Here is a 43085-nt window from a genome sequence, read left to right as displayed (position 1 = left end):
AGGTTGACGCCAACAGGGTGATGACAAAACCAATAAACATTTTCATTCTTCTTCTATTATATATAGTACATCATGAAGAGTTGAATTTATTTAATTATCAAATCCCCATATTCACAGTATAAAGTATATCATATCATTTGATGTATCTTGTATTACCTTTGTGTATTCTATTGCAAATAAAACAAAATGTAATGTCTTCTGTTTGCATTAAGTGTATTTAATTTATTTTAAGTGTGTGGTCATTTTTGTGGTCGGTGGTCAAAAGAGCTGAGTTTATTTTCAACTCTTTTTTTATTGAAACTCTTGGACAACGTACACTTTTATATAAAATCAAACTTTTAAAATATTGTATTAATTGGTATGATTTACTTAATTTAAGGGGACGTTTTTATGAGGTTTCATAAAACAGCTGATTAAGAAACCTTTGTTATCGAATTAGAGGAGGAATAAAAATGTATAAAAAGTTAATAAGTCTTTGCATAGGTGGATTTCTAATTATAGGACTAACAGCATGTAGTTCAACTGACGAAAATAAAACAAGTGAAAAAGTCAATACTAAACCTCCTACTGAAAACAAAAAAGATTTAACATCTCAAGATGAGCTAAATAAAAAAATTAAACAAGAGGCAACGGAAGTAAGTTTCGTTAAGGCTAATGGTGATCAATACGAGCAAGGAACACGTCTAAAAGCTACTGGAACTGTAGATTTATTGTTAAAATCTGCGACGCTACCTTCCTTTATCATAAGCACAAATGAAAATGACGGAAAAGGCATGTACACTATTCAAATTGCTCAAAGTGGAGTGCAATCGAACGAAAGTGAAATAACACTAAAAAATGGAGTGAAAATAACTAAAGGTACAACTGTAACTATTTATGGTGCCTATGATGGAAAAGACAAAACAGGCACACCTAAAATTAGTGCAACAGTTATTGAACAATAAAAAAAGCCGTCATAATGACGGCTCTTATTTTTGTTAATCAAACTATTCTTTTGTAAAATATCATTATAATATAAATTATCAACATCAATTTATTACTTTCCTATTAGTGTTTTACCTCTACGTTATACTAAATTACCTATTGAAAACTATAACAACCATATAGGTTATAAAATATATTTTCCCAAAGAAAATTTATCCATTTATTGTTATAATTATATCCGTGATATTTTTCTAGAGGGGGTTCCTTTAAAGAACAATAGAATAACGGAAATCCATACTAGGCACTCCCCTTCTTTAATACGTTCATAGAAATATAGAAAGGGTTTATACGATGGGACAATTTCAAAGTAATTTTCAATCAGTACAACAAATCGCTACGCAAATGAGATCAGCTTCTGGTACCATCCAAAGTGCAACAAAGCGCTCTATAAAAAAAGCGACGCGTACTACACTTTCTGTTAATTCAAAAGCACAAGAAGCGAACCAACAAGTTTTAGATTTGACGAAACAATTTTCCGCAGCCTTCCAACAAGCGGTCGATAATATTCATTTGGTAGCCAAAGAGTTTGAGAGAATGGATCACGAGCTTCACAACAATTTCCGCTAATATGACCACCTTCGTAAAGATCAAGCGGTAGGAGGAATAAAGATGGACCAAAATATCGAAAACCAAATTAAACAGTTAAGTCAAAAATTACGAAGTGTATTTGAAAAACAGGACCGAAATCAATTCGCGCTTCGAACTCAGGAACAAGCGGAAGCTGATTTTCACGAATTGAAAAATCGAAGCAACCGCTTATTTAACCGTATTTTAGAAACTTGGCACAACGATAGAGAGTTATCTCATTTCTTTATAAATATCCGTCAAGAAGCACAACACATTGAGCGAAAACTTACATTTGAATTAGAAAACCAAAAAGAAACATTACTTAAAGAAAGACGCAACCTTAGTGATTCAGAAAACGACCTATCCTACCAGCAACAACAATTAGCAAGGGAGGTCAATGCATGAGTTTAAATATGTATTTGGGAGAAGTACAAAGCCAAACTCAAAGCATGAATGCTGTATGTACAGCTACCATTCAAGGTATGGAACAAGCCATTCAATCGATTGATGCTTTTACAAGTGATACCGTTCTACAAGGGCAAACTTACGATAGTGCAAAAGCATTTTTCACAGAAACCTTTCGCCCTTTAGCACAAGGAATCATATACTTATGTGAAGAATTAATCCGTCAGAACGATGCCTTTCCAAGTCAATTTCAATCACAAGTAGCTCAGGCAGATGTAATTGAACAAGAAATATTAGAACAAATTCGAGAGATTGACCGAATGAAAGCAAGTATGGAAGCCATCACTCAAACTATGCCAATACCAGGTATAGACGCTATGGCAAATCTTTTTACTGTCATGAGGAAAAAACTGCAAGAAAAGTTAGATCATCTACATGAATTTAATCAAACGTCTAGCAATAACTATGCTACAGCAATTCAATTAGCTACTAGTATTGCTACAGGTCTTGCAGAAGTACAAAGTGGAAAAGGTTTTAGTCCTGCAAGTGGTACATTTAGTACACAAGGATTGAATATGGAGTGGACGACTTCTATCCAGGCAATTACAGAAGATAGGAATCGTCAGGCTGATAATTCAATTGAAGAAGGTGCAATGTGCGGTAAAATTCCGCCTAAATCTGACTTCGAGAAGGCTTGGGAAAGAGAGAAAAAAGATCTAAGTGATGCATGGACTGGTATTTCTACAGGTTTTGTAGATGGTGCTGTAGATGCATGGGAAGGATTCGTAGCTTTAGGCGATAAAGAAACGTGGTTAAACATGCGAGATGCAATTATTAATTATAAAGAAACACTTCCTGCTGCATGGAATACTTTATCAGATTCATTCATTAATGATTTCTGGAACGGAGATATGGAAAGTAGAGAGCACTATGCTGCCTATGGTGTAGCATCATTATTAACAGGTTTTATTGGTGATAAAGGTCTTAGTAAAGCAGGACAAGCAGGGAAGGTAGCAATCGCTGCCAACCTAGCAAAAGGAAAGTCGTTTATGACTAATTCTGCTGCATATAGAAATACATTAAATGATTTTAAGTTGAACACTGGAAACCGTTTTGCTTATGCTGATGTTGGAGGAAGTTCTATAAAATATGAACTTGGTGGGGCATACCAAGAAGCGAAAGACTTATTAAATCAATTTGCGGTTTCAAAAGAGGAATATAAAGATTTAAGGAAGAGAACACCCAATGATAGGATAAGAAAAAACGTAAATACAGATGTACCCAAAGTTGACCCTGTATATGGTTATGAAGTTGAAAAACTTGAAGCTGACCATATTGTTTCGATGAAAGAAATAACGGACATGGAAGGTTTTGACCTATTACCGAGAGAACAACAAATAGAAGTGCTTAATATGGATGTAAACTTTGTTGGACTTGGAAAACCAACAAATGCTTCTAAGAATGCAAAAGATTGGAGTACATGGCCGGGGCATCCTAAATACGGTAAGGTTCCCGAAATTATAAGACTAGAAATGTTAGAACGTGAAGCAGCGTCTAGAGAAGCTTTGAAAAAATCAATAAAAGAGAGGTTACAATCCATTGAAAACAATAGTTAAAAATATAGGTGGTAAAAAGATAATAGCTACAGCAGAAGAACATTTAAGCCCCCAGATAGAAAAGTTATTGTATTTGCTAACTAAAGTAGAAGATAACAAATTAGTTGATGGATTTTCTATACAAGTTGGTTGGTCTATTTTTGTTCTATCCAAACGTGAAGATGGGTATCACATTATTGCCTCAGATTATACAAAAAATCCTTTTAAGGATACTACAGATGATTTAACAATTGCTTTATGGGTGCAATTAGAACAAGTACACTGTTTACGTCAGTTGAATATTGATGGTGAAATGATAAAGTTTAGCGATAAAATAGTGACTGCAAAAAATGTGTTACAACTAGATGAGGTTTATTTACAAAGAGCTAGGGATTGTGAAAAAGGTGATTCTGGTTGGTATATCGGTCCTGTCGATGAAACAGAAGAAACTGAAGGTGAATTAGAAGCATTTTACGCATATCAGCTACTAAAAATTAGACCTTCAATTATTCAAGTTTTAGCCTTACCTTATGAATATCTGGTAGTTTTTGAGAAAGATAAAATCAAAGCCATTTTAGATGATAACGATGTCGATGTTTGGAATGGAGTTGCAAACTGAGATTAGTTAAGTTTTAAAATAATTGATAGGAGTTAACCACATGGACTCCAAAGCTTCGAAAATTCTAGGAATATTAGACGATTATGAGGAAAGAGAAATTTTGGTAATGCTAGAAGCTGAAGCAATGGTTTACATTAAACTAGACACTTACAGGATGGAAAATAATCAATTATGAATAATAAAAGAGCATCCCTCCATTAAAACAGGAATGCTCTTTTTTAAATTTTTCTACTATTTCACATACACATAGGCTTCATTTGTAGTTATATAGTATGTTTTACCTTTGCTATTGTATACTTTATATTGTGGTGATCCATTTACACTTAACTTCGCATCGATTGTAAACCCTAATCCTGCATCTACAGAACCAGCCACGTCTTTATCCTGCCAAGATGGAGCATCATAGAAACGTAGATTGTTAACTTTTGAAACAACACGCTTTCCAACAATAGAAGAATCTACTGTGCTTTTCTTGTTAAACTTCACATAAGATGGATCGTTCTTAATCCACTGATCTCCACCGAGATTTAACCAACCATCCTTTTCCGCCCACACAATATAAGATTCTGGTTTGTTTAGTTGACGAATCTTAGAATAGCTCGTACCTGGTCCTTTACGTAAGTTGACGTTGTAACCTTCAATATAGGCGATACCGTCTGTTACTGCTGTCGGTACTTCTGCTGGTTTAGAAGGTTTTTCCGGAACAGAAACTTCTACACTAGAATTATTATATGCACGTTGTACATCAGCACGGAATTGAGCTTCAGAAACACCATGACTACGTAAATAATCAAGTGGATCTTCATGATCTGTACCCCCAAGGTATTTTGTCACATCATAATGAGTCCATAATCCTTTTTCTACAGATAATCCTCGATTTCGCAAGATTTTAGCTAGTAATTTTACATATTTATCATAGCTGCGTTTAAACTTCTCATAATCTCTTGTTTCACAAAGCTCTATGTGTACAAAACGTTTATTCGCACCTGGCCCTGCACCATAAGCAATGTATTTTGCATCAGCAATCTGAATTGTTTCGTTCCAATCAACTGCATAATGAACAAAAGCTGAACGCCATGTACGAGACTCATATTTTTGAATGTTAATAGCTGGCGCTTCTGGAGTTGCTGTAGAATGCGCTACAACGCCTTCATAAGCGCCAACACCATTACGATATGGTTGTTTAGGTAAATCAGGAATAATAAGCGTTCTATCAGCAAAAGCACTTGTAGCAAAAGAACCAGCAAGTACTAGAATCATAAGAAACGAGGTAATATGTTTCATTGTCTTTTTCATTTAGCATCAACATCCTTTTTCATAATTTTTGTGTGGTCAAATAATCCACTTGCTGATAGTCCAATGATGATTCCTTGAAATACACTTGCTTTGATATCTCCGTCCAAAAATAAAACGCCTAGCACAATGCCAAGCGTTAAATTCAATAACGGAACATATTTTGTTTGTAATCCAATTGTTTTTGCAATCTGTGAAAGACCAACTGCAATTCCAATCATTACAGTAATCTCAATCATTACATACCACCTCCCTTCAACAATAAACCGATAAGTGCTGTTACGATTGCACCAATAATGATACGGAGAATCCAAGTAGTATTGGCGCTAATCTTCTCAAGCTGTTTGTTTATATTCACAATGTCCTTTTCATTGACAGTGGTACGTGTTTCTATGTTTCGGATGTCTCGTTGCATATCTTTTTGATCTAACTTTATCTGTTGGATCTCTTGCTTTAATTCTTGAATTTCTTGCATTGGTTCAGCTCCTTTCAAAATAAAAAGAGAGACGATTGCTCGTCCCTCTTTGGAATAAATGCCGTATTTTGTTCAAAATAAAAAACTGCTTATGGCTGCTATAGTTTCTCGTTAATTAATTTTTGAACTAACTCTTCTAATGTTGCTATTTTTCTGTTCATTAATGTAATTTCTTCATTATGCTTCCTCTCGTTTTCTTGTATTTTCTCATTTTGAACTTCTTCAAGTTCTTGTAAAGCTTTTATAGTAAGTGATGCGTATGAATACAAGTGAATCCCTTTCCCGCTTTCATCCACAAATGCTTCATCAGATTCATCTACAATTGCTCCATAATACTTTTTTATATCTTGCGTTGTTACTGGTGGGTCATCGGGATCCTTTTCTTCTCTCATTTTGTAAAGCTCATTTACTGCGTTCTTATAGTTAAATTCTCTTACTCTAACATTTCTAATCTTTTCTAAAGCAGAAAAAGACACATCACGAATATTAGATTTATATTCACGTAGCGAAGGGCTCATAAAGTTACCTTGAACAGCGCCCCATCCGTTTTGAGTAACAGATGACTTAACTTGGAGAACTCCGGTATATCCTGCTACACGGCTATTACGTAATGTGATATTAGGTAATCTTAAATCTGCATCTGAGCTATTATCTTCGATTGCTAATGTAGATTGATATAGACCACTTTTTCCTCGTCTGAAATGCCAGTTTCCATTTCCGGCATAAAGAGCATGATAGTCGTTTGCGTGTAGAACACTAATTCCGTTTCTGTTAAGCTCCCAAAACACAGATTTTCTTATCTCACTATCAACTATGTCATCAGTAATACCAATGTTCGCACTAGCTTGAGGCCATCCGGTCCCCATTTGAGATATAAATAAAGTACCTTCAGGAGCGCTAGTTTTTTCATCTGATCCTAAGATGAAAGTTGGTTGTACTGCACCGTCTCGTCTTCGATAATATCCAAGAAACGCTCTAGGGACACCACTTTCATATAGACGTAAAAACTGGTCATCTAAGCTTACATAGTTATTGGTATTTGATGTTCTAATTTGGCAACCACTTAACAAACCTGCCATTAACCACTCTGCTTTCACTTTTCCGACTAAATCTATTCTTGCCGCATTTAGCTTAATATTTTCTTTGCTCATATTGAATGCTGCGATAACATCGTTTTCTTTTACAGAGATACTAACGCCTTTTTCAGTTAGCTGAAGGCGACTTTCCATATCTCTTACATATCCTGAGGTAGCAAATTGCCCATTCGCTTGTTCTTTTGTATATACTTCTGTTGTTTTAGCTGATGCATTTATACCTTTTTCATTAATAGTAAAGCGGTTATCAATTTGAGTCACTTTCTGATTGAACTGCTCCGTTGCAAGCTTGTTCGCTAGTTCTGCAAGTAGATCTTCTTTATTTTTATTAACCGTATTCTTTAAATCAGGAATCTTAAATCCAGCAACATAATCTTCGACTTGCTTGATTTCAACTTTTGCCCCGATTGCTGCTGCCTGTTGTTCAATTTTAGAATTGGCACCAGTAAGCTTCTTTCCTTGGTCGGATACTACATTGTTTAAAGTAGTAACTGTGGAAGATAATCCGCTTGCTGTTTGCTCAACAGTAGTCATCCGCTTTTCAAATCCAGTTTGGCTGTTTTGTACATTTGTTACAGTGGTTTTTACGCCATCCACACTTTTTTCAATATCTGTTGTTTTCTTATTGAATTCATCCGTTGATACTTGGTCTTCTGAAGGAGTACGATAACTTGTTGGTATATTTCCTTCTTCTAATTGCATGTTTCTAATCTTGATGTTTGTAATTTTTGTAGGAGTCCATCCACCACCTACACCAAGAACTGAATTGTCATAGAAATCTTGTGTGATATTGTCAGGTATTATAAACGTAGCGGACACTTTAACCCATTGACCCGCTATTGTTTTAGGCGTACGCATGATTCGTTTTGCAACAACGTCATTGTCGTTTGTTCCCGTAACGGTAGTAACACCAAAGTTGTTAATATCCATCGCGGTTGGGATAACTTCGTCAGCGTAAATTTCATAGCTGATTGTGTATGTTCTACCCACAAGTAACGTGGCATTTTTAGTATTGTATAAAATACCTTTCCAACTACCACTAGACCCAGCAGGAATTGTTATGTTCCACCATTTATTACTATCGTCATACGTTATGCTTGTTCCCCCAGCTGCACCAAAGGATTTTTGTTTATAAAAGTTCTGACCGCCAATTTTAATATCATCAAACTTCTTTTCTACGCTCTCCAACTTCTCACTAATCTTCCCAGCTTTTTCTGTAATTTCAGTTGTTGTTTTCTTAAGGTCATTTGTTGTTTGCTGCACATCAGAAATAGTCTTTTTTGTACCTTCTACAGTGGATTCAACCGTATTTAATTTATTACTAATATCACTATCTTTTTTAGTTAACGACTCAATAGAATTTTTAAATCCATCTGCGGTTTGTTCTGATTTAGTAACACGTTCTGTAAGCTTACCTTGTTCGTTTTGCACATTAGAAACAGTAGTATTAATACCTTTAATAGTCGTCTCAATCTCTACTGTTTTTTTATTGAAATCCGTTGTTGTTACTTGGTCTTCTGGTGCTGGTGAATACTCTGTAGCAACGGTCCCCACTTCCACTTTCCATTCTTTAAGTTCAACAGTACCTTTAAGATCATGAATTAAAGAATTTGCTGTGATAGATTCGATTTCTTTATCTTTCATTTGATGTGTGAAGTTATATGACTTCCAATCAGAATCCGCGGGTAACGTAGTTTCGGCACGAATACCTAACCAAGAGGTTTCGCCGTCTTTATATTTAACAGTAAGTTCTAATCCCGCGTATGGTTTTTCCACGCCTTTAGAAACCCCTTTTGATTTAGCTTTTAAACTGATAGTAAATGATTTACCTCGTAATAGAAGGGGAGCGTCAACCGTAAGCTTGAATGATTTACTTACAGAAACCGTCGGTGTAGTGTTCACGCCAGTTAGCACATTATCAGTATTTAATAAGATATTACGTACACTAATTACCGTATTATCAACTTTCGTTTTAAGTTCGGTAAGAGTCCGCTTCGTACCATCAGCGGTTGTCTTAATCTCATTCGTTTTCTTTTCAAGTTGAGACAAACCGTCATTCGTTTTCGTTAGCTCTGAATTCTCTGCTTTCTGTGTAAGAGCTTCGTTTGTTTGACCAATAGAGGTGTTAACGTCCTTAAATTTTTGTACGTTTCCTTGCTTGTCAGTTTCATAAATTTGTTTACCTATAAATCCATTATTAATCTCATCTTTTGTGAAAACACCGGATTTATCAGCTTTATCTTTAATTTGTTCCTTAACAAAATTTGAGTCTACTTTTCCCTGAACCTCTTTTTTTACATCAGAAATTTGCCCAGCTATTGCTTGAGCTTCTTTCTGAACATCAGCTACTTTGGTATTCAACTCTTGTTTTGTGGATTCAATTTGTGTATTTACTTGCTCTAATGTTTCCTTCTTCACTTTCTCCACATCAGGAACAACCGACTCCCAAGCTGTACCTGTCCATATTTTCAATATACCAGGCTTACCATTGCTAATATCACGCCAAAGTGTTTTATAAGGCTTTAGTCCTGTTGTTGGTGGATTCTTTGCTTCAATGATTTCCACAGTGTTATTTTTGATGTTTTCTTGAACCTTTTCAGCAAGTGTCTTTGCTGCTTCCGATTCCTTCTTAGCATTACTAGCTGTTTCATTAGCTTCTTTCACTAATTTATCTAGCTGATCTAACATTTCTTGTTTATTCCCTAACGAACTAAGAATACGGTTATAAATCTTTCTTAACTCATCATTTGGATCAACAATTTCACGGTAATCTCCGAAGACATATTTATCTTGTGTAGGATCTTTAAAGGATTCATCACCAACAATTGCCCTTGCTTCTAAATACAATTTTGGTGTAAAATCTGTATCTTTTATTCGGATTGTATCGCCCTCATTAATTAACTCATGAGCTAGTCTGAACACACGACCAATTGATTGTGCTTCAACTTCATAAAAAACAGAAGAATTCACACGCTTTTTTAACTCAGTATTCATAAGGGTCATTAAGCGTTTAGGATTCATATCTTGGTCTTCTGTCTCTGGACTATAGAAGCCAAACTTATGCTGCCCCTTCTCACTCCATCTTTGAAAAGCATCGCTGTCCACAAGATAAGGGACACCGTTATTTATTTCGGTAATAGTAACAAACTCTCCGCCTTCTTTTTTCACGAAACCCAATAAGGCTGTACAAATGTTTTGAGAGTTTTCGATCCGTTTAATTCCCATCAAATCTTTGCCGAGAGTTACTTCTTTTCCTGTTTCTCGACCACGCTTCTTAATCATATCAACATAACGACCAACGACTTGAGAGCCTATGACCTCTGCGCGATAGTGGATTTCTAATTCAAACAATGAAGCTATCTTTTTAAGGAGAGTCAACGGATCAATAAATTCATCAATCGTCATAGAGCGGAAACTAGCATATTCTAAATTTCCTTTTTTCCACTTCGTACCTGCAAGAGCGATATCCACCATTTCAATTACTGTCTTACCTTCTAGTTTTTGTGGAGGGATAATGCCAGCTTTAGCAAGTTGAACCCATTCACCAGATGCATAAGCGATTACTGATCTATCATCAGAATCCTTTTCAATTTCAGTAATTACATAAGGGACGATACGACCATCACGCACTTCTTTTAACACTAAATTCTGCTGCATAAGTGTGGCTGAATGCTTTGTATTATCAAATACTCGAAACTCTAATGTATCAATGTTATTTTTGATTTCCCAATGCCTTTTATCATCCCAATAATCTTTAGGCTGAATAGATGCTACAATTTGTTCTGTTTTAAAATCAACAACATGCAATTCACCACTTGGCGTTCTCATCTGTATCTCTCCCTGTAACTAATTGTCGCTGTAACATCTGGTGGCATAATATCAATACGATTATCCCCACGTATGATTTTAGGAAACTCACTAAATATATCTTTAATATTAATAGCATCTTTTCCGTTAATCGTAACAAGGCTTCTTTCTGTATCTATAATTACTTTGTCTCCTGTATCGAAAATAAAGGGCTTTGTATTGGAAGGGACTTTGTTTATCTTCCAAATCTTTAAATCATCAATTTGCATGGTATAAACAGGTGTATTTCTATCCCACCGACAAATGGCAATCATGACTTGTGCAATCTTTCTTTCCGTCATCGGATTCCCTGTTTCGTCAATCCAACGTTCAACAAGTGAAGCATCGTCTATTTCTGTACCATCTCTAAAACGTGCCACATAGACAGACCATTCTTTCCCACGTCTTGCAATACGTAATCTTCCATTGAAATTATTAAATGTATTAGGATGAGCACCAGTTGTATCAACTAATTTTCTTATACTATTTGGCGTTCCATTATTCCCAACTCTCATATATGCCTTTGTAATTTCAGCATCCGCATATAAATCATTCATATTAATACGAGCTACCACATTACTCGCTTCATCTAAAAGTAGGACTTCCACACGCCCCATTTGATCTATATTTTTAGATTGCAAATGTACTCTTGCTTCCATTTCGAAATCTTGAATCGGGCCACCAGGTATACTTTTCTTTGCAATACCGCCATGAAATTCTTTCGTACCTTCTGCACCGTAATATGGACAATAAATTGCTGTTCCATCTTTCACCTTTAGTTCGCCTGTACCCTTCATTTCTTCCACCTGTCCGGTAACAGGAGTCCAACCTACAATGGATGACATTTCATCCCACAAGACTCGTTCTCGCTCTTGTACAGTTGATTCTTCCACAGTTAACGGATAGCCAATACGGAAATAGTTTCGCTCTAAAGGATATTTACCAAACCATACATCTAAGAAGGTGCTTGGTTTTTTCACAACCATTTCAATTATTGGTGGCGCTTCTACGCTTCCTTCATTAGTAAAATTAGAGGTTATTTCTGTAGACCAATTTTGAGTAAAGGTGTGTGTATTGGTTTTCCCTAACTTATAAGGCATTGGACAAATAAATTTAATAACTCCTTGTCCAAGTGTTACAAACTCATCCGGATCAAAACTATCATCCACAACAGCTAAATACGTTCTATTTGGTTCTACATCAAAAGTAAGTTCTGTTGATTGCTCTGTAATTAACCAATTTGCGATTTCTTCTTTTAATAGTTCTAAGTCTCCACCATCAGGAACAATAATTCCGACAGGAATAGAAAGAACACGAATTTCGGTTTGTGTGTTTAATAACCTTGCACCAGGATAACCTGGAACACTTAATAAATTCCTCTTCAATGGCGCCCAAGTCGGTCTTTTCCATCCTTTTTCTATTTGAACAAATTCTTTACGTTCTTTGTTAAATGTAAAAGAAGTCATTTTGACACCTCATTTCTCTATAAAATAAAAGAAACCCAAACCTAAAAGTCTGAGTTTCTTTGTTCTTCTCTTCGTTGATATTCAGTTGTATGTCGGTAAGTCCCACGCGCAACCACTCTACCATCTAATGTGACAGGTACTTCAATTAATAAATCGCCACCTTGCATCGGTACCGCTCCACTAACACCTGATTGTTCAGGAGAATAATTGAATACTTGATTTGCGACACTACTTGTCATAGCTTGTCTACTATTTGACATACTTCCATACACACCACTCATAACAGTTTTTAATCCTGATAACTGGCTCATAGAACTATCCATCATACGACTCATATCACTCATTAATTGACTCATAGATCCAGTCGTGCCAACCATAGTCGCGGCAATTCCTGCACCAATGTCTCCAAGTGTCTTTTTATTTAATGGTAAAACCGCTTCTCGTCCCGCTTCTCCAGCACCTTGCAAGTTTCCACCATTCATTCCAAAGATAGTTGGTTTAGTGAAAATACCACCTTTTGCACGCCAATCAATATTGATTCCAGAAGGATAAGTAACATCTTTACCTAAAACGTTTTTCGTGCTTGTTTCCAAGCTAAAATGTGGAAGAGGTGGCATTTCAGGTTTTGGAATCTTTAACTTCAAGTCACTAAAGAATCCCTTAATCTTCCCAATAAACTTTTCTATGCTGTCAACTGCATCTTTTATTGGATCTACAATAAATCGTTTCGCTGCTTCAAATTTTTCTTGCGCTGCATTCTTTACCGCATCAAATTTTTCTTTAGCTGAGTTATATAAATCGGTGAATTTTTGCTTGGCTTGATTATACGTTTCAGTTACCGGATCGATCACGTATTTCTTTACTAAATTCCAAGCTGTAAGTGTATAAGATTTTATTGTTTCCCAATTACTTAATATCCAGTTTGCTAGATCTGAAAGCTTTTGTTTCGTTGTAGTCCACAATTCTTGTACTGGTTGAATAACATACTGTTTTATTAAATTCCAACCTGCTAGTGTATAAGATTTCGCTGTTTCCCACTGTGAACCAAGCCAAGAAACCAAATCAGAGAATTTTTCTTTCACCAATCTCCAAGTCTCCTGTACTGGTTGAATAATATATTGTTTAAATAATCCCCATGCAACTTGTGCCACAGCTTTTGCAATTTCCCATTGTGTACCAAGCCAAGTGACCATTTCACCGATTTTTGTACTTACCCAGTTGTAAGCTTCTTGAATCGGTTGAATAATATATTGGCAGATTGCCGCCCATGCAATTTGTACACCTGCCTGAATTAACAGCCAACCAGCTTCTAAAACGGTAGAAACCGCCGAAATAATTGGATCTAAAACAGTAAGAATTGTATTCCAAGTATCTTGCCAAGCTTGCGTTAACATGCCCCACAATTCGGTAGCTGTTGTAACTAAAGAAGTCCACCAAGAAGAAGCTGTTTCAACAATTCCAGACCATAAGCTACTAAAGAATTCGCCTATTGGGTCAAAAAAACTATGCATCATTTCTGTGAATGAAGCCCAAGCTCCAGAAAAGAATTCAACAATTGAATTCCATGCATTACTACATACCTCACCTATAGCTGTCCATAAATCACTAAAAAATTGACCAATGGGATCAAAAAACTCATGCATTGTTTCTAAAAATGAACTCCACGCTTCACTGGATGATTGAACTATACCGCCCCAAAGCTCTACTAAATATTCCGTAATAGAATTACAAATATCTATAATCCATTGTTTAATGTCATCAAAGTTTTTATAAATCGCAAAACCTATGGCAGCTATAGCGGCTACGATAAGGGGAATAGCAGCAACAATTCCAGCCGCTGCAGCCGCTCCAATCCCGAAGATACTCATGACCGTCACAACTATAGGCGCAAGTGCCATAATCGCACCGGAAATCACACCGATAGCTACTCCGATAGCTGCTAATGTAGCTGCTAATTCCGGATTGCTAGAAATCCATTCAGCAAATTTAGAAACCAGATCTGCTATAACTCCAAGGACTGGTTTAAGTGCCATCTGTAAATCGCCCATTGCTTTTTGAAACTTAACAGCTGGACTTGCATCCATTTTTTTAATAGATTCATTTAATTGGTCTTGATTGTTCTTAAAGTCTATTGTTTTTTGTGATGCGCCTATTAATGTATTAGTGATATTTTGACCTTGATCTTCATACATAGTTGCTAGAACTTTAACTCCGACTTGGTTCTTTTTAATAGGGTCTTCTATTCCTTCAATCGCTTTAGCTACTTCTACCATGGCTTTCGAGCCTTCACTTCCGCCTTTAGCAACAGATGCTCCCCACTTTTCTATTTGTTCTGCGGCAATTCCAGAACCAGCAAGTGCTTCTTTTAAAGCTTTATCTGCTCCTTGAGAAAATTCAGCTAGTTTGATCCGTCCTTCTTTCAATCCATCTAAGAGATTATCAATCATTTATATTCAACGTGATTCGCAACGTCACGCCCGTTCTCTTATGAACTGCTATACGTCACCGTATAGATTAGACTATATCTTCAACTACTTGAGTTGCTCCCCGTTTCGAGTATCATTTGCTTACACCCTACGTCTTTCGACTAGTCGTTGCACGTTCCTTAATAAAAAGGCTTCGCTCAGTATTGTCTCTTTTGAGAGTTCCACTGAATTAAAGGAGTTTTTCATTGAATGTCGCCATACAAGGGAACTATAATCTAATTCCAACTACCCGTTTCAACGCCTGCTTCCATAATCGCCTGAACTTCTTCAGCCTTAAAACCTGCACGAGTCAGCTGACTTCCATATTCGGCAATGATATCTAGTTGCTCTGGTGGAAATCCCATTTTTAGCAACGCATCAACCATACCAAGAGCACTTTCTTGAGATATCCCTAATTCGTTTCCTATTTCGTATGTTTCTTGAATTAACTCTGTGTAGTCTATGCCCTCATAAGCTTGAGATATAACGGCTGCCCCTTTGGCAATCGATGCATTCGCTTCATCACTAATGTCTTTATTTAAAGCCCATTGTCTACGTACACCAGCAAGTGATTCTTCAGCATCCACCCCATAAGCGGTAACACCCCTAATAGCTTCTTCTACTGATTTTTTCGAAGACTCTGGAACATCAAAAGTAATATCAATTTTTGTTTGTAACTTAGATATATCCATTGCTTTTTCAATCGCAGTTGCAATACCACCACCAGCAGCCACACCACCTATGACGTTTTCTAATCCTACCTTTAGTCCTTCAAACTTCTTCTCTGTTCTGTCGGCTTCTTGCTGTAAATCCCTTAACTCATTTCTAACTTGTTGTATTGAGTTACCAGCATCCACAGAACGAAGAGCCCGTTGTAACTTTTCAATATCCGCTTCTGTTCCTAATGCTTCTCGTCCAATAAGACCAATCGCTTGTTCCAACTGCCTGCTAGTAGCTGTTCCGCTTTTAATTGCATTCACAAGACGATTTCCTAATGCCCCTGCAAAATCATCAACGCTTTTTCCTGTAGCGCTAAACAATGTTTCTAATTGTCTTGTTGAACTTGCTACACTTTCTTGCTCAGCTTTCATGTTTCCAAGCTTATTTTTCAACCCGTCAAGTGATCCTTGTGTAAATTCAATTTCACGCCTAAATGAGCGGTATTGTTCTTCAGAAATCTTTCCATTTTGAAATTGTTCCTGAACCTGTTGTTCCGCTGCTTTCAATTTATCTAGCTTTTGTGTTGTATTTTCAATTTGTTGTGTAAGTAACTGTTGCTTTTGCGCTAATGCTTCCACATTTCCTGGATCGAATTTTAATAGTCGCTCAACATCTTTAAGCTCCTTAGTTAAATCATTACTACGTTTATTAACATCTTTTAAAGCATTTTGAAGCCCTGTGGTCTCTCCACCAATTTCAATCGTAATCCCTTTAATTCTTCCTGCCATATTTTCACCTCTCTTTCTTAGAAAGCATTAAAGTCTTTTTGAGTCGCTTTTCTTACTTTGTCTTTCTTCGGATTTTCCATTTCAGCAAATTCAGCAATATAATCAAAGCAATCACCAACAGTCATAACTTCTAAATCTCCATGTGTCAGCTTCGCTTTATAACAAAGAGCAAGGAACGTATCGGTTGTTAATTCGTCATCACCGATTGCTCCTTGCTCTTCATCATCTTCTGTTATTTTTTTTTTGCTCCCATTGTACTTTGAATCATGTCATTAATTTCTGGCATGATATCGTAAATAGGAAACTCGTCAAATCCATCTAGCCATGTAATTGGATCAGGAAGATTTGGATCTGCTGTTTTTGCATATAACCAAACTAAATCGTAAATAACTTCGAAATCGACGTTCTTAAAATCTGCGGTTGATAGGTCGATAGTGCCTTGTGACTCATCTTGCGAGGTAAATGTACCGATAGCTCCTAATGCCATCATATCTGCGAATAAATCACGTCTGAATTGTGCCTTATAGCGTTTAACTGTTGCCGCTGTACCTTTTAATCGAACTTGTTTTCCATCAATTGTAATTGTTTTTTCCATTTATAATTACGCTCCTTTTGGTGCTGCTGGTGTTTTTACATATACTTTTTTGTACCAGTCGTTATAAATTGCTTGAGTTGTTTTAGCAGTCGTTTTCGTTTTAACCATTGGTCTTCCACCAGGTGCTAAAACAATCGGGCTAGAAACAAACTTCAGTTCATTTGTATTTGGCTCAGCAGAACTTGTTTTTGTTTTAGATGCAATCGTTGGACGACTTGCTGAACAGTTATACATAACATGACGGGTTGCGTTCACATCACCATCAAACTCAAATAGTAATGCGAATGTTTTTCCTTTTGCATCAGCCAATTCATTTAATACGCCATCCGTTTCGTCTAACTCCTCACCAAGTGCATCAATAGCAAATTGCTCTGGAATAGTCGCAATGGATAACGTTCCATCATAACCTTGGTTATTACTTGCCGCGTAATAAAGCATGTCATCTGCATAGAATTCAATTAAATCACCGCGTGGCTCAAAAGTTAGTTCAACTCCACCAGGTAATGGAATTGGTGTCCTGAATTTAACTAAAAAATCCTTAGTATCTAATGGTACATAATGTACATTTTTCAAACCGAATGTTACCTTATTTTCATTCATTTACATCAACCTCGTTTCATATGTTTTTTGAAATAATTTCTCAGATTCAATAAAAATCCCATACGAATCATAAGGTATTTCATGATCGTCTAGGACCTTTTCAAGCTTGGCTTCTGCAACCAAGTCCTTTTTTGTGGTATAAAGTTCGATATTTAAATCATTTATCTTGTGATAGACCTTGTTATCAGCCATGAGATTCGCCGAACCGTCCACAAGAAAACAAAGATACGGTGGCGCTGGAACCGGATTAGTTGGTGTTGCTGTGAAATGCGAATAAGCCACAGGAAAACCTGTAGCTTCTAGAATTTTTGTTAATTCACCTAGTGTCATTGTTGAACCGCCCTTTCAATACGTCTTGGCAATTCATCAATTACATACTCTTCAACTGGACGAATATGCACTTCCCCTGGTACTCGACCTCCACCTACTTTTGCATGTCCATTTTCTAAAAGATGGGTTAATTGTCCCTTTGTATTATGAAGAACAACACCATTCCCCTCTTTTTTCTTACGCCAACCTTTACGATAAGCACCTGTTTTTTTAGGACCACTTTTCCTTAATTTACTTACAGCAATATCTGCTACTTCATCGATTTCATTTTCCAATTCTTCTTCCACAACGTTTGCATATCTTTGTAATTCTCTAGTAAGTTCGCTCGCAAAATCGTTCATATTAAGTATGCTCCTTTGCGATAATAGTCAATGTTTGATACATTTCATCATCATTCATTGGCGGTTCGATAATGTCAAAGATACGATTCTTCATTTTAATCCGCATTTCTTCTGTAACACCCGATGTATAAGGGATTACAAATCGATAAATTCGAGTAGCTTGTGAAGCGGAAGCTTCAATGTACTCAGATCCTTTTACCGTTTTTATCATCGCCCAGGCTTTTTTAAATTCTGGCCAAGATGTTTCGATTACTTGGTTTAATTCATCTTTTATTACTACAGGTTGTTCGATATAAATTCGATTGCGAAAATCACCTGTATTCAATGGTTTCTTATATTGAAAAGGACGCATATTAATCACCGTCCAATTTGATTTCTTCTAAAGCTTTTTGAATGCCGAAGCTATTAATTTCAATCAAAAAATTTTCAGTAAAATACTCTAGTGCATCATTATAAACATAACGAGAACGTTCAAAAACTAATTCTTTGAACGTCTCATCTTCATTTATGTCATATGAACCACAGTCTTTTATTAACGCTTTATTGGATGCAAAAAGGATACGTCTTAGATTATCGTCTTCGTCATCACCTAAGCGCATCCTATCTTTGAATTGTTGTAATATTTCATTTGAAATTACCGTTTCCATTCACATCACCCTTGAGTTGGTGGAGTTGGTGCTTCTTCAAGTTTTAATGTGTAAACTTGAGATGTATATTTGTCCTTCGGCTTACCTGTAGCGTATTGTTTAGCGATGTAAAGTGTCGCATCCTCTAAAGCTAATGTTTCTTCATATTTTTTAATTGGTTCAGTTCCGCCCATCGCTGCAATATACTCTCCTTTAACAAAAAACAGGACCTTTCCTTGAGGGACAAACACTGATTCTGTAGGAGTTGGATTGAAAGGTAAGCTTGTCACATACACTCCAGCCGCATTTTGAATTGTTGCATTTGCTTGGATATCAAAAGTATCAAACGGATTTGTTACCATAACGAATTTCCCAGCAATATTTTTTGGTCTGTCTGCATCAGTTTTACCATCAGGATTTAGCTTTTTAGCCAGTAATTTAACAACGCCTTTTAATTCGTTGATTGTTTTGCGACCTGGTTCAAACGTTAAAGTCCCTGCTGTTTTTTTATCTGGATATACTCCTCCAACAACACTTCCACTTGGATCTTTTAACAATCCGATAGGCTCATCTTTACCTGTACCAATTACAAATCCGCGTTCTAAACCTACAGACATAGCTTCTGAAATCATTGTACGAACATATCTTTCCACCCATACTGGACCAAGCTTAAGCATGTCATTTGCCAATGGGATAAATGCCGTTAATTTAAGTTGAGAGATAGACTCTTTTCGGAATGTAGCATTTAGTTGTCCTTTAATATCACCGAATAATGGTCCCCATACAGCTGCACCTTCTGGATCTCCATAGATAAATTCTGTCACAGCACCTAAGTTTTCTAATCCGATATGTTCTAACAACGGATGACCTTGAACTAAATCATCAAAAATTCGTTCTTGTGTTGTCTTAGGTAATGTTTCAGTATCTTTAAATCCACCATCTTGAACGACTGCATTAAAGAATTTCATTTCCTCACTCGTTAATACGTTAGAACCACGAGACTGCATAATAGAACGGTCTACCATAGATTCATTGACTTGATTCAAGATATCGGAACGAACATCTGTAGCAAGTGCTTCAATCATAGAATTTAATGCTGCTGTTTGTTCTTCTGGTGTACCTTCTTGTGTCGCTTTTGCAAAAGCTAGTTTTTTATCTTCAAAGTTATTAAATTTAATTACCATAATTTATTTTCCTCCTAAAGTTAAAAAGAGCGTACTCAGATTCTGTTTTGTTTTAACAGGCTCTTGAATAGGCTCTTTTGGTTTTTGATTATTTGGCTGTTTCGTATACTTAACTACTAAATCTTCTTTAAAATTTTCTACAACTTCCTCTTCTTCCTCTTCTTGCGTATCATCTATTTCAATTTCATCAGCAATTTCATCAGCTAAACCAAGAGCAACTGCTTCCTCTGCTGTTAGCCAAGTTTCATCTTTTAAAAGCTGTTTTAATTCTTCATCTGTTCCAACAAAACGTTTTTTATAAGATGCCGCTAAAGCTGAATCAATCTTTCGTAGATCTCGTGCGGTTTTTTCAAAAAGGTCTGCATTTCCATATTCAAAGGTACTTGCTTGATGAATCATCATCATAGTATTACTAGGCATTATGATTTTATCACCTGCCATTGCAATTACAGATGCGGCACTAGCTGCCCAACCATCAATATGAACTATAATTTCTGCATCATGCTGCTTTAACTGATTACAAATGGCTACACCATCAAATGCGGAACCTCCACCCGAATTAATATGAACGTGAATTTTTTCTGCTTTAACATCTTGAATTTTTCTTCTTACAGCTTCAGCATTATTTTCACTAAACCATCCACCGATTGACCCATAAACAGTTAATTTATACTCATTCTCACCTTTAGCTTCAAAGCGAATATCTCGTTTTAAATTTAAAAGCTTATTCATGTTCACATGTTTCATCATTTCTCACCCCCTTCAGATTCATTTAGTTTCGTATAGTTCTTCGTAATATGATGGATATTTAAGTTTGGATCATCAGACTCTTCATAATCTACTTCTGAACGAATCTCATTTCCTGTAAATGCACTTGAAGAAATGAGTTTATCAATACTTGTTGCAAGGTCAAATATACTCTGATAAGAAACAGCCTTAACTATAATATTTTGTCCTGAAAGATATTCATTCATTTCAAAGAATTTAACATTCGCTTCATCAGATAGCTTTTTTAATAATGGCCTTACTGTGAAAAGCATATAATTTTTCGTCTGCTTCTCTACATCAGCCATTTCCCCATATAATAAAGCTGTCGGAATACCAATGGCCATTGCTACTTGATTTAAAAACCCATTTGTTACTTTATTGATTTCTTCCACACTTGGGCCATTCGCAACACCATTATATATTTCGTTATAATTAATACCCTTTTGTTGCGGGACAATAGCTATGTCTTTTGAACCAATTGACTTATACATGTTGTCTATAAACTCTTGTAACTTCGCTATTTGTTCTTCTGTTTTGGCACTAATCATATCCATATCAACTGTGCCACGAACTTGATTTTTACGCTTCTGTGAGTTTACTATCCTACCAAATAAATCTCCGTAATCCTCAAATAATCCATCAATAAGTGGAGATAATTTATCGTTCCGATACTTTAAGTGAATTACTTCGCTTTGTTTAAAATTTCTCTTAAACGTGTAATCTTTTACTATTACATCGGTAAAAGTATCTTCAAACACAGCATACTCAATATGCTGGAATCCATCGGCAATAAGTAAATCACCATCATCAGCTTGTATGACTAAGCATTCATTATCATAAATAAGTTTACGAATAAATCTTTCCCAAAAAGTGCTGGCCGTCATGTTTTTGTTCGGTCTAACGTTTAAGCGATAATAAAGCTCATTCTTTTCAAATGCTTTACCGTTTCTTACTCTGAATTCAGATTGACTAATCGTTCTTCCTAGAAAAGATACGCATGTATCAAGTGCTAATCGTTTCATATGAACCCTGTTTGCTGTATCAGCAATCAAATCCAGATCGACCATAAATTCTAGCTCTTTATTTCTTTTGAATACTGAACCTAACCATCCAATGGTTACCACCCCCCTTTATTAGAATTTAATATCGCTTAATATGAAATCTGCTGCTTCTCGTATTTCATCTGCTCGATAAAGAGCATGAACAAAACTTTGGAATCCGTCAGTTTTTCTTCGCACCGGTTCTTTCTTTTCATATATTTTGTTTCCGTCACCCTTAATCACAACCAATACATTCTGTGTATACCAGCGCATAAGAGGGTTATCACCAAAAACAATCTGCTCATTTGCAAATGCCATTTCAATTCGTGGCGCTAATAAACTATGAATTGCCTTAGGGTTTCTTATAACTTCTATTTCAAACCCTTCAGCTACTAATAAAGGTCTTATCGCTTCCATTCGGAAGTTATCAGCTATAATTTTCTTAACGCCATATTGTTCACGCATTTTTACAAACCAGTCAACAATGTGTTGAGGATTGATAGTAGGCTCGTCCACAACAGTTAGTAAACCTTGTTCTTCCCATTCTTTTATTGGTGCAAACTTCTGTTTTTTGAACTCGCCTGCTTTTTTTGAATATCCATAATAGATATCAACAAATTCTTTTCGTACAAAGGAATGAGTTTTAAAAATATACTCTCCAGTTTGTCTAAATAAAAGACCACATGCCGCGAAATCTCGAATACTTGCAAAGTCTAACGATCCAATGCATTCTTGTCCGTGTAAATCTGGTAACGGTCGATTTGTAGCAAGAATTTCTGACCACTTTGCAACAGAGCGTTCTAAATTAGTAACAGGTAAGTTCATACGCTTTGTCATGAACTCTTCTCTATTGCTCGGGTCGTCTTCTAAATCTTCATATTCTTCCTTAATTGTTTCAAGTAACCCCTCAGCATACTCACTTAAAGGCTTAGATAACATAGGATTCGCAAGCTCCCAATTATCAAGATCATCTACTTCAGTTTCGTCATTCAATTTACAAATAAAAGGAAAGACAGCATTCGGACGTGCTTCGCCATTTAATACCTTCATTGCCTTTTCTTTTTGCTTATCTAAGAAACCGTCACGAACATATCCATCTGTTCCAATGTAAAATTCACGTGGGTTTTTCTTTTTCCCTAAACCACTGATATGAACACGGACATCTTTATTGCTTTCGTATTGATGTATTTCATCAAATACAACCGCTCCATCACGCAAACCATCTTTTGTATCTCCATTTGAAGTCCTAAACTTCAATACACTCTCAGTAGCCTTTGAAACTGTTTGAGTTAACGTTGTTTTAAAGGCTCTTTTCAAGACCTCATTCTTCTTCACACATTTATGAACTTCGTCAGGGCTTGTTTTTGCTTGTTCTTCACTATTCGCTACAACTGAAATGTTATACTCTGGAATGCCATGTAATTCACTAATTAAAAAGTGAATAATAACAGAAATCAGACCGTTTTTACCGCCGCCACGTCCTAACATCCATAGGAATTTACGATAAAATACACGTCCATTTTTCTTATAAAATAAAAAGACGAATGCTATTAAGAATTTTTGAAATGGCTGCAACGGAAAATACCACTTCTCACCGAAGTTGATACAATCCTCAATCATTTCATCATCAAAATACAAATCGTCTCTGTTTAAAACATGTTTTTCTAGATATTCAATTAACAGTTCTCTTTCTTTATTAAACTTTACCTTCCCACTTCGATAAAGTTCAATATATTCTTCCACATACTTTTGCTTAATCATGTAAGATCACTTTTGCTATAACCTGTATTAGGGATAGTATTCTTAACAACAAACTTTATATCTCTCCCTAACGCAATTAAAGAACTGTTAATTTTATTCCTCTCACTTATAAGAGGGTGGGCTTTAACGAAAACTTGAGTTCCATTTTTAATTGTTACGGATTCCCCTTCTTTAGTTATCGTTTTATTAATTTTTCGAAATGCTTTAACTAGATCAATATAGCGTTCTACCTTTTCAACTTCAACTAAATCTGTCGTATCAATACTATTCATAAGCTGTTCCTTTAACTTTACAATACTAACAGCCATCTACCCACCCCCCTTACGTGCGTATTTTCGAAAAAAACCTGACAGTTAACCCCCTCCTCCGGTGCCCCTTAGAGCAATTTTTGATGGAATATTTTAAGGGGGGGTACTGTTTTCGAATCATTTTTACCACTTTTCATCGTTTTCCCATTTGTTGATTTTCTTTTTGAATGTTCTACCGTGTTCTTTATTGTGGCAATCCACACAGACTGTTTCTAAATTATCTATTTCTAATGCAAGTTCTGGATGATGTTCTAGTTCTTTTTTATGATGGACAACGAGTTGTATCTTCTTACGCCTCGCACTCTCACTGTACTCATTGGTATCTGTTTGAACACGACCGTTTCGTTTGCATTCCTGACATTCATAGTTGTCTCGCTTCTTTACTTGCTCTCGTATACTCTTCCACTCACCACTGTCATAGAACTTACGCTTCTGTTGTTTGGTTTTGTATTCATTCACTATCCTTTACCTCAATCACACCTGTATCAATACGCTTCTCTCGGTGTTGAATATCAAGGCACTTCTCACAGTAGAAAGTAGCTGATACATCTACACCATAACGATTAGCATCAGAATAAAAAGAAGTAGTCTCACTATCTAACACTTGATACTTATGCTCACACATCTATATCACTCCTTACACTTAAATCCTTTCTCCATCTATCTCTTTCCAGTAATTCTTTTATTGATGTTTGTTTCAGGTATTTCATGGAATAAAACATAGGTTTCTCTCCATACAGCTTGTAATACTTAACATCTATTCCGGCTTTTTTGTGTGCTTTTTCAAGAGGCTTAAGGTATTTGATATATGCTTTCTTATCAATAGGCATAAGACCAAGTGCAGCAATCTTACCATCTATAACACTATCCAATTATTCTCACTCCTTACTCTCCAGGAATTCATCAATTGTTTTATCTAGCAAACTAATCATCGCTTCTCTTCTTTGCTTTGGTGTTGTGTTATCTTCAATTGCATTAAAGACTGGAATCGCACTTTCTAATTTTTGTTTATCGATACGTTCGTTTACAAGGTCCTGTCCAAGTAATGGAATTAATGTACCAATTACAACCGCTTGTTCTTGTTTAGTTAGTTTCATTTAGCTCACTCCTTCTCACTGTCTACATACTCACGTGCTTCAGAATCCCAAACCTCACAATAGTCGAAACGTTCTTTTTCTTCTTCATACCATTTAATCGCTTCTTGTTTAGAATCAGTACTTTTCAGAATGTCAGCAAACCCACCGTTAGGATAATATTGATCAAATCCGAAACACCAATATCTATGGTTTAAATCAATCTCATCCATCATCCATCCTCCTCCAAAATAAAAAGCACTCCATAAGGAATGCTTACATTTTCTCACTTAATTGAGCGTGTATTTCTAGTATCAAATCATAAAATTTACTTCTCCAAGCATCATTTGTATCATGATGATTCGAAAGTCTAATTGGCTCTTCATTTAGTATGTGTATTACCAATTCCACACTTCCATTTCTTGTATTTGTAAGTAACTCTAACTTTCTTAAACTATTTGTTGATATAGTACGAATATGTATATTGTACATTTTATCGATATTACATATTGTGATTGAATGGTTTGAGAAAAAGAATAATTCAATATCCTTTCTTTCTACCCACAAGTTTCGAGGATAAAATAAATATCCTTCTCCTAATTTTTCTATAATATTATTTTCATCCAAAGAACTAATTAATGCGTCAACTCTATGGTGATATAGGGAAGAACCTTTTTCTCTTTGAAATTCTTTTTGTAATTCTGAATGTGTAATAATTTTAATCCTCTCCTTTACAATCAGATTATTATACATAATCCGCTATTTCTTTATAAAATTCGACAAAGGAGAGAAAATCCCTCTTTTTTACATAATAAAAAGCACTCCATAAGGAATGCTTTCAAATTAAATAGATTTTTGCATTAAATAATTCTTACCTTCGATAGTCACCTTTGCATTTGAGAAATCAACTTGATAATACTGACAATTGATACCAACAGCCCAATTATTATCTTCTATCCATTCACATAGGTCTCTAAATGTTTGCTCATCGGTTTCTAAGTTATCAGCAGTTATATTCTTTTCACCAGCATTTATCGCTTGTAATATATGATAAACTATTTCTTTAACATCCATGATATCACCTCCTATTATCATTATCAGATAGGAAATGACAATTTTCTATCTTAACAATTCGACACCAATCGACATTACAAAAGAGCGACCATGTATCAGTTGCCCTTCCGTCAATTTCTTATGTCATTACTATAATTCATTTTTGCAATAGGTTCGATACATTGTAGAAGTGAGCCTACGTAATTCATTATTATAACCATATTCAATAACAACAGATACAGTCTTTCTAATTTAAGTGATCATTTTCTCTACACCACCTATATAATTTTTTCATAATAAAAAGCACTCCCCCTAAGGAATGCTTTAAAGAATCACATTCAATCATTAATCAAATTTAGTAAATCGTATATTTCATCTCCAACCTTATTTGATAGAAAACATACTGGATTACTAACATTCTGTACCGTAGGACCAGTGCTTAAAATTTGCAAACTATTAATCCGCATTATAGAGGTTTCAAACATTTTAAAATCTTCACTGTTTAAAATATCGTCAATGTCAGGAACCTCTGTATCATTACACTCACACAGTGGCAAATCAAAGTAAACACATGCAGAATTTACATGCTCTTCTTGTGGATATGAATCAAAATACAAGTAAACTTTTTTTAGGTTTTCAAGATCCCAATCATTCATATTTTTCAGTCCATTTACAAGAAGCCAATCATTATAGCTAAATTCTCGTTCCCCTTCCATCACTTGACCAGCTATAATCCCTAATAACTTTGAGGAAGTATCAGATGCTGTTTTTGTTGCCTCTTCTAAGATGTCTAAAACTAAAAGCCTATTTACGTTTTTCATCAATAACTCATCTAATTTCTTTAAACCATCGGATGTAAGTTCTTCTCGTGAGAGCACCTTCATCCCTAATCCTTGCAGGAATTCTTTACACTTTTTCTCTCTTCTAAAATTCCTCCATTTACTACCAAGCTTAAGATATGGACTATATTCAGAAAGTGTATCAACTATTTCATGCCCATTTTTCAACAGATCTTTAGCAGCTTCCAATACATCTTCTGGTGTGTTTATTAACTTAATTTTATCCTTAATACTCATCTTATTCACCCCTATATTAGAAATTAGTTCCAATATAATTTTATACCATTTCTAAATAGGAATAAATCACAAAAGAGCAACCGTGCACCAGTTGTCCTTTCGTCAATTTCTTTTGTCACTACTATATAAATACGGTAAATGAAGTTTTATTCTTCTTCCAATTACCTAAAGTTTCCGTAATAATTTGTTTACAAACTATTAAGTAACTGGAAGAAGAGCAAAGCCCTTCTTCGTTTACACAACGTGAATTGCAATTGAATGTGAAATCAAGAAACAACTGTTCATCCAATCTGCAACCATCGCCACCGGTTATGACGATCCATTTTCAGTTATCAGGAATTTTATGAGTAATGTTTTCCGCCACTACTCATAATACAAATATATCACGTTAATTCCAAAACAAACGGCACATTTCCTGCCAAAAAGCGGTCACGAATCTGCCAATTCTACATGAACCTTTTGTCACCCTTCTATCTTATTTCTAACTCTCATCCCTTTTACTCCCAAGCTATTTGTGCTAATGGTGAATCGACTATTTCAATTTCTTTTTGTTTATCTCGCTTTTCCAAATACATCACTTCACTTTAACTATTAAAAAATAAAAAATGAGCCATTTTTAAGGGCCCATTAATACGTAATGTCTTGACTAATTAATGCAGTTAGTTTTTTTATCTTTTCATTATATTCTTTGACTTCACTACTCTTTAAATTATTTAAAAAGTTATAGCATTCTGTACAATCTTCCATAAACTTAAGTAAACTTTCTTTACTAATTGCATCACTCTGCTCATGATATTTATCAATATCAGTTGGTTTGGGATGGATAAAAGAATTTCGCAAAGTAATTATTGGTTTAATTGTCGCCCACTCTTTTTGCTGCAAAAAAGTTTCTCCACATAAAATTTGTAAAAACCAATCAAGTTTCTCTTCAACTTTCAATCTAGTTAAAATTTTATTTATTTTAGCGGGACTCATTCCAAACTGGAGCTCTAACTCTTCGTGCAGCATGCCATTTACAGCACTTTCAAATATTGATACTGCTTTAAATAATAACATTTCTTTGTTCTCAGAGAAGTCTTCTTCATCAAAACGATCTAACAATCTTAAAAACTTTTGCTTACCAAAATGAAACCCATGAGAGATTAACATCATATTTTTCTGATCCAATATTTCTTCCTTTTCTAATTTTTCCATAATAATTGTTAATGCAGCATCCTTATTTTCAATAAACAAATCATCAACGTTATAATGAATTAAAAGCCAAGGTAACATCTTCTTTAACAGCCTTAGCTGCATTTCTATTTCTTTCATTAATTTATCCTCCTAATAAACAATATAATTAGTACTAAATATAATGTTACAACAAGCCCTCTCTGTTCTCTTAAAGTCTTTTAAATATATATAATCCTATTATAACAACATTTTCATTTTCTGAATATATCAATATCGCCACTTATCCATATCTTATATTTTGTGTAACTGGCCCTTTCGCTAGAGCCCTTGATATTCATAGCTTCATAAGCCTTTTCCTTTTGAATTACACAACACGTAAAAAATGGGTAACTATAAAAATCAAAAAATAAAAAGGATGTCGCTATATTTTAAATTTAATCATAGCTTTATCCATCGCATCTTGGTTGACTCCTATGTATCTTAACGTAACCCTTTCAGATGAATGATTAAATATCTCCATAAGTAAGGCTATATTCTTTGTTTGCATATACATGTGATATCCAAATGTCTTACGTAATGTATGTGTACCTATCTCATCTAACCCAAACTCTGATGCCGTACTTCTAAGTATCTTATATGCCATGCTTCGTCCAATTGGTCTATTAGTGCCTTCGCGACTTTTAATTACATACTCACTGTCATCTCGTTCTTCAATGTACCACCGTAATTCTCTTTTTAACGCTGGAGTTAACTGAATACGTTTTTGTTTCCCTGTCTTTTTTTCTCTCATTGAAATATGGCTACCTTTCAAATCACCTATCTTCAATTTGAGAATGTCGCTAATACGTAAACCTGTGTTAATTCCTATTACAAACAATATAAAATTACGTTCGCTGTTTTCTTTCAGATATTCTTTAATCTGTTGTATTTGCTCTGAATCACGAATAGGTTGAACAAAGTTCATAGGTCATCCCCTCCATTCTGTTCTTCTATCTCATATACTTCTAATCTAAGAGCAAAAGCTAGTTTATAAAAAGCATTGGATTTATTTCGTCTATATGTACGTTCACTCATACCAATCTCGTTATAAACCATGTAATCAAAAACTTCTTCATCTTCCAAATATCGTTTTACAACAATGTCCCTTTGGCTTTTGCTAAAACGACTTAATGCCTTATCAATTTGAAAAGATAAACGTTGTAATTTCACTTCTCTTTCACTCATAGCAACATTTGCTAAAGCGATATCTTCAGCTGGCTTTCCTACTATATTTGTTGGACCATGATATCTTACTTCGCTAGATGCTGTAACCTTCATCTCATTTCTAATCATCCCGAATTGTCTATAAATACGGACATTTTCAAGAATCTCTTCTAAACAAACCTGTGTTGCTTTGCGATCAATTTTAGGTAAGAAAGTTAATTGCGCCGCCATATATAAAAACACCCCTTATCTATTTTGTTAATAAAAACAAAAAAGCGGACACCAAACTATAGAGCAATATCACTAATGCTCTTTATAGCTTGGTGTCCGCTGGTTCTTCCAGTAGGACTAAATGTGTAATTGGTATTATTATACCATTTTCTTATCTGTTTTTTTATCAAAACTCATAAATAAACAGGCTTCCTCTTTTAATAAGGAAGCCCGTTTCTATTAAAACAATTGCGAAATTTGATCATGCCACTGATCATAAATTCCCTTTGTTTTATCCGATATTCCATTTACACTTGTCATAACCATATTAATTCCGTCTAAAATTCCTCTTAAAGACAATTTATTTATTTTTGGTTTTTTAGTCGCATCCCTAACTTGGTTAACAGCATCTATTATCTCTTCGGGATTTGCATTTTCTATTGTTTCTTCCCTTTTCAAAGATTCTATTAAATCATTTGTTAACGTTTCTATTTTTTCTTTTTCAGTACCTGAAACATTATTTATAACACCTTGGAAATCTTTCGAACCACCTGCAAATTGGTTTCCTTTCACAGTACCACCAGATATAGTTGTTGAATTATCATTATAACTATCAGTCATAACCATTCTTCCTCCTTTTGTAAAAAGATTTATCTGAAAATGTCTATTAGTATCACCCATTGTGTGTTGCATTTTGTCCAATATAGCAAGTTCTTCAGCACTTAACACATAACCATCAATGGGCGTCGCGTCTTTTTTTCATCATCTATTTCCTTCCTAACCTGTTCTAAATAAGATGGAGTAAATGAAAAAACGATATGAATTAAATTTTCATCCGGGATAAATTCTTCCCCACATATTCTACATTCAATCCAGCTTTTCGGAATTTTTTCTAATGTAGAATATGCAGCAGCTGAATCAAACCTTTCTGGACACAATACTTCATAAGACCTTTTTAAAACATATGGTTCTCTAGTACATAAATACCGATAAACCTCATTAACATCACTATTTCCTGAAAGGTATGCTACTTGTTGGGCATTGAAGCGGTAGCGATTATTGATTGCGAGTATCTTTAGTGCATCATCAATTTTTGCTACATTAAACATCAACCTCGCCCTCCTTTATAAATTATATAGCTTGGGTCTCACTAAGGACGGCATCTTGTCCAACAACTTCTTCTTTAATGCCACCCTCATTATATCTTACATCAATAAACACATTCATCACATAGTCGATTACAGCTTCACTAACTTTACTTAAAAATTGAAAGCCAGTATGTAAATTAATTTTAAACTTCACTTCAGTCTCATACTCTCCAAAAGTCGTTTCTTCTTTTGCACTAATTATTAAAGACTGAGATAATAACATCTTATTTTTAAATTGCTGTATATATTCTTCTTGCTCTCGCAAATTCTTCACGTCAGGACTAGCTGTAACTATATGTCTATCATAAATCCCTTCGTCTTTATGATCCGCTTCAACAAGACCTGCCGATAAGCGTTTCGCAATCTCTTCAGCTTCTGCATTCGTTACTTTTGTGATTGGTATCCATTCAAACTCTCTACCTACTTCTTTAAGTTCTTCCCTAAAGTAATTTTCAAAGCAAGCTAAAAACCTATTATGCTTATTATATGCACATCGTAACTCGATAATAGTAGGGCCCATAAATCGAACGATTGCAAACTCAAAATTTACAGATACAACCTCCATAATATCGTATCCATTTCGAATTCTACGTGGTTTATCTTTTGCCACAAACTGAATAAGAATTGAGTCACCTCTGTCCTCGACATAATTAATCTGTGGTTCGTCTGATAATGGAGGTTTGAACTCCCGATTGAATATTGAACTTGAACCGATTTCTTTTTGTAAAATCCTAACCATTTTCTCTTTTGTTAAAAAACCTGCCGGAAGCGTAACTTCTTGAAAAATATTGACAGCCGTTTTTCCTGCACAACTATAATTGTTATACAGCATTTCAACTAACTCCGAATCTGATTCATTAATAGCATTATACATATTTTCAAAGCTACGGCGATCTGCCTCTAATTCCATTTTATCCACATAGAAACTAATTAACGCTTTTGGAACTACCTTTTCAAAATCTAAAATATCATGTCTCACAGGCATCCTCCCCCTTATAGTAGTCTGTTCCCTCATTCCCCTACACTCTAAAAACAAACTACGTTCAATTAATTTGCTTTCTCTATTTTAACTAAAACAAATCACAAATCATATACTTCAGATGAAAATATTTCATATTTTCTTTAATATCATACTGAACATATATGAAAAAAACCGCTAAAATTAGCGGTTTCCTTCCACCTCAATCCCAAACTTATAAGCTAGCTCATAAAAAGCCTTATTCCTCTTCCTATAATAATCAGGTTCGTCATATTCAATTCTCTACAAAATGAAATTTTTATATCATTCTTCGTCATCATCTAATCGAATTAATCGCAACCGCTTTGTACTGTTACCGCACACCTTTTCATAGCTTGGAGCCAACATGCACCGAAGCCAATCTAATGATTTATTTTCCTTTTCACTAACCTCTAAAATTGTCCCCTCTGTTATAAACTGATCACCTTGATACAATGCATATACTCGCTTGTCCCATGGAATCATCCTTATTCCCCTTTCCTACCCAAATAGCGTTTTGGTTCAAAATGATGCCCTATCCGTTTGGACACATTTACCAGTATTTTTACCAAAAAATTCATGATATCGTTAATTAGTCGAGTACGTCATTACTTGACGATTACCCTTAGGAACCCCGCAGACAATCGGGGTTTCTTTTATTTAAATAACGATTTTGTTACGCTTTTGTAACCCCTATGGTTAAATACGTGTGTTAGAATTTATAAGAATTTGCAAATTTCCCTTTGCAAACCCATATATCTTCTGCCCTTGTGACCCCAGAATACAAGGGCAGTTTTTAATAAAAAATAAGGATTTTGTTAAAAACTTACATACAAATGTTTTTCGTTATATAATTAAGTTATCAATATATTAGGAGTGTTAATTATGTCAGAAACAATAATGATTTTGTTATACATTTGTTTCGGATTGAGTGCAGTTTTTAGCTTAATAAAGGAATTGAAAAAGCCACAGAAAAACCAGTTCTTGATTTTAGTTGATTCTCTAATTTTGCTAGGAGCTTTATTCCTAGTAGGTAGTATCTTCATCTAAATCACATAACAAGAACTCCATTAGGGAGCAAAGCAGCCTAGCGAAAGCTAACTGCTTTTTTATTAAATTAACTATTTTGTTAAAAATCAGTTTTCTATCTTCACCTTGTTTTCTATAAAATATAACGGGTTTAAATCAAGAGCAGTGTAGTAAGTCCCGCCTATTTTTACTGTGTTTTTCTGAAGATTATAATCCTCTATAAGCAGCAAGGCCTTATCGTTATCTGCTGGCGTTGCAATGTCACCTTCTTTAAATTCATCTATAGCACGTCCATGCTTTTTAAATACTCTACGGCGCTTTTCTTGTGCGACTTCTTCTGGATCTGCTTTTCTCAATCCATCATCCCAATATGACGCTAATCCCTCACGCATATTGTCTGTAGCTACATACCGTCCATCTTTTTTAGTAACCTTTCCGATCAATACATCTTCTTCATGACATACCCAGTCCCCAACTTCTAACGGCTCTACATAATCTACAAATTCTCTACTGAAGAAGAACGAAATATCAATGATTACATTTTGCCATGGTAGTTCAGGTTCTTTCATACTAAATTCAATTAAATTTAATTCCATGTTGTATCTATAAAGCGACTTACCATCATCAATTACATTTGTTTTCAATCTTTCAATTGCTTCAAAACCTGTATATTTTTTCATCTCTCATTCCCCTTTTCGAATAATCTTTTTTATATTACACATACTAGCTCTAAGCCGGTTTCTCCCTGGCTGCACTCTTTCAAAACGGAAAGCGCTCCTCCGTGTCGTGCAAGAACGTAGCAGGTAACTTAGTCAATTACCTGCCGTTTTTGCGTATAATCGTAAAAATTTTTGGCCATACTGTTTAGAGAAAACATCTCAAGCTATTTGATGAGACCTCCAGCACATGATATTTGTACGGCCGTTCCGATAAAGGAGCGGTCTTATTTATCTCCGCATTACTTTTCAACAAAATAACGCTTTTATATAAAATTCGTACACATTTTTGACACATCGAACATCACAATTACTTGAAAATTCGTGATAATATTAATTTGTCGAATACGCCAAATTTCGACACAGTACGACAATAGCCTCTCCCCTCCGAAATCCTTGCCCCCGCAGGGATTTCTCCTTTTATTCATTAATTGTTCACTGAGTCTTCATCCTGAACAAAATTCAAGGTTTGTTATTACCCCAATTTCCAACTTGTTTAAAAAAATAAAAGCTAGGCTAAATCAACTCCGATTCTCGTTTTTCAATACGAATTACTTTTTTATTCTTGTATATCAAGGACTGCTCACCATGACCACTTATCGGCGGCTCTATTTGACGAACTTGTCCATCTTTCACGATATAAACCATATTTTCAGCTAAAGAAATTTCCGCTCTCATTTCTGCAATATCTTCTTTAATAATCGCCACATTCACCACTCCCATGATATAATTACTTTGTCGAAAGTAGTCGGGAGTATTCTCGGCTTTTTTATTTGCTTATAAATACTGCACAACATTCTCCGGAACAAACGATTGTTCCAAGGATAGATGAAGCCGTATTGGAATGGGCTCTTTGCTATCCCTTGCTCGCTTACATATCTCTTCAGCTTCTTCCCAATCAAACTGTTTATCCTCCACTCGCTTATAACGCCAGATCCCAATTGTATAATCCTCAAATAATTCGTAACGATCATCTGGCGCTGTCGTTGGTTTTAATTCGTCAATCGCCTTTGCTTGGCGTGGTATTTGTACAACAACGTCAGCAAAACGTAGTTTAGAATTTAACCGATGAACATGAGCCTTCTTAGGATCAAATGATACAACTGGTTCCACGTCAAAAATTGTTAATTGCTTTGGCATTGTTTTTCCCCTCCAATACCTGCAAGCTTGCTATTAAAATTCCTTCAAGCTGCGTTAACGTTAGTTGATCTAATGTTTGTCCGTTAATTTCAGTTAATCCTAATCCCAATAATTTACGAATAATTGCTAGTTTTCTGCGCTCTACTTCCTGCCGTAACAACATGATTAGGCCTCCTGTGGATGATTGAACTTTCTCTCTAAATTTACAAACTTACTAAACTCTTTAATGAATGCTAGTTCAACCACACCAACCGGGCCATTTCTCTGTTTAGCTAAAATAATTTCCGTTATGTTTTTATTTTCTGTTTCACGGTCGTAATAATCTTCGCGATATAAGAATGCGATCAAGTCTGCATCTTGCTCAATTTGACCATTTTCACGTAGATCTGAGAGTAACGGTCTTTTATCTTGTCTGCTTTCAACAGCTCGGCTTAATTGCGATAATGCGACTACACATACATTTAACTCACGTGCCATAAGCTTCAGCTTCCGACTAATCTCCCCAATCTCCTGCATGCGGTTTCCTCTATGCTTCGGATCACCTACAATAAGCTGCAAATAATCAATTGCGACTAGCACCTTTTTATCAGGATACTTACGCTTTAATTTCCTAGTCTTTGCGTAAATCTCTTGCATCGTTACATTTGCTTTATCGTAAATTTCTAATGGTAAATCATTTATCAAGCCCATAGCCTGACTAATCTTTTCCCAATCCTTTAAATTACATAGCTTTTTAGGGTTCTTTAATTTCGTAGCATCTATATTTCCAGTACTTGAGATCATACGCTTAAGTAACTGTTCTTCGCCCATCTCTAGAGAAAAGACCCCTGTTGCTGTATGAGCGCTTGCTGCATGGAAAGCAACGTTTAATACAAATGCTGTTTTCCCCATTGAAGGACGGGCACCGATAATAATTAAATCACCTTCTTGCAATCCTGCGGTCATTCTGTTTAAGTCGTCATAACCAGTTGGTATACCGGTTAAATCACCTACATCAATTTGCATGTTCTTATACAGATCAACTAGGGTTTCCTTTAAATTAAATTCATCTGAATAACCCGTTTCCTCAATGGCGCTTAACTCGTCAATCGATGTACTAATAACGCTCATATCTCTTTCATGCTGAAGACGATTATATAAGTTACCAGCAACCTCCTGAGCATGTCGCATCTTCCACGCCTCAATTACTAAACCTTCATGATAAGAAAAGTTTTTTGTTGTGGTAACAACTTCTGTCAGGTTTACAAAGAATCCAATTCCGCCAATTTGATTCATAAAGCTTTCATCAAATTTCCCCATGAGAGCGACAAGGTCTATTGGAACCTCAGCATCTTCTAACTCTCTCATCGCTTTAAAAATCACTTGATGTGTTGGTAAAGAAAATTGTTTTGCCTTTAGCTGACAATCTTTAATTAAATCGCCTTCTTGGATAATGCTACCTAAAACACTTTGTTCAGCTTCTGCGTTACGAATCATATCGTTACTCATTGAACCATCCACCCACTTTTTTGATTAAGCGCTGCAAGTTCTTCATCCGTTGGAATGTTTTGTTCCCATGATTCTTGCTGTTGTATTACGCTTTTAGTAGATTCCGATAAGCCTTTTTGTTGATAAGGTACTTGTGTTGATTGTTGCGGTTTTGCTAATCGTTGAGCACGGAATGCTTTATCAGCGGCTTCAACATCTGCTACTTTTTTCAATCCCTTAAGGTGCCAATCTCGTAAAATTGTATTTACGTAATTCATGTTTCTCGTATTCTTCTCTAAGGCAATTTCCATAGCTTTCACAACGAGCTCTGCATTTAAATCATCTATCCAAGCGTGAATACCATCTGCAATAAAAGGTGTAATCAGTCCGAAGTTTTGTTCGTAAAAAGAAATCGGATTAACCTCAACAACTTCTTCCGCGCTTGCGCGTTTTTCTTGTTGTTGTTCTTTTTCTTTTTCTTTTTCTTCTTCTTTTTCTTCTTCCTTGCTAGGGTCTTGGAAGCCCCTTATAAGCCCCTCCAAACGGACTGATAAATACTCCTTAATACGAGGAATTTTAAAATCTTGATCTTTTTCTAATTGCAAACATGTTTCATAGAAATCAACCAGAAAATCTTGATCTTTTACAGATTGAATTTCTTTTAAAACACACTTTTCAATGTTTACATTTTTAACTGGATTGAATTTCAACCAGTTGATTAAGAACAACTCTTTTGTTTTTTGGTTGTAATTAATTTTTCCATACTCAACAAAACGTTCTAATAGCTTCATAACAGTTTCGCGGTTGTACCCTGTATCCGTTTCAATGATACGAAGTGGAAGCTCATAGATTCCTGATTGAGACGTCTTACTGTTTGTCATCAAATATAAGTAGAAATACTTTTCCTCCGGTGTAAGATCTAAAACAAATGAATCCTGCCAAAATGAAACATGTACTGGTCTATAAACTGCCATATTATTCATCCTCCCGTTTACATATCGCGAATCCGTCCTCTACACGTAATAAGCGATAATTCTCGTATCCTGTTTTGAGATATTGTTTTACTAAATAATTTAGGTGTTGCTTTGATGTTGCTTGTTGAAACACTTTAGGATTCAGCAACACTCTATGTAATGATTTGTCTAAAAGCATGCAACACACTCCGTTGTTATACGAATGCTAATTTGATATAATTAATTCAAATATTTTTTCCAAAGCCATTTATCTATCACTCTGCCAAGTGGTAGATTTTTTATTTTCTACGTGTTACTAAAGAGGCATTAATTCCTCTTGCTCTTAAATCTTTAATCACTACACGATAACTCATTGATGCCTCATGTTCTTCTTTTGTATCACGAAGCATTTTAAATTCTTTCATACATCTTTCCAGTTCTTCTTCCCAATGATTTGATTCTTCGGCTGATTTTGCATAAAACATGTTATGAATACATGCAACCATACAGTTATGAAGTTTATTCGCAAATGAAAAGTCTCCTGGGAGAACTAGATCATGAAGACGATCGTATTTATATGTCATGAATTACATCTCCTTTCTATTTGAATTGATGCTGTACGCATCGTTACAACCAGAAAGGAGCATTGTAGGGGATGGAGGAACAATCCCTTTCTGGTTGTAACGACAAGCACAGTGGCTTGTCCAAATAATGAATAAAATGTTATAATTGCTTTGTAGACTTTATTGCTAGCTACTGTTCTCAGGCGGTAGCTTTTTCTTTTGCCCATTTATGTTTTAAAATGAATGATGCTTCGATAATTTTGATTCGAATCCCCACTAACTTCTTCTCTTGCTTTAACTCAACTGACTTTGAATCCTCACCAAGTATTTGCGCTATTTTAATTTCACCAGTTAGTTTTGCATCATAGCGAATTAGTTCCTTATATTCTCTTAAACTTGGTTTCTTATAATCTACTGTCATTTTTCTTCCTCCTTTACAGCACCTTTGTTAAAGTCATTAAGCCATCCACCGATTGAATAATAACGTTCTCCGCCATAGCCTTTCGCAACCAACTTCCTTGTATTTGTTCCATAATGCCAAAATGTACTTGCTCAAGAGCTTGTACTACACATTGAGTAGCTTGGATTGTATCGAAGATTTCTTTTGCATGAACTGCGTATTCATGTTTCTTTTTTTCATCAAGCTTCCATGACCTTGTTGCAACTTGCAAGTTCATGATTTCCTTAGCTGCTATAATCCCCTCTTCAGCCTGTTTAATGTAGTTCATCAATTGTAGATTTACATCTTGAGTTAATCGTGGATCTGTAGGAGGTAACCCAACACCATAAATATGTTTAATTGCTTGTTGATTTAACTTTGCTCCTGTTGCATGACACCAATCCATTGCAAGCTCAAATTCTGGTTTAGAAAGTCCAGATTCAATACGGGTTAATCTTTCATGTGTAATCCCAAGGTACTTAGATAATCCTTTCTTGGTTTTCAGATGAACATTGTCACAACATTCTCTAGCATTCTGTAATAATTCCCCTATTGCTGAATTGCAGTATATGCTTGTTCCCATATCTGTTCGCCTCCATATTTAGTTTTCAAATGGTTATAATGAATTTAGTACATATGTAACTTGTCTATTTTTCATGTAAAAAGAGAGGAACTAATCCTCAATGTTTTCTTTCACTTGCATTTCTTTGATGATGGCCCAACCAGCCTTGTAATATGCTTGAAGGATTTTCTCAATATCCTTTTGTGATTTTGGCTCAGGAGCCACAACATGGACTTTCGTTTTTCCAAATTCATAAGTCGCTGCATACTCTTCTTGTTGGCTCATGGTGTCACCTCTTGAAGTGCTTTTTATATGTTTATGCGACTGATCTGTTGGTACTGCCATGTTAGTTACTGTCATTTTCACACCCACTTCCCATTCATAATGTATAAGATTCTTGTACTTATATACATCAAATTAAATCTTTTACATCACACCCAAGAATGGCAGCCAATCTTATAGCTTTTTCAAGATTTGGATTACTATAACCATTTTCCCAATTGCTTATTGTGGATTTTGTAACTTGCATTCTACCTGCAAGTTCTTGTTGCGTTAACTTACTTTTTTTTCTAGCTCTAATTAACTTGATATTTTTGTTCACTGTCTCGCTCCTTGTATAAGTAATTTGTACTTTAATTATAAGTATAAGATTCTTGTACGTCAACAACTTTGTACAATTATCTTGTACAAAGTTTAATGTTTCATTTGTATAAGGTACAATATATTTGTACTTTTTATTAACGGGAGGTGCTAAAAATGTTGAAACAAAGGTTAAAAGAAACACGTAAAATACGTAAACTTACTCAACAAGAATTAGCCAATAAAGTAAATACCACTAAAGGAACTATTAGTAACTATGAGAACGGACATAGCACTCCCTCAAACGAAATGCTAAAAGATTTAGCAAACGTTTTAGGAGTAACAACAGATTATTTATTAGGAAGAGAAGATGAATCAAGAGTACCCAATACACTTCCTGACTTAACAAAAAAAGATAGTCGTGATATTGCACGTGACTTAGAAAAAACATTAAAGGATTTAGAAAACAGTGATGAAGCGTTAATGTTTGATGGAGAACCAATAGACGACCATACAAAAGAAATGATTCGTATTTCTCTGGAGAACTCAATGCGCATGGCAAAACAATTAGCAAAACAAAAATTCACTCCAAACAAGTATAAAAAAGATTGAACGGAGGGAGAAATGAACATTAAAGAATACGCAATCAAAATCGCAGAAAAACATGAAACAACAAATCCATTTAAAATTGCTAGACGAAAAAATATTATAGTGTTGTTTGAAGACCTTGGGAATACTCTTGGTTTTTACAACACATACAAACGCTTTAAATTCATTCATATTAATAATCAAATCGATGAAACCACTCAACGTTTTGTGTGTGCTCATGAACTTGGACATGCCCTATTACACCCAAAAGCAAATACTCCATTTTTAAGAAATAAAACTCTGTATTCTGTAGATCGGTTAGAGATTGAAGCAAATACATTCGCAGTCGAGCTCTTATTACCTGATGAAATGATTTCTGAATATCAAGATACTAATCTATCAATTCAAGAAGTAGCTGAAATCTATGGGATTCCAGAAAATTTTGCTCGTTTAAAAACCTATTAATATGAATTTAAAATACAACTTTATAAGTTAGGAGTTACATAGATGAAAATATTTTTCTCATTTCTATTTGCAATAGCAATTATAGCCACGTTCATTTTACTAATTACATCATTGGTGCTTCGTTTAAAAAAGAAACCAACCACTAAGAAATATTTTAAGCTTACAGGTATAGCTTTTGTTTTATCTATCATTTCATTAATTGTAGTTAACATGAACATGACACCACAAGAAAAACAAGAAATTCTCGCTAAACAAAAAGCTGAAGAAAAGCTAAAGGCCGAAGAAAAACAAAAAGATAAAGAACAAAAAGAAGCTGATGAAAAACTAAAAGCCGAAGAGAAACAAAAGGCTAAAGAGCAAAAAGCCGAAGAGAAACAAAAAGATAAAGAACAAAAAGAAGCTGATGAAAAGCTAAAAGCCGAAGAGAAACAAAAGGCTAAAGAGCAAAAAGAAGCTGATGAAAAGCTAAAAGCCGAAGAGAAACAAAAGGCTAAAGAGCAAAAAGAAGCTGATGAAAAGCTAAAAGCCGAAGAGAAACAAAAGGCTAAAGAACAAAAAGAAGCTGAGGATAAACAAAAGGCTGAAGAAAAGAAATTAGCTGAGGAACAAAAAAAAGCTGAAGAAAAACAAAAAGAATTTGCCTCCTATGCCCAAAACATCAGAGGCGGAAATTTTATTAAGGATATGAAACTTAATAATAAAGAAGCTGAAATTACATTCCATGATTCATTTGCATCTTATAAATCAGCAAAACCAGATAGCAACGTCACAGAAGAACTTTATAAACAATATTTCTCAACTGGAGACGCTATTGAGAAAATGTTTGTAAGTGAACCAGCTAGATTACTAAGACAGTTTCCAGATTTAAATACGGTAAAAATGACTCTTCCATTCGATGGGAAAACATATAGCACTAGCTTGGATAGAAATTCTTTGAATTCATATCTTGGATTTAAGATTGAAGATTTAAAAGTCGAAGACAAGTCTTGGGTCAAAAAGTTTAACGATCCATACGTGTATGATAAGACAAAACGTAAGGCATTCTTTAAGAAATTTGTTACAGTTCAATAATATTTGCCTTAGAGAATCTATCCTTATCCAATATCACTAATATACTCAAAGATAAAAGGCTGATATCCTCACGCCTTTTATTTCTACACAAAAACGAACATACGTTTTATTTTGAACTTAAAAAATATATATTTATTCGTATTATTTTTTATATAATAAATAATACAAAGGAGGTTCTCCCACTATGAAAACCGCAATCTACCTAAGAAAATCCCGTGCGGATCTCGAAGCCGAAGCAAGTGGTGAAGGTGAAACTTTAGCAAAGCACCGCTCTACCCTGTTGAAAATTGCCAAGGAAATGAACTTAAATATTTTAGCTGTCCGTGAGGAAATTGTTTCTGGTGAGAGCTTAGTGAAACGCCCTGAAATGTTGGCGCTACTTGAAGAAATTGAAGATAACAAATATGATGCTGTTCTTTGCATGGATATGGACCGTTTAGGTCGTGGTGGTATGAAAGAGCAAGGAATCATTCTAGAGACGTTTAAACGCTCGAATACGAAGATTATGACACCTAGGAAGACTTATGACCTTAATGATGAGTGGGACGAAGAATACAGCGAATTTGAAGCATTTATGGCACGTAAGGAGTTAAAGATTATTACACGCCGTATGCAACGAGGTCGTATTGCTAGTGTAGAGGCTGGGAATTACCTTGGTACACATGCGCCCTTTGGATATGATATCCATCGTTTAAATAAGCGAGAGCGTACTTTAACGATTAATTCAGAAGAAGCTTCTGTTGTAAGAATGATATTTGATTGGTATGCAAATGAGGATATGGGCGCTAACGCAATCAGAAGCAAGTTAAATGATCTTGGCTACAAAAGTAAGTTAGGAAACGAATGGAACCCCTACAGTATCTTAGATATATTAAAAAACAATGTATACATCGGAAAAGTAACGTGGCAAAAACGAAAAGAAGTGAAACGTCCTGACGCTGTAAAGCGTAGTTGTGCAAGGCAAGATAAATCAGATTGGATTATTGCTGATGGAAAACATGAACCAATTATCCCAGAAAGTCTGTTTGAACAAGTGCAAGATAAATTAAATTCAAGGTATCACGTTCCTTACAATACAAACGGAATTAAAAATCCACTGGCTGGTATTATTAAATGCAGTAAATGTGGTTACAGCATGGTCCAACGTTATCCGAAAAATCGAAAAGAAGCTATGGATTGTAAACACCGTGGCTGCGAAAACAAATCAAGCTATACTGAATTAATCGAGAGACGATTACTCGAGGCTTTAAAAGAATGGTATGTCAATTATAAAGCTGATTTTGAAAAACATAAGCAAGATGACAAATTGAAAGAAACACAAGTTATTCAAATGAATGAAGTTGCACTACGTAAGCTTGAAAAAGAATTATTGGATGTCCAAAAACAAAAAAATAATTTACACGATTTATTAGAGCGTGGCGTTTACACTGTCGATATGTTTTTAGAACGCTCGAATGTAATTTCCGATCGTATTAATGAAATTACTTCAACGATGGAAAACTTAAAGAAAGAAATTAAAACAGAAATAAAAAAGGAAAAAGTAAAGAAAGATACAATACCTCAAGTGGAGCATGTTCTTGATCTGTACTCCAAAACAGATGATCCAAAAAAGAAAAACAGCCTCCTAAAGTCAGTTTTAGAAAAGGCTGTTTATAAGAAAGAAAAATGGCAAAGGCTCGATGATTTTGAACTTGTGCTTTACCCTAAGCTCCCTCAAGATGGCGACATATAAGCGTTCGCGCTTTGTCGTCACCTTGTTGGTGTAATTAG

Annotated in this window: 54 protein-coding genes and 3 pseudogenes; 11 read left to right on the top strand and 46 right to left on the bottom strand. The window is 35.2% G+C overall.

What is annotated here, in order from left to right:
• Nucleotides 1-452 precede the first annotated feature (452 nt).
• From SB773_RS27275 to SB773_RS27250, 6 genes are all read left to right on the top strand, one after another.
• Nucleotides 453-944 (top strand): hypothetical protein, encoded by a 492-nt coding sequence (locus SB773_RS27275; protein ID WP_410593297.1) that lies wholly within the window; start codon nucleotides 453-455, stop codon nucleotides 942-944.
• A gap of 331 nt (nucleotides 945-1275) precedes the next feature.
• On the top strand, nucleotides 1276-1551 hold the full coding sequence (locus SB773_RS27270) for a TIGR04197 family type VII secretion effector (RefSeq protein WP_410593295.1): 276 nt from the start codon (nucleotides 1276-1278) through the stop codon (nucleotides 1549-1551).
• A 42-nt stretch (nucleotides 1552-1593) separates the two neighbouring features.
• Nucleotides 1594-1956: a DUF3958 family protein gene (locus SB773_RS27265; protein ID WP_097854973.1), complete on the top strand. Its 363-nt coding sequence runs from the start codon at nucleotides 1594-1596 to the stop codon at nucleotides 1954-1956.
• Nucleotides 1953-3572, top strand: a complete 1620-nt coding sequence (locus tag SB773_RS27260) for a T7SS effector LXG polymorphic toxin (protein WP_410593293.1) — start codon at nucleotides 1953-1955, stop codon at nucleotides 3570-3572. The genes SB773_RS27265 and SB773_RS27260 overlap by 4 nt, the downstream gene beginning before the upstream one ends.
• A complete protein-coding gene (locus SB773_RS27255) occupies nucleotides 3556-4170 on the top strand; it encodes an immunity protein Imm33 domain-containing protein (RefSeq protein ID WP_410593291.1) in 615 nt (204 codons plus the stop codon). Before SB773_RS27260 ends, SB773_RS27255 begins: the two co-directional genes overlap by 17 nt.
• A gap of 40 nt (nucleotides 4171-4210) precedes the next feature.
• On the top strand, nucleotides 4211-4345 hold the full coding sequence (locus tag SB773_RS27250) for a hypothetical protein (RefSeq protein WP_410593289.1): 135 nt from the start codon (nucleotides 4211-4213) through the stop codon (nucleotides 4343-4345).
• A gap of 56 nt (nucleotides 4346-4401) precedes the next feature.
• Here SB773_RS27250 and SB773_RS27245 read toward each other — a convergent pair whose 3' ends face one another.
• The 35 genes and pseudogenes from SB773_RS27245 to SB773_RS27075 form a co-directional block, all read right to left on the bottom strand.
• Nucleotides 4402-5466 (bottom strand): N-acetylmuramoyl-L-alanine amidase, encoded by a 1065-nt coding sequence (locus SB773_RS27245; protein ID WP_410593287.1) that lies wholly within the window; start codon nucleotides 5464-5466, stop codon nucleotides 4402-4404.
• Entirely contained in the window at nucleotides 5463-5702 is a 240-nt protein-coding gene (locus tag SB773_RS27240; RefSeq protein ID WP_410593285.1) for a holin, read from the bottom strand. The genes SB773_RS27245 and SB773_RS27240 overlap by 4 nt, the downstream gene beginning before the upstream one ends.
• On the bottom strand, nucleotides 5702-5938 hold the full coding sequence (locus SB773_RS27235) for a hemolysin XhlA family protein (RefSeq protein ID WP_002088077.1): 237 nt from the start codon (nucleotides 5936-5938) through the stop codon (nucleotides 5702-5704). The genes SB773_RS27240 and SB773_RS27235 overlap by 1 nt, the downstream gene beginning before the upstream one ends.
• Nucleotides 5939-6036: 98 nt before the next feature.
• On the bottom strand, nucleotides 6037-10860 hold the full coding sequence (locus SB773_RS27230; protein WP_410593283.1) for a phage tail spike protein: 4824 nt from the start codon (nucleotides 10858-10860) through the stop codon (nucleotides 6037-6039).
• Nucleotides 10857-12344, bottom strand: coding sequence for a distal tail protein Dit (locus tag SB773_RS27225; protein ID WP_410593281.1), 1488 nt, complete (start codon nucleotides 12342-12344; stop codon nucleotides 10857-10859). The genes SB773_RS27230 and SB773_RS27225 overlap by 4 nt, the downstream gene beginning before the upstream one ends.
• A 41-nt stretch (nucleotides 12345-12385) precedes the next feature.
• Nucleotides 12386-14788: pseudogene (locus SB773_RS27220) on the bottom strand (phage tail tape measure protein); the annotation flags it as partial.
• A 260-nt stretch (nucleotides 14789-15048) separates the two neighbouring features.
• Nucleotides 15049-16257, bottom strand: a pseudogene (locus SB773_RS27215) (hypothetical protein); the annotation flags it as partial.
• Nucleotides 16258-16274: 17 nt separating this feature from the next.
• Nucleotides 16275-16463 (bottom strand): hypothetical protein, encoded by a 189-nt coding sequence (locus SB773_RS27210; protein ID WP_229193772.1) that lies wholly within the window; start codon nucleotides 16461-16463, stop codon nucleotides 16275-16277.
• A gap of 26 nt (nucleotides 16464-16489) precedes the next feature.
• Complete coding sequence (locus tag SB773_RS27205) at nucleotides 16490-16852, bottom strand: hypothetical protein (RefSeq protein WP_002128744.1); 363 nt, start codon at nucleotides 16850-16852, stop codon at nucleotides 16490-16492.
• 6 nt (nucleotides 16853-16858) lie between these two features.
• On the bottom strand, nucleotides 16859-17452 hold the full coding sequence (locus SB773_RS27200; protein WP_410593278.1) for a major tail protein: 594 nt from the start codon (nucleotides 17450-17452) through the stop codon (nucleotides 16859-16861).
• On the bottom strand, nucleotides 17453-17782 hold the full coding sequence (locus SB773_RS27195) for a hypothetical protein (protein ID WP_410593276.1): 330 nt from the start codon (nucleotides 17780-17782) through the stop codon (nucleotides 17453-17455).
• Complete coding sequence (locus SB773_RS27190; protein WP_410593274.1) at nucleotides 17779-18123, bottom strand: HK97 gp10 family phage protein; 345 nt, start codon at nucleotides 18121-18123, stop codon at nucleotides 17779-17781. Before SB773_RS27190 ends, SB773_RS27195 begins: the two co-directional genes overlap by 4 nt.
• Nucleotide 18124: 1 nt before the next feature.
• Nucleotides 18125-18475, bottom strand: coding sequence for a phage head closure protein (locus tag SB773_RS27185; RefSeq protein WP_410593272.1), 351 nt, complete (start codon nucleotides 18473-18475; stop codon nucleotides 18125-18127).
• 1 nt (nucleotide 18476) lies between these two features.
• Entirely contained in the window at nucleotides 18477-18770 is a 294-nt protein-coding gene (locus tag SB773_RS27180) for a hypothetical protein (protein WP_410593270.1), read from the bottom strand.
• A 5-nt stretch (nucleotides 18771-18775) separates the two neighbouring features.
• Entirely contained in the window at nucleotides 18776-19933 is a 1158-nt protein-coding gene (locus tag SB773_RS27175; protein WP_410593268.1) for a phage major capsid protein, read from the bottom strand.
• 3 nt (nucleotides 19934-19936) lie between these two features.
• Complete coding sequence (locus SB773_RS27170) at nucleotides 19937-20680, bottom strand: head maturation protease, ClpP-related (RefSeq protein ID WP_410593299.1); 744 nt, start codon at nucleotides 20678-20680, stop codon at nucleotides 19937-19939.
• Complete coding sequence (locus tag SB773_RS27165; protein ID WP_410593266.1) at nucleotides 20680-21825, bottom strand: phage portal protein; 1146 nt, start codon at nucleotides 21823-21825, stop codon at nucleotides 20680-20682. Before SB773_RS27165 ends, SB773_RS27170 begins: the two co-directional genes overlap by 1 nt.
• 9 nt (nucleotides 21826-21834) lie before the next feature.
• Nucleotides 21835-23502, bottom strand: coding sequence for a terminase TerL endonuclease subunit (locus SB773_RS27160; RefSeq protein ID WP_410593264.1), 1668 nt, complete (start codon nucleotides 23500-23502; stop codon nucleotides 21835-21837).
• Complete coding sequence (locus SB773_RS27155) at nucleotides 23499-23810, bottom strand: P27 family phage terminase small subunit (RefSeq protein ID WP_088667279.1); 312 nt, start codon at nucleotides 23808-23810, stop codon at nucleotides 23499-23501. Before SB773_RS27155 ends, SB773_RS27160 begins: the two co-directional genes overlap by 4 nt.
• Nucleotides 23811-23933: 123 nt before the next feature.
• Complete coding sequence (locus SB773_RS27150) at nucleotides 23934-24269, bottom strand: HNH endonuclease (protein WP_410593261.1); 336 nt, start codon at nucleotides 24267-24269, stop codon at nucleotides 23934-23936.
• On the bottom strand, nucleotides 24262-24435 hold the full coding sequence (locus SB773_RS27145; RefSeq protein WP_165690430.1) for a hypothetical protein: 174 nt from the start codon (nucleotides 24433-24435) through the stop codon (nucleotides 24262-24264). The genes SB773_RS27150 and SB773_RS27145 overlap by 8 nt, the downstream gene beginning before the upstream one ends.
• Complete coding sequence (locus SB773_RS27140) at nucleotides 24428-24682, bottom strand: hydrolase (protein ID WP_410593258.1); 255 nt, start codon at nucleotides 24680-24682, stop codon at nucleotides 24428-24430. The genes SB773_RS27145 and SB773_RS27140 overlap by 8 nt, the downstream gene beginning before the upstream one ends.
• Nucleotides 24683-24688: 6 nt before the next feature.
• Nucleotides 24689-24907 (bottom strand): hypothetical protein, encoded by a 219-nt coding sequence (locus SB773_RS27135; protein WP_410593256.1) that lies wholly within the window; start codon nucleotides 24905-24907, stop codon nucleotides 24689-24691.
• A 5-nt stretch (nucleotides 24908-24912) separates the two neighbouring features.
• Nucleotides 24913-25116: a hypothetical protein gene (locus SB773_RS27130; RefSeq protein ID WP_410593254.1), complete on the bottom strand. Its 204-nt coding sequence runs from the start codon at nucleotides 25114-25116 to the stop codon at nucleotides 24913-24915.
• Between the two features lie 43 nt (nucleotides 25117-25159).
• Complete coding sequence (locus SB773_RS27125) at nucleotides 25160-25636, bottom strand: DUF3908 family protein (protein ID WP_410593252.1); 477 nt, start codon at nucleotides 25634-25636, stop codon at nucleotides 25160-25162.
• Nucleotides 25637-25726: 90 nt separating this feature from the next.
• Entirely contained in the window at nucleotides 25727-25957 is a 231-nt protein-coding gene (locus SB773_RS27120; protein WP_181295482.1) for a YjcQ family protein, read from the bottom strand.
• Between the two features lie 317 nt (nucleotides 25958-26274).
• Nucleotides 26275-27012 carry a hypothetical protein gene (locus SB773_RS27115; RefSeq protein WP_410593250.1) on the bottom strand — a complete coding sequence of 246 codons (738 nt, stop codon included), beginning with the start codon at nucleotides 27010-27012 and terminating at the stop codon, nucleotides 26275-26277.
• Between the two features lie 627 nt (nucleotides 27013-27639).
• Nucleotides 27640-28323 (bottom strand): hypothetical protein, encoded by a 684-nt coding sequence (locus tag SB773_RS27110; RefSeq protein ID WP_404506578.1) that lies wholly within the window; start codon nucleotides 28321-28323, stop codon nucleotides 27640-27642.
• Nucleotides 28324-28606: 283 nt separating this feature from the next.
• Entirely contained in the window at nucleotides 28607-29149 is a 543-nt protein-coding gene (locus tag SB773_RS27105) for a site-specific integrase (RefSeq protein WP_410593247.1), read from the bottom strand.
• A complete protein-coding gene (locus tag SB773_RS27100; protein ID WP_410593245.1) occupies nucleotides 29146-29619 on the bottom strand; it encodes an ArpU family phage packaging/lysis transcriptional regulator in 474 nt (157 codons plus the stop codon). The genes SB773_RS27105 and SB773_RS27100 overlap by 4 nt, the downstream gene beginning before the upstream one ends.
• 219 nt (nucleotides 29620-29838) lie before the next feature.
• Nucleotides 29839-30327, bottom strand: a complete 489-nt coding sequence (locus tag SB773_RS27095) for a hypothetical protein (RefSeq protein ID WP_410593243.1) — start codon at nucleotides 30325-30327, stop codon at nucleotides 29839-29841.
• Nucleotides 30321-30707: a hypothetical protein gene (locus SB773_RS27090; protein WP_410593242.1), complete on the bottom strand. Its 387-nt coding sequence runs from the start codon at nucleotides 30705-30707 to the stop codon at nucleotides 30321-30323. The genes SB773_RS27095 and SB773_RS27090 overlap by 7 nt, the downstream gene beginning before the upstream one ends.
• A 22-nt stretch (nucleotides 30708-30729) precedes the next feature.
• Entirely contained in the window at nucleotides 30730-31725 is a 996-nt protein-coding gene (locus tag SB773_RS27085; RefSeq protein ID WP_410593240.1) for a hypothetical protein, read from the bottom strand.
• A 183-nt stretch (nucleotides 31726-31908) separates the two neighbouring features.
• Nucleotides 31909-32021: pseudogene (locus SB773_RS27080) on the bottom strand (ArpU family transcriptional regulator); the annotation flags it as partial.
• A gap of 7 nt (nucleotides 32022-32028) precedes the next feature.
• Complete coding sequence (locus SB773_RS27075; protein WP_410593301.1) at nucleotides 32029-32229, bottom strand: hypothetical protein; 201 nt, start codon at nucleotides 32227-32229, stop codon at nucleotides 32029-32031.
• 399 nt (nucleotides 32230-32628) lie between these two features.
• On the opposite strand from SB773_RS27075, the gene SB773_RS27070 reads away from it, so the two are divergent.
• Nucleotides 32629-32793: a hypothetical protein gene (locus SB773_RS27070; RefSeq protein WP_012261567.1), complete on the top strand. Its 165-nt coding sequence runs from the start codon at nucleotides 32629-32631 to the stop codon at nucleotides 32791-32793.
• Between the two features lie 86 nt (nucleotides 32794-32879).
• Here the strand turns inward: SB773_RS27070 and SB773_RS27065 are convergent, their stop codons facing one another.
• The 11 genes from SB773_RS27065 to SB773_RS27015 all read right to left on the bottom strand — a co-directional run bounded on the left by SB773_RS27065 (nucleotide 32880) and on the right by SB773_RS27015 (nucleotide 39213).
• Nucleotides 32880-33452: a hypothetical protein gene (locus SB773_RS27065; protein ID WP_137077044.1), complete on the bottom strand. Its 573-nt coding sequence runs from the start codon at nucleotides 33450-33452 to the stop codon at nucleotides 32880-32882.
• Nucleotides 33453-34004: 552 nt separating this feature from the next.
• The gene (locus SB773_RS27060; protein WP_002192662.1) at nucleotides 34005-34196 is read right to left on the bottom strand and encodes a DUF3954 domain-containing protein; all 192 of its coding nucleotides are present in this window, start codon (nucleotides 34194-34196) and stop codon (nucleotides 34005-34007) included.
• 69 nt (nucleotides 34197-34265) lie between these two features.
• Nucleotides 34266-34628, bottom strand: a complete 363-nt coding sequence (locus SB773_RS27055; protein ID WP_410593237.1) for a cell division protein SepF — start codon at nucleotides 34626-34628, stop codon at nucleotides 34266-34268.
• Complete coding sequence (locus SB773_RS27050) at nucleotides 34603-34791, bottom strand: hypothetical protein (RefSeq protein WP_063225956.1); 189 nt, start codon at nucleotides 34789-34791, stop codon at nucleotides 34603-34605. The genes SB773_RS27055 and SB773_RS27050 overlap by 26 nt, the downstream gene beginning before the upstream one ends.
• Before the next feature lie 2 nt (nucleotides 34792-34793).
• Entirely contained in the window at nucleotides 34794-36116 is a 1323-nt protein-coding gene (gene dnaB / locus SB773_RS27045) for a replicative DNA helicase (RefSeq protein WP_002165172.1), read from the bottom strand.
• The gene (locus SB773_RS27040; protein ID WP_410593234.1) at nucleotides 36113-37069 is read right to left on the bottom strand and encodes a DnaD domain-containing protein; all 957 of its coding nucleotides are present in this window, start codon (nucleotides 37067-37069) and stop codon (nucleotides 36113-36115) included. Before SB773_RS27040 ends, dnaB begins: the two co-directional genes overlap by 4 nt.
• A 278-nt stretch (nucleotides 37070-37347) precedes the next feature.
• Nucleotides 37348-37632: a hypothetical protein gene (locus SB773_RS27035; RefSeq protein ID WP_410593232.1), complete on the bottom strand. Its 285-nt coding sequence runs from the start codon at nucleotides 37630-37632 to the stop codon at nucleotides 37348-37350.
• Between the two features lie 178 nt (nucleotides 37633-37810).
• On the bottom strand, nucleotides 37811-38032 hold the full coding sequence (locus SB773_RS27030) for a hypothetical protein (protein ID WP_016130170.1): 222 nt from the start codon (nucleotides 38030-38032) through the stop codon (nucleotides 37811-37813).
• Between the two features lie 13 nt (nucleotides 38033-38045).
• Nucleotides 38046-38633: a sporulation sigma factor-processing peptidase gene (locus SB773_RS27025; protein ID WP_410593230.1), complete on the bottom strand. Its 588-nt coding sequence runs from the start codon at nucleotides 38631-38633 to the stop codon at nucleotides 38046-38048.
• A gap of 90 nt (nucleotides 38634-38723) precedes the next feature.
• A complete protein-coding gene (locus SB773_RS27020; RefSeq protein ID WP_410593228.1) occupies nucleotides 38724-38972 on the bottom strand; it encodes a hypothetical protein in 249 nt (82 codons plus the stop codon).
• Between the two features lie 52 nt (nucleotides 38973-39024).
• On the bottom strand, nucleotides 39025-39213 hold the full coding sequence (locus SB773_RS27015) for a helix-turn-helix transcriptional regulator (RefSeq protein ID WP_016105994.1): 189 nt from the start codon (nucleotides 39211-39213) through the stop codon (nucleotides 39025-39027).
• Nucleotides 39214-39368: 155 nt separating this feature from the next.
• Here SB773_RS27015 and SB773_RS27010 point away from each other — a divergent pair, with 155 nt between their 5' ends.
• The 4 genes from SB773_RS27010 (at nucleotide 39369) to SB773_RS26995 (ending at nucleotide 43047) form a co-directional block, all read left to right on the top strand.
• Complete coding sequence (locus SB773_RS27010) at nucleotides 39369-39803, top strand: helix-turn-helix domain-containing protein (protein WP_410593225.1); 435 nt, start codon at nucleotides 39369-39371, stop codon at nucleotides 39801-39803.
• 12 nt (nucleotides 39804-39815) lie between these two features.
• Nucleotides 39816-40244 (top strand): ImmA/IrrE family metallo-endopeptidase, encoded by a 429-nt coding sequence (locus tag SB773_RS27005; protein ID WP_199692826.1) that lies wholly within the window; start codon nucleotides 39816-39818, stop codon nucleotides 40242-40244.
• 42 nt (nucleotides 40245-40286) lie between these two features.
• Nucleotides 40287-41315 carry a hypothetical protein gene (locus SB773_RS27000; RefSeq protein ID WP_410593223.1) on the top strand — a complete coding sequence of 343 codons (1029 nt, stop codon included), beginning with the start codon at nucleotides 40287-40289 and terminating at the stop codon, nucleotides 41313-41315.
• A 184-nt stretch (nucleotides 41316-41499) separates the two neighbouring features.
• Nucleotides 41500-43047: a recombinase family protein gene (locus SB773_RS26995; RefSeq protein WP_410593221.1), complete on the top strand. Its 1548-nt coding sequence runs from the start codon at nucleotides 41500-41502 to the stop codon at nucleotides 43045-43047.
• The last annotated feature ends 38 nt before the right edge of the window (nucleotides 43048-43085 follow it).

The organism is Bacillus sp. SIMBA_074 (assembly GCF_046534555.1).
GTDB classification, from domain to species: Bacteria; Bacillota; Bacilli; order Bacillales; family Bacillaceae_G; genus Bacillus_A; species Bacillus_A mycoides.
This window is presented reverse-complemented; position numbering and strand designations above follow the sequence as displayed.

Excerpts from the sequence above, each read along its gene's own strand:
- SB773_RS27275 (WP_410593297.1), top strand. The coding sequence starts at position 453 with ATGTATAAAAAGTTAATAAGTCTTTGCATAGGTGGATTTCTAATTATA.
- SB773_RS27270 (WP_410593295.1), top strand. The coding sequence starts at position 1,276 with ATGGGACAATTTCAAAGTAATTTTCAATCAGTACAACAAATCGCTACG.
- SB773_RS27265 (WP_097854973.1), top strand. The coding sequence starts at position 1,594 with ATGGACCAAAATATCGAAAACCAAATTAAACAGTTAAGTCAAAAATTA.
- SB773_RS27260 (WP_410593293.1), top strand. The coding sequence starts at position 1,953 with ATGAGTTTAAATATGTATTTGGGAGAAGTACAAAGCCAAACTCAAAGC.
- SB773_RS27250 (WP_410593289.1), top strand. The coding sequence starts at position 4,211 with ATGGACTCCAAAGCTTCGAAAATTCTAGGAATATTAGACGATTATGAG.
- SB773_RS27245 (WP_410593287.1), bottom strand. The coding sequence starts at position 5,466 with ATGAAAAAGACAATGAAACATATTACCTCGTTTCTTATGATTCTAGTA.
- SB773_RS27240 (WP_410593285.1), bottom strand. The coding sequence starts at position 5,702 with ATGATTGAGATTACTGTAATGATTGGAATTGCAGTTGGTCTTTCACAG.
- SB773_RS27235 (WP_002088077.1), bottom strand. The coding sequence starts at position 5,938 with ATGCAAGAAATTCAAGAATTAAAGCAAGAGATCCAACAGATAAAGTTA.
- SB773_RS27230 (WP_410593283.1), bottom strand. The coding sequence starts at position 10,860 with ATGAGAACGCCAAGTGGTGAATTGCATGTTGTTGATTTTAAAACAGAA.
- SB773_RS27225 (WP_410593281.1), bottom strand. The coding sequence starts at position 12,344 with ATGACTTCTTTTACATTTAACAAAGAACGTAAAGAATTTGTTCAAATA.
- SB773_RS27205 (WP_002128744.1), bottom strand. The coding sequence starts at position 16,852 with ATGGAAAAAACAATTACAATTGATGGAAAACAAGTTCGATTAAAAGGT.
- SB773_RS27200 (WP_410593278.1), bottom strand. The coding sequence starts at position 17,452 with ATGAATGAAAATAAGGTAACATTCGGTTTGAAAAATGTACATTATGTA.
- SB773_RS27195 (WP_410593276.1), bottom strand. The coding sequence starts at position 17,782 with ATGACACTAGGTGAATTAACAAAAATTCTAGAAGCTACAGGTTTTCCT.
- SB773_RS27190 (WP_410593274.1), bottom strand. The coding sequence starts at position 18,123 with ATGAACGATTTTGCGAGCGAACTTACTAGAGAATTACAAAGATATGCA.
- SB773_RS27185 (WP_410593272.1), bottom strand. The coding sequence starts at position 18,475 with ATGCGTCCTTTTCAATATAAGAAACCATTGAATACAGGTGATTTTCGC.
- SB773_RS27180 (WP_410593270.1), bottom strand. The coding sequence starts at position 18,770 with ATGGAAACGGTAATTTCAAATGAAATATTACAACAATTCAAAGATAGG.
- SB773_RS27175 (WP_410593268.1), bottom strand. The coding sequence starts at position 19,933 with ATGGTAATTAAATTTAATAACTTTGAAGATAAAAAACTAGCTTTTGCA.
- SB773_RS27170 (WP_410593299.1), bottom strand. The coding sequence starts at position 20,680 with ATGAAACATGTGAACATGAATAAGCTTTTAAATTTAAAACGAGATATT.
- SB773_RS27160 (WP_410593264.1), bottom strand. The coding sequence starts at position 23,502 with ATGATTAAGCAAAAGTATGTGGAAGAATATATTGAACTTTATCGAAGT.
- SB773_RS27155 (WP_088667279.1), bottom strand. The coding sequence starts at position 23,810 with ATGGCTGTTAGTATTGTAAAGTTAAAGGAACAGCTTATGAATAGTATT.
- SB773_RS27145 (WP_165690430.1), bottom strand. The coding sequence starts at position 24,435 with ATGTGTGAGCATAAGTATCAAGTGTTAGATAGTGAGACTACTTCTTTT.
- SB773_RS27135 (WP_410593256.1), bottom strand. The coding sequence starts at position 24,907 with ATGAAACTAACTAAACAAGAACAAGCGGTTGTAATTGGTACATTAATT.
- SB773_RS27130 (WP_410593254.1), bottom strand. The coding sequence starts at position 25,116 with ATGGATGAGATTGATTTAAACCATAGATATTGGTGTTTCGGATTTGAT.
- SB773_RS27125 (WP_410593252.1), bottom strand. The coding sequence starts at position 25,636 with ATGTATAATAATCTGATTGTAAAGGAGAGGATTAAAATTATTACACAT.
- SB773_RS27120 (WP_181295482.1), bottom strand. The coding sequence starts at position 25,957 with ATGGATGTTAAAGAAATAGTTTATCATATATTACAAGCGATAAATGCT.
- SB773_RS27115 (WP_410593250.1), bottom strand. The coding sequence starts at position 27,012 with ATGAGTATTAAGGATAAAATTAAGTTAATAAACACACCAGAAGATGTA.
- SB773_RS27110 (WP_404506578.1), bottom strand. The coding sequence starts at position 28,323 with ATGAAAGAAATAGAAATGCAGCTAAGGCTGTTAAAGAAGATGTTACCT.
- SB773_RS27105 (WP_410593247.1), bottom strand. The coding sequence starts at position 29,149 with ATGAACTTTGTTCAACCTATTCGTGATTCAGAGCAAATACAACAGATT.
- SB773_RS27100 (WP_410593245.1), bottom strand. The coding sequence starts at position 29,619 with ATGGCGGCGCAATTAACTTTCTTACCTAAAATTGATCGCAAAGCAACA.
- SB773_RS27090 (WP_410593242.1), bottom strand. The coding sequence starts at position 30,707 with ATGTTTAATGTAGCAAAAATTGATGATGCACTAAAGATACTCGCAATC.
- SB773_RS27075 (WP_410593301.1), bottom strand. The coding sequence starts at position 32,229 with ATGATTCCATGGGACAAGCGAGTATATGCATTGTATCAAGGTGATCAG.
- SB773_RS27070 (WP_012261567.1), top strand. The coding sequence starts at position 32,629 with ATGTCAGAAACAATAATGATTTTGTTATACATTTGTTTCGGATTGAGT.
- SB773_RS27065 (WP_137077044.1), bottom strand. The coding sequence starts at position 33,452 with ATGAAAAAATATACAGGTTTTGAAGCAATTGAAAGATTGAAAACAAAT.
- SB773_RS27055 (WP_410593237.1), bottom strand. The coding sequence starts at position 34,628 with ATGCCAAAGCAATTAACAATTTTTGACGTGGAACCAGTTGTATCATTT.
- SB773_RS27050 (WP_063225956.1), bottom strand. The coding sequence starts at position 34,791 with ATGTTGTTACGGCAGGAAGTAGAGCGCAGAAAACTAGCAATTATTCGT.
- dnaB (WP_002165172.1), bottom strand. The coding sequence starts at position 36,116 with ATGAGTAACGATATGATTCGTAACGCAGAAGCTGAACAAAGTGTTTTA.
- SB773_RS27040 (WP_410593234.1), bottom strand. The coding sequence starts at position 37,069 with ATGGCAGTTTATAGACCAGTACATGTTTCATTTTGGCAGGATTCATTT.
- SB773_RS27035 (WP_410593232.1), bottom strand. The coding sequence starts at position 37,632 with ATGACATATAAATACGATCGTCTTCATGATCTAGTTCTCCCAGGAGAC.
- SB773_RS27030 (WP_016130170.1), bottom strand. The coding sequence starts at position 38,032 with ATGACAGTAGATTATAAGAAACCAAGTTTAAGAGAATATAAGGAACTA.
- SB773_RS27025 (WP_410593230.1), bottom strand. The coding sequence starts at position 38,633 with ATGGGAACAAGCATATACTGCAATTCAGCAATAGGGGAATTATTACAG.
- SB773_RS27020 (WP_410593228.1), bottom strand. The coding sequence starts at position 38,972 with ATGACAGTAACTAACATGGCAGTACCAACAGATCAGTCGCATAAACAT.
- SB773_RS27010 (WP_410593225.1), top strand. The coding sequence starts at position 39,369 with ATGTTGAAACAAAGGTTAAAAGAAACACGTAAAATACGTAAACTTACT.
- SB773_RS27005 (WP_199692826.1), top strand. The coding sequence starts at position 39,816 with ATGAACATTAAAGAATACGCAATCAAAATCGCAGAAAAACATGAAACA.
- SB773_RS27000 (WP_410593223.1), top strand. The coding sequence starts at position 40,287 with ATGAAAATATTTTTCTCATTTCTATTTGCAATAGCAATTATAGCCACG.
- SB773_RS26995 (WP_410593221.1), top strand. The coding sequence starts at position 41,500 with ATGAAAACCGCAATCTACCTAAGAAAATCCCGTGCGGATCTCGAAGCC.